Source organism: Hydrogenophaga intermedia, from assembly GCF_000723405.1.
GTDB lineage: Bacteria > Pseudomonadota > Gammaproteobacteria > Burkholderiales > Burkholderiaceae_C > Hydrogenophaga > Hydrogenophaga intermedia.
This window is the reverse complement of sequence record NZ_CCAE010000012.1, coordinates 1-57,671: the sequence shown is the minus strand read 5'-3', so window position 1 is coordinate 57,671 and position 57,671 is coordinate 1. Positions and strand designations below refer to the sequence as shown.

General features: G+C 69.8%; 48 protein-coding genes (1 of these 48 running past the window's edge). 25 read left to right on the top strand and 23 right to left on the bottom strand.

Translation table 11 applies throughout. The features are described 5' to 3' along the window. Positions 1-1,460: the 3' portion of an inorganic phosphate transporter gene (locus tag BN948_RS09875; RefSeq protein WP_009518054.1), read on the top strand. 121 nt of this gene lie to the left of the window's left edge; 1,460 of the gene's 1,581 nt are visible here — the last part of the coding sequence; the start codon falls outside the window, past its left edge; its stop codon occupies positions 1,458-1,460. A gap of 269 nt (positions 1,461-1,729) precedes the next feature. Next, the gene (locus BN948_RS09870; protein ID WP_009518055.1) at positions 1,730-3,550 is read left to right on the top strand and encodes a DEAD/DEAH box helicase; all 1,821 of its coding nucleotides are present in this window, start codon (positions 1,730-1,732) and stop codon (positions 3,548-3,550) included. 43 nt (positions 3,551-3,593) lie between these two features. Here the strand turns inward: BN948_RS09870 and BN948_RS09865 are convergent, their stop codons facing one another. Both BN948_RS09865 and BN948_RS09860 read right to left on the bottom strand, forming a co-directional pair. Next, positions 3,594-4,220, bottom strand: a complete 627-nt coding sequence (locus BN948_RS09865) for a hypothetical protein (protein WP_035621465.1) — start codon at positions 4,218-4,220, stop codon at positions 3,594-3,596. Between the two features lie 113 nt (positions 4,221-4,333). Continuing rightward, a complete protein-coding gene (locus BN948_RS09860) occupies positions 4,334-4,849 on the bottom strand; it encodes a MarR family winged helix-turn-helix transcriptional regulator (protein WP_009518057.1) in 516 nt (171 codons plus the stop codon). A gap of 89 nt (positions 4,850-4,938) precedes the next feature. On the opposite strand from BN948_RS09860, the gene BN948_RS09855 reads away from it, so the two are divergent. Next, positions 4,939-5,907: a tripartite tricarboxylate transporter substrate binding protein gene (locus tag BN948_RS09855; protein WP_009518058.1), complete on the top strand. Its 969-nt coding sequence runs from the start codon at positions 4,939-4,941 to the stop codon at positions 5,905-5,907. Between the two features lie 14 nt (positions 5,908-5,921). Further along, positions 5,922-7,130: a flavin-dependent oxidoreductase gene (locus tag BN948_RS09850; RefSeq protein ID WP_009518059.1), complete on the top strand. Its 1,209-nt coding sequence runs from the start codon at positions 5,922-5,924 to the stop codon at positions 7,128-7,130. A gap of 1 nt (position 7,131) precedes the next feature. Here BN948_RS09850 and BN948_RS09845 read toward each other — a convergent pair whose 3' ends face one another. Continuing rightward, positions 7,132-8,124: an AraC family transcriptional regulator gene (locus BN948_RS09845; RefSeq protein WP_009518060.1), complete on the bottom strand. Its 993-nt coding sequence runs from the start codon at positions 8,122-8,124 to the stop codon at positions 7,132-7,134. Between the two features lie 156 nt (positions 8,125-8,280). Between BN948_RS09845 and BN948_RS09840 the strand changes: the two genes are divergently transcribed. Further along, on the top strand, positions 8,281-9,636 hold the full coding sequence (locus tag BN948_RS09840) for a tetratricopeptide repeat protein (RefSeq protein WP_009518061.1): 1,356 nt from the start codon (positions 8,281-8,283) through the stop codon (positions 9,634-9,636). Positions 9,637-9,812: 176 nt separating this feature from the next. Here the strand turns inward: BN948_RS09840 and BN948_RS09835 are convergent, their stop codons facing one another. Continuing rightward, a complete protein-coding gene (locus BN948_RS09835; protein ID WP_009520404.1) occupies positions 9,813-10,526 on the bottom strand; it encodes a response regulator in 714 nt (237 codons plus the stop codon). A 118-nt stretch (positions 10,527-10,644) separates the two neighbouring features. On the opposite strand from BN948_RS09835, the gene BN948_RS26930 reads away from it, so the two are divergent. Further along, a complete protein-coding gene (locus BN948_RS26930; protein ID WP_009520403.1) occupies positions 10,645-11,049 on the top strand; it encodes a SirB2 family protein in 405 nt (134 codons plus the stop codon). A gap of 31 nt (positions 11,050-11,080) precedes the next feature. Here the strand turns inward: BN948_RS26930 and BN948_RS09825 are convergent, their stop codons facing one another. Continuing rightward, complete coding sequence (locus BN948_RS09825) at positions 11,081-12,376, bottom strand: NnrS family protein (protein WP_009520402.1); 1,296 nt, start codon at positions 12,374-12,376, stop codon at positions 11,081-11,083. Positions 12,377-12,583: 207 nt separating this feature from the next. Between BN948_RS09825 and BN948_RS09820 the strand changes: the two genes are divergently transcribed. Together BN948_RS09820 and BN948_RS09815 are read left to right on the top strand one after the other, a co-directional pair. Next, positions 12,584-14,497 carry a type IV pili methyl-accepting chemotaxis transducer N-terminal domain-containing protein gene (locus BN948_RS09820; protein ID WP_009520401.1) on the top strand — a complete coding sequence of 638 codons (1,914 nt, stop codon included), beginning with the start codon at positions 12,584-12,586 and terminating at the stop codon, positions 14,495-14,497. A 61-nt stretch (positions 14,498-14,558) separates the two neighbouring features. Continuing rightward, entirely contained in the window at positions 14,559-15,296 is a 738-nt protein-coding gene (locus BN948_RS09815) for a response regulator (RefSeq protein WP_009520400.1), read from the top strand. Positions 15,297-15,317: 21 nt separating this feature from the next. On the opposite strand, the gene BN948_RS09810 is transcribed toward BN948_RS09815, so the two are convergent. After that, complete coding sequence (locus BN948_RS09810) at positions 15,318-15,872, bottom strand: hemerythrin domain-containing protein (protein WP_009520399.1); 555 nt, start codon at positions 15,870-15,872, stop codon at positions 15,318-15,320. A 166-nt stretch (positions 15,873-16,038) separates the two neighbouring features. On the opposite strand from BN948_RS09810, the gene BN948_RS09805 reads away from it, so the two are divergent. The 14 genes from BN948_RS09805 to BN948_RS09740 all read left to right on the top strand — a co-directional run bounded on the left by BN948_RS09805 (position 16,039) and on the right by BN948_RS09740 (position 36,000). Next, positions 16,039-17,307 (top strand): MFS transporter, encoded by a 1,269-nt coding sequence (locus tag BN948_RS09805; RefSeq protein ID WP_009520398.1) that lies wholly within the window; start codon positions 16,039-16,041, stop codon positions 17,305-17,307. Between the two features lie 6 nt (positions 17,308-17,313). Continuing rightward, on the top strand, positions 17,314-18,981 hold the full coding sequence (locus tag BN948_RS09800; protein WP_009520397.1) for an MFS transporter: 1,668 nt from the start codon (positions 17,314-17,316) through the stop codon (positions 18,979-18,981). A gap of 32 nt (positions 18,982-19,013) precedes the next feature. Next, on the top strand, positions 19,014-22,829 hold the full coding sequence (locus BN948_RS09795; protein WP_009520396.1) for a nitrate reductase subunit alpha: 3,816 nt from the start codon (positions 19,014-19,016) through the stop codon (positions 22,827-22,829). 19 nt (positions 22,830-22,848) lie between these two features. Then, positions 22,849-23,211, top strand: coding sequence for a cupin domain-containing protein (locus BN948_RS09790; protein WP_009520395.1), 363 nt, complete (start codon positions 22,849-22,851; stop codon positions 23,209-23,211). Next, a complete protein-coding gene (narH, locus tag BN948_RS09785) occupies positions 23,208-24,740 on the top strand; it encodes a nitrate reductase subunit beta (RefSeq protein ID WP_009520394.1) in 1,533 nt (510 codons plus the stop codon). The genes BN948_RS09790 and narH overlap by 4 nt, the downstream gene beginning before the upstream one ends. A 1-nt stretch (position 24,741) precedes the next feature. Continuing rightward, the gene (gene narJ, locus BN948_RS09780; protein WP_009520393.1) at positions 24,742-25,434 is read left to right on the top strand and encodes a nitrate reductase molybdenum cofactor assembly chaperone; all 693 of its coding nucleotides are present in this window, start codon (positions 24,742-24,744) and stop codon (positions 25,432-25,434) included. Beyond that, complete coding sequence (narI, locus tag BN948_RS09775; RefSeq protein WP_009520392.1) at positions 25,431-26,138, top strand: respiratory nitrate reductase subunit gamma; 708 nt, start codon at positions 25,431-25,433, stop codon at positions 26,136-26,138. The genes narJ and narI overlap by 4 nt, the downstream gene beginning before the upstream one ends. Position 26,139: 1 nt before the next feature. Beyond that, a complete protein-coding gene (locus BN948_RS09770; RefSeq protein WP_009520391.1) occupies positions 26,140-27,012 on the top strand; it encodes a peptidylprolyl isomerase in 873 nt (290 codons plus the stop codon). Next, positions 27,009-27,704 carry a carbonic anhydrase gene (locus BN948_RS09765; RefSeq protein ID WP_009520390.1) on the top strand — a complete coding sequence of 232 codons (696 nt, stop codon included), beginning with the start codon at positions 27,009-27,011 and terminating at the stop codon, positions 27,702-27,704. Before BN948_RS09770 ends, BN948_RS09765 begins: the two co-directional genes overlap by 4 nt. Positions 27,705-27,742: 38 nt before the next feature. Further along, positions 27,743-30,184, top strand: a complete 2,442-nt coding sequence (locus tag BN948_RS09760) for an adenosylcobalamin-dependent ribonucleoside-diphosphate reductase (protein WP_009520389.1) — start codon at positions 27,743-27,745, stop codon at positions 30,182-30,184. After that, positions 30,177-31,472 (top strand): NAD(P)/FAD-dependent oxidoreductase, encoded by a 1,296-nt coding sequence (locus tag BN948_RS09755; protein ID WP_009520388.1) that lies wholly within the window; start codon positions 30,177-30,179, stop codon positions 31,470-31,472. Before BN948_RS09760 ends, BN948_RS09755 begins: the two co-directional genes overlap by 8 nt. A gap of 133 nt (positions 31,473-31,605) precedes the next feature. Then, a complete protein-coding gene (locus BN948_RS09750) occupies positions 31,606-32,580 on the top strand; it encodes a Bug family tripartite tricarboxylate transporter substrate binding protein (protein WP_009520387.1) in 975 nt (324 codons plus the stop codon). 10 nt (positions 32,581-32,590) lie between these two features. After that, on the top strand, positions 32,591-34,660 hold the full coding sequence (locus BN948_RS09745) for a metallophosphoesterase (RefSeq protein ID WP_009520386.1): 2,070 nt from the start codon (positions 32,591-32,593) through the stop codon (positions 34,658-34,660). A gap of 422 nt (positions 34,661-35,082) precedes the next feature. After that, the gene (locus tag BN948_RS09740; protein ID WP_009520463.1) at positions 35,083-36,000 is read left to right on the top strand and encodes a LysR family transcriptional regulator; all 918 of its coding nucleotides are present in this window, start codon (positions 35,083-35,085) and stop codon (positions 35,998-36,000) included. A gap of 14 nt (positions 36,001-36,014) precedes the next feature. On the opposite strand, the gene BN948_RS09735 is transcribed toward BN948_RS09740, so the two are convergent. From BN948_RS09735 to BN948_RS09680, 12 genes are all read right to left on the bottom strand, one after another. Then, complete coding sequence (locus tag BN948_RS09735) at positions 36,015-36,521, bottom strand: DUF2306 domain-containing protein (RefSeq protein WP_009520465.1); 507 nt, start codon at positions 36,519-36,521, stop codon at positions 36,015-36,017. Between the two features lie 93 nt (positions 36,522-36,614). Beyond that, entirely contained in the window at positions 36,615-37,430 is an 816-nt protein-coding gene (gene phnE / locus BN948_RS09730; protein WP_009520466.1) for a phosphonate ABC transporter, permease protein PhnE, read from the bottom strand. A 17-nt stretch (positions 37,431-37,447) separates the two neighbouring features. Continuing rightward, positions 37,448-38,404: a phosphonate ABC transporter substrate-binding protein gene (gene phnD, locus BN948_RS09725; RefSeq protein ID WP_009520467.1), complete on the bottom strand. Its 957-nt coding sequence runs from the start codon at positions 38,402-38,404 to the stop codon at positions 37,448-37,450. Positions 38,405-38,451: 47 nt separating this feature from the next. Then, a complete protein-coding gene (phnC, locus tag BN948_RS09720; protein WP_009520469.1) occupies positions 38,452-39,285 on the bottom strand; it encodes a phosphonate ABC transporter ATP-binding protein in 834 nt (277 codons plus the stop codon). Between the two features lie 204 nt (positions 39,286-39,489). Next, positions 39,490-40,605 carry a porin gene (locus BN948_RS09715; protein WP_050980740.1) on the bottom strand — a complete coding sequence of 372 codons (1,116 nt, stop codon included), beginning with the start codon at positions 40,603-40,605 and terminating at the stop codon, positions 39,490-39,492. Positions 40,606-40,651: 46 nt separating this feature from the next. After that, positions 40,652-41,698: a phosphotriesterase family protein gene (locus BN948_RS09710; RefSeq protein ID WP_009520471.1), complete on the bottom strand. Its 1,047-nt coding sequence runs from the start codon at positions 41,696-41,698 to the stop codon at positions 40,652-40,654. Beyond that, entirely contained in the window at positions 41,695-43,017 is a 1,323-nt protein-coding gene (locus BN948_RS09705; protein ID WP_009520472.1) for an aspartate aminotransferase family protein, read from the bottom strand. Before BN948_RS09705 ends, BN948_RS09710 begins: the two co-directional genes overlap by 4 nt. 30 nt (positions 43,018-43,047) lie before the next feature. Further along, a complete protein-coding gene (locus BN948_RS09700; RefSeq protein ID WP_009520474.1) occupies positions 43,048-44,550 on the bottom strand; it encodes a M81 family metallopeptidase in 1,503 nt (500 codons plus the stop codon). Continuing rightward, a complete protein-coding gene (locus BN948_RS09695) occupies positions 44,547-46,196 on the bottom strand; it encodes an ABC transporter ATP-binding protein (protein WP_009520475.1) in 1,650 nt (549 codons plus the stop codon). Before BN948_RS09695 ends, BN948_RS09700 begins: the two co-directional genes overlap by 4 nt. A 2-nt stretch (positions 46,197-46,198) precedes the next feature. Beyond that, positions 46,199-47,146: an ABC transporter permease gene (locus BN948_RS09690; protein ID WP_009520476.1), complete on the bottom strand. Its 948-nt coding sequence runs from the start codon at positions 47,144-47,146 to the stop codon at positions 46,199-46,201. A gap of 19 nt (positions 47,147-47,165) precedes the next feature. After that, positions 47,166-48,107: an ABC transporter permease gene (locus BN948_RS09685; protein WP_009520477.1), complete on the bottom strand. Its 942-nt coding sequence runs from the start codon at positions 48,105-48,107 to the stop codon at positions 47,166-47,168. Positions 48,108-48,112: 5 nt separating this feature from the next. Continuing rightward, positions 48,113-49,696 carry an ABC transporter substrate-binding protein gene (locus BN948_RS09680; protein ID WP_009520478.1) on the bottom strand — a complete coding sequence of 528 codons (1,584 nt, stop codon included), beginning with the start codon at positions 49,694-49,696 and terminating at the stop codon, positions 48,113-48,115. A 247-nt stretch (positions 49,697-49,943) separates the two neighbouring features. Between BN948_RS09680 and BN948_RS09675 the strand changes: the two genes are divergently transcribed. Beyond that, positions 49,944-50,687, top strand: coding sequence for a TetR/AcrR family transcriptional regulator (locus BN948_RS09675; protein WP_009520479.1), 744 nt, complete (start codon positions 49,944-49,946; stop codon positions 50,685-50,687). On the opposite strand, the gene BN948_RS09670 is transcribed toward BN948_RS09675, so the two are convergent. Beyond that, positions 50,676-52,685, bottom strand: a complete 2,010-nt coding sequence (locus BN948_RS09670) for an acetoacetate--CoA ligase (protein WP_035621461.1) — start codon at positions 52,683-52,685, stop codon at positions 50,676-50,678. The two genes, BN948_RS09675 and BN948_RS09670, sit on opposite strands and share 12 nt — an antisense overlap. Positions 52,686-52,759: 74 nt before the next feature. Between BN948_RS09670 and BN948_RS09665 the strand changes: the two genes are divergently transcribed. Both BN948_RS09665 and BN948_RS09660 read left to right on the top strand, forming a co-directional pair. Then, positions 52,760-53,452: a Crp/Fnr family transcriptional regulator gene (locus BN948_RS09665; RefSeq protein ID WP_009520481.1), complete on the top strand. Its 693-nt coding sequence runs from the start codon at positions 52,760-52,762 to the stop codon at positions 53,450-53,452. A 65-nt stretch (positions 53,453-53,517) separates the two neighbouring features. Next, positions 53,518-54,234, top strand: coding sequence for an enoyl-CoA hydratase/isomerase family protein (locus BN948_RS09660; protein ID WP_009520483.1), 717 nt, complete (start codon positions 53,518-53,520; stop codon positions 54,232-54,234). Here BN948_RS09660 and BN948_RS09655 read toward each other — a convergent pair. The 4 genes from BN948_RS09655 to BN948_RS09640 form a co-directional block, all read right to left on the bottom strand. After that, on the bottom strand, positions 54,203-54,616 hold the full coding sequence (locus BN948_RS09655; RefSeq protein WP_009520484.1) for a DUF2894 domain-containing protein: 414 nt from the start codon (positions 54,614-54,616) through the stop codon (positions 54,203-54,205). The two genes, BN948_RS09660 and BN948_RS09655, sit on opposite strands and share 32 nt — an antisense overlap. Next, on the bottom strand, positions 54,609-55,274 hold the full coding sequence (locus BN948_RS09650) for an OmpA family protein (protein WP_035621494.1): 666 nt from the start codon (positions 55,272-55,274) through the stop codon (positions 54,609-54,611). Before BN948_RS09650 ends, BN948_RS09655 begins: the two co-directional genes overlap by 8 nt. Then, complete coding sequence (locus BN948_RS09645) at positions 55,274-57,004, bottom strand: hypothetical protein (RefSeq protein ID WP_009520486.1); 1,731 nt, start codon at positions 57,002-57,004, stop codon at positions 55,274-55,276. Before BN948_RS09645 ends, BN948_RS09650 begins: the two co-directional genes overlap by 1 nt. Positions 57,005-57,014: 10 nt before the next feature. Continuing rightward, the coding region (locus tag BN948_RS09640) for a DUF3348 family protein (RefSeq protein WP_238327230.1) at positions 57,015-57,671 on the bottom strand (657 nt) is incomplete at its 5' end.

The window sequence follows — 57,671 nt, the reverse complement described above, 5'->3', positions numbered from 1 at the left end:
GGTTGAGCCGCACGGCGGTGTGGTTGCTGATCATCGCGGCCGCGGTCGGCGCCTACATGGCCATGAACATCGGCGCCAACGACGTGGCCAACAACATGGGCCCGGCCGTGGGTTCGGGCGCCATGACCATGGGGTGGGCGATCGTCGTCGCGGCGGTGTTCGAGGCCCTGGGCGCCATCGTCGCCGGCGGTGACGTGGTCAGCACGATCAAGGGCGGGATCATCGACCCGGCTGACATCGCCGACCCGACCTTGTTCGCCTGGGTGATGTTCTCGGCCCTGCTGGCCGGCGCGCTATGGCTCAACCTGGCCACGGCACTGGGTGCGCCGGTGTCCACCACGCACTCCATCATCGGTGCCGTCATGGGCGCGGGCATCGCCGCGGGCGGCTGGGGCCTGGTGCATTGGCCCACCATCGGCGCGATCGTCGCGAGCTGGGTCATCTCGCCGGTCGCCGGGGCGCTGATCGCCGCCGCCTTCCTGTACCTCATCAAGCGCAGCGTGACCTACCGCACCGAGAAGACCGAGGCCGCCGCGCGCGTCGTGCCGGTACTGATCGCGCTGATGGTGTGGTCCTATACCACCTACATGCTGCTCAAGGGCGTGAGTCAGATCGTCAAGGTGTCTTTTCCTGTTGCGCTGATCGCGGGTCTGGCCGTGGCAGCGCTGGTCTGGGCCCTCGTCCGCCAACCCATCGGCCGCATCGCGCTGCGCCAGGACAACTCCAAGGACGGGGTCAACCAGCTCTTCACGTGGCCGCTGGTCTGCTCCGCCGCGCTCCTGAGCTTCGCGCACGGTGCCAACGACGTGGCCAATGCCGTGGGCCCGCTGGCTGCCATCTACGAGGCCGTGAAGGAAGGCGCCATCGCCACCACGGCGGGTACGCCGATGTGGATCATGGTGCTGGGCGCGATCGGTCTGTCGGTGGGCCTGGGGTTGTACGGCGCCAAGCTCATCCGCACCGTGGGCAAGGAGATCACCGAACTCGACCAGATGCGGGCGTACTCCATCGCCATGGCCGCCACGCTCACCGTGATCGTGGCCTCGCAATTGGGCATGCCGGTGTCGACCACGCACATCTCCATCGGCGCCGTGTTCGGCGTGGGTTTCTTGCGCGAGTTGCTCAAGGTCAACTACGCCAAGATGGAGGCCGTGGTGCGCGCCGGCCACCAGGGCGCCGACCGCGAGGAGGTCGAGGCCTATATGCAGCGCTTCGAGGCCGCCGAGGTGCAGGAAAAGAAGCAGATGCTGGCCGACATGAAGCAGCGCGCCAAGGTACGCGGCCTGGACGGCGCGGTGTTCGACAAGGGCGAACGCAAGGCCTTCAAGAAGGCCTACAAAAAGGAAATCGTGAAGCGCTCGGTGGTCATGCGCATCGTGGCGGCCTGGATCGTCACCGTGCCGGCCACGGCGGTGCTGGCTGCGCTGCTGTTCCACCTGGTGGCTGCGGTCATGGCCTGACCAACACTTGGGGTTTTCCCCGATCTGTGCGAGAATTAGAGGCTTCGCTGGCAACGGCGAAGCCTTTTGTGCATTGGCCTCACACACCCGGCCCCTGAACACCGCCCGCCATTCAGCGCGAGCGAGCAGGGGCCACCGCTTCCGGGCGGACCGTTTGTGGTTGATGTTGTGTAACCACGAACGGATCCGACGCCCCGGGGCTTGAATCTCCCCTCCGCGCGGCATTCGGTCATTGGCGCCCCATTCATTTGCGGGGCGCAGGAACGAACATGAGCGACGCTTTCGAAGCGCGCGGCGAAACTTCGCCCGCGATCTCTCCCGAACAACAACAGCAAGCGCCGGTAGACGCCAGCGCCTTCGCCGCGCTGGGTCTGGCCCCCGAACTCGTGTCGGCCGTGGCCGACCTGGGCTACACCCAGCCCACGGCCGTGCAGGCCAAGGTGATGCCGCTGGCCATCAAAGCCGAAGGCGCGGAGCGCTACGCCGACCTGATGGTCTCCAGCCAGACCGGCAGCGGCAAGACGGCGGCCTTCCTGCTGCCCGTGCTGCACACCCTCATCGAGCAGCAGACCGCGCGCGAAGCGGCCGAGCGCGCCGAGCGCGAGCGGCTGGTGGCCGAAGCCACCGCGCGCGGCGAGGCAGCGCCCAAGGCGCCCAAGCGCAAGAACCCGCTGCTGCCGCGCCACTTCAAGGCCGCCACGCCTGGCGCCCTCGTGCTGTGCCCCACGCGCGAACTCGCCCAGCAGGTAGCGCACGACGCCATCGACCTGGTGCGCCATTGCCGTGGCCTGCGCATCGCCAGCGTGGTGGGCGGCATGCCTTACCAGTTGCAGATTGCCAAGTTGCAGAACGCCGACCTCGTGGTGGCCACGCCGGGCCGCCTGCTCGACCTGCAGCGCTCCATGCAGCTCAAGCTCGACCAGGTGCAATTCCTGGTGGTCGACGAAGCCGACCGCATGCTCGACCTGGGCTTCGCCGACGACCTTGCCGAGATCAACGCTCTGACCGCGCAGCGCCGCCAGACCATGATGTTCAGCGCCACCTTCGCCCCGCGCATCCAGCAACTCGCCATGCGCGTGATGCACGACAACGGCAAGCACGTGCAGAAGGTGCAGATCGACAGCCCGCAGGAACAGCATGCCAACATCAAGCAGGTGCTGTTCTGGGCCGACCACGCCGACCACAAGCGCAAGCTGCTCGACCACTGGCTGCGCGACGCCTCGATCAACCAGGCCATCGTGTTCGCCAGCACGCAGATCGAATGCGACGGCCTGGCCACCGAACTGCAGCAGGCCGGCTTCGCGGCCGTGGCGCTGCATGGCGCGCTGAGCCAGGGCCTGCGCAACCGCCGTCTCATGGCGCTGCGCAACGGCCAGGTGCAGATTCTCGTGGCCACCGACGTGGCCGCGCGCGGCATCGACGTGCCGACCATCACCCACGTCTTCAACTTCGGGCTGCCGATGAAGGCCGAGGATTACACGCACCGGATCGGCCGCACCGGCCGTGCCGGCCGCGATGGCCTGGCCGTCACCTTCGCCGAGTTCCGCGACCGCCGCCGCATCAGCGACATCGAGGCCTACACGCAGCAGCGCTTCAAGGCCGAGGTGGTGCCGGGCCTGGAGCCGCGCGAGCGCCCGCCGGCGCCGCGCCGCGAGGCATGGTCGCAGGACCGCCGCGGTGGCGGTGGCCGCCCGGGTGGCCGTCCGGCCGGCCGTGGCGAGGGCTGGGGCCCGTCGCGTGGTGAAGGCCGCGCGCCCTACGGCGAGGCGCGCCCTTTCCGTAGCGAGGGCCGTGCGCCCCATGGCGATGCACGCCCCACGCGTGGGGAAGCGCGTGCGCCGTACAACAACGAGCCGCGTGCGCCCTACAACGGCGAAGCCCGTGCCCCGCGTGGCGATGCCCCGCGCGGCGACGTGCGTTTCTCGCGCGGTGAAGACCGTCCGGCCCCGTCCCGCGGCTGGGGCCAGCGCCCCAACGGCGGCGCGCGTGAAGGTGGCTTCGGTTCGCGCGAAGGCGGCTTCGGCGGCCCGCGTGGCGGTGGCTTCGGTGACCGCACCGGTGGTCCACGCGGCGGTCGCCGCGACCGCTGAGCCCCAGCGCCCGGTCCATTCGATCAGCGCCGCGCGGCGGCGCTCACATCTCGAGCCACTCCAGCACTTCCCACGTGCCTGCGAGTGGCTCGTCGCCATTCACTGTGGCCAGATCCATGCCCAGGCGCTGAAGGCGCCACGCTCGCTCGCGCCCGTCCACTGGCGCCTGGTTCGTGCGTTCGACGTGCCAGTGCGTGCCCGTTTCATCCAGTCGGCCGAAGGCCAGGTCGGGCGCGCCGTGGGGAGTGGGCCTGAAGTGCAGCAGGTATTCCCCGCAGACCAGCAAGCGCTCCTGCGTGGGCAAGCCCTGCGTGTCGCGTCGCGCGAGCGCGATGCGACACCCCCGCGAGGCTGGCAGGCGTTCCCACACCGCCAACTGGCGTTCGCGCAAAGCGGTCTGCACGATGCGGTCGGGCGTCTGGAACACGCTGTGTTCAGCGCCGGGGCCGCTGCGCGGGCCCAGCGTGTCGTCCGGGTCGCTCAGGGCACCGTGCCAGTTGCCGGTCTGCACCCAGCGGACCCAACTCGTGGTGTCGCGGCCTGCCGGTGTTTCGAGCAGGGTGCGGGCCCACACGCCCTGGTACGCCGACGCCACCGCCAGCGGCGCGTGCGGGGCCACGCCGAGCGGGCCTGTGGTCGTCGCCAGTTCATGTGACTCGATCGTTTGCACGCTACTTTGCCCCCGTGTGCGGTGATCGTCCGCGCCGGTGCGGACGGCGGGATCGACAAATCCCTTTCCGCAGGCCATAGCAATCGTCGGGCCAGCCTTGCGCTGGCGCCCGCTCAGCTGGGGGAGTGGCGCGTGCGCGTGCGCGGCGCACAGGCCTCAGCGGCATTGGCTTCCAGCGGCACAAAGGGCGCGCGAGCCTCGTCGGCCAAGCCGTCGGTAAGTGTTTGCAACAGTTCGATCAACTGGCGCCGTTGGGCCGGCGTGAGGGGCGAGAGCAGGCGCTGGTAGGCGCGCTCGGCCGGTTCGCGCGCGGCGGCCAGCAAGGTCTCACCCTCGGGGGTGAGGCTCACCGTCATCTGGCGGCGGCTCACGCTGGAGCGCTCGCGCGATACCAGGCCCCGCTCCTCAAGGCCCTTGAGCACGCGCATCACCGTCACCTTGTCGAAGGCCAGCGCGCGCGACAGCCGCGTCTGGTCAAGCCCCGGCTCGGCCGCCAGCACGGTGAGCACCCCATACTGTGCTGGCGTGAGCCCAACGCTGGCGCAGGCGTTCTCGAACACCGCCGCCGAAATCTGGTGCGTGCGGCGGAGCAGGAAACCGGGACGCTGGTAAAGGTCGTTCAAGGTCATGGCGTTCGTCGGGCGATCGGGATTCTACGGATGTGCGACAGGCGAACTTTCTGGAACATGGATAGCATGCTAACGATCGGAGACATCGCATGAACCCAGGCATTCCGTTCACCCGCCGCGGCCTTGTCGCTCTGGCGCTGCTCGCTACGGCGGGCCAGGCCGCCGCGCAGGAAGGCCCGCTGCGCCTCATCGTGCCCTTCACGCCGGGCACCGGTATCGACCTCATCGCCCGCACCGTGGGGCCCAGGCTGTCCGAGCGCCTCAAGCGCCCGGTGGTGGTGGAGAACCGCGCGGGCGCCTCCGGCAACATCGGCACCGAGGCCGTGGTGCGCGCCGCGCCCGACGGCAGCACCTTGCTGGTGAGCGTGAACACGCTGGTGATGAACCGCAGCCTGTACCCGCAGATGCCCTTCGACCCGCTGCGCGACCTGCAGCCAGTGAGCCTGACGAGCTGGGGCCAACTCATCCTGGTGACGCACCCGCGTTCGGGCTTCAAGACGGCGGCCGATCTGATCGCCGCCGCGAAGAAGGCCCCCGGCAAGCTCAACTACGCCTCGCCCGGCGTGGGCACGCCGCACCACCTGTCGATGGAGCTCTTCAAGAACACCGCCAAGGTCTTCCTCACGCACATTCCCTACCGCGGCACCGGCCCGGCCGTCACCGACATGATCGGTGGCCAGGTCGACGCCATGTTCCTGCCCATCCACGTGGCGCTGCCGCAGGTGCGCAGTGGCCGGCTGGTGGCTTTGGGCATCGGCAGCGACAAGCGCCACCCGCTGCTGCCCGACCTGCCCACACTGAGCGAGGCCAAGGCGGGCGATGTGAACGTGGACATGTGGTACGGCGTCTTCGCGCCCAAGGGCATGCCCGCCGCGCAGGTGGCCACGCTCAACCGCGAGATCAACGACATCCTGCGCAGCGAGGAGGTGAAGAAGGCCTTCGAGGGCCAAGGCATGGACCCGGCGAGCGACACGCCCGAGGGCTTTGCGAAGCTCGTGAACAGGGACGCGGACCGCTGGGCCGCGCTGATCAAGGCGCAGGGCATCAAGGCCGAATGAAGCAGGACACGACCATGAAGATCGCGGTGGTGGGTGGCGGCATCGGAGGGCTGGCATTCGCTCTGGGCCTGAAGCAGCGCGGGCTGGATTGCGATGTGTATGAGGGCGCGCCCGAAGTGAAGGAACTGGGTGTGGGCATCACGCTGCTGCCGCACGCCATGCGCGAACTCGACACCCTGGGCCTGACGGCCGAGCTGGAAGCGATCGCCATCGAGAACCGCGAGAGCGTGTTCTTCAACCGCTGGGGCCAGTTCGTCTACAGCGAGCCGCGTGGGCGCCACGCTGGCTACCCCTTGCCCGAGCTGGGCATCCACCGCGGCAAGCTGCACGGCGTGCTCTGGCGCGCCGCGCAGCAGCGCCTGGGCGACGCGCGCCTTCACACCGGCCACCGCTGCGTGGCCATCGAACCCGGGGCTCAGGGCGCCACGCTGCGCTTTGACAACGGCGCGTCCGCGCGAGCCGACGTGGTGGTGGCTTGCGATGGCGTGAACTCGGTGATCCGCCGCCACTTCCACCCGCAGGACAACGTCTGCTACGCCGGCATCAACACCTGGCGCGGCGTCAGCGTGCACAAGCCCATCCTGGACGGCAAGAGCTACCTCCGCATCGGCAGCATCGACACCGGCAAGATGGTGATCTACCCCATCGTCGACAACGTGGACGGCCAGGGCAACCAACTCATCAACTGGGTGGCCGAGATCCGCGACCCGCGCGCGCCCATGAACGACTGGAACAAGCCCGGTCGCGTGGAGGACTTCCTGCCGATCTTCCAGGACTGGCGCTACGACTGGCTGGACGTGCCCGCGCTCATCGCTGGCGCGCAGCAGATCTTCGAGTACCCCATGGTCGACAAGAACGCCCTGCCGCACTGGGGCGAGGGCCGCGTCACCTTGCTGGGCGACGCCGCGCACCCCATGTACCCGCGCGGCTCCAACGGCTCGGCGCAAGCCCTGATCGACGCGCGCACGCTGGCCGATGAACTCGCCGCCACGCCGGGCGACCCCGAGGCCGCGCTGCGCCGCTACGAAGCCATGCGCCTGCCCGCGACCGCGAAGGTGGTGGAGACCAACCGCAGCCTGCCGCCGGACTTCATCATCATGAAGGCCGACGAACTCAGCGGCGGCCAGCCCTTCACGCGCATCGACGACCTGATCAGCCAGGACGCGCTGCGCGAGATCTCCGAGAACTACAAGCGCATCGCGGGCTTCTCGCTCAAGGCCTGACTCAGGGTGCCAGCGAAGGCGCAGCCGCCTGCCGGCGCCGCCAGGCCGCCGGCGATTCATTGAAGGCGCGCTTGAACGCCCGGTGAAAGGCGGGTTCGCTTTCGTAGCCCGCCACCTCGGCAATGCGCGCGATCGGCTCGTCGGTCTCGCGCAGGCGCTCGGCCGCCAGGCGCATGCGCTGTTGTGCGAGGTAGCGCATGGGTGGCTCGCCCACCAGCGCGGTGAAGCGCTCCGCAAACGCCGAGCGCGAAGCACCCACCAGGCGGGCCAGCTCCTCCGTCGTCCAGGCGCGCTGGCGTTCGCCGTGCAGCAGCGCCAGCGCACGGCCCACCTTGGCGTCGCGCAGGCCAGCCAGCCAGCCCTGGCCGCCCTCGGGCCGAGCCACCAGGTACTGGCGCACCGCGTCGGCGAACAGCAGTTCGGCCAGCCGGCTCAGCACGCTGGGCGTGAGCCCGTGCTGCGAGCCGCCGGGCTGCGCCGCAAAGCGCAGAGAACTCTCGACCCACTGCGCCGACGCCGGATCTCCCAGGTGCAGGTGCAGCACCTGGGGCAGCGCCGTCAGCAGCGGATCGTTCACGTTGTCGTGTCCCAGGTAGCCACAGAAGAAGCGGGCACCCACCCGTTGACCGGGGTGCACCAGCTGCAGCACGCCGTGTCCGCCAGCGCGGTGTTCCAACTCCTCCACCGGCAACGGCGGCGCGGCCAGGTCGCTGCCCAGGCGGTGGCGGTGGTTGCGCGGCAGGATCGCCAGGTCGCCCGCGCGCAGCTCGATCGCCGCGGATGCACCGTCCACCTGCAGCCGCATCGATCCCTCGCACACGAAGTGGTACGCGATCACCTCGCGCGGCAGAGGGGTGAACTCCGCGCAGTCCTCCGGCCCCACCTGCGACAGCACGCACCAGGGTTCGCCGAACTCGGCCTCCACGAACACGCCGCCGCGCAGGCGCAGCGCGCGCAGCACCTCGTCCAGGGCGTGATCGGGGGCGTCGTTCATACAGGTGTGGGAGGGGCGCGGCGGATCGGCAACAAAACGCAGCGGCGCGGAGATGGCCGCCTCGGCGCGCGCTCCCTAGATTAAGGGCACCGGCACCGCGCGGGCAATGACTGCCCGTCGCGTCCGCCGGATTCTTCAAACCACGGAGCAATCTTCATGATCACCGACGCACAAGGCCAGGCGCTGTCGGGCGCCACGCGCGAGGCAGCGCACCATTTCGACCAGGCCGTCACCGCCTTCAACCTGTACCGCGGCGACCCCATCGCCGCGCTGGACACCGCCCTGGCGCTGGCGCCGCGCTTCGCCATGGCCGCGCTGCTCAAGGCGCACCTGATGGCCGTGGCCACCGAGCCTGCCGCCACCCAGGCCGCGCGCGGTTTGCTGGCCACAGTGGCCTGCTGGCCGCTCAACGATCGCGAGCGCTCGCACCTGGCGGCGGCCACGCGCATCCTGGACGGCGAGTGGTCGTCGGCGGCCGTGCTGCTGGACCGCCACCACGTCGAGTACCCGTTCGACATCGTCGCGCTGCAGGTTGGGCACCTAGTGGACTTCTTCCGCGCCAACGCCCGCAGCCTGCGCGACCGCATTGCGCGCACGCTGCCGCAGTGGTCCGCCGACACGCCGGGCCATGGCGTGCTGCTGGGCATGCTGGCCTTCGGACTCGAGGAGTGTGGCCAGTACGCCCAGGCCGAGGACACCGGCCACGCCGCCCTGCAGGCCGAGCCACGCGACTGCTGGGCCCATCACGCGGTGGCGCACGTGATGGAGATGCAGGCGCGCCATGAGGACGGCATCGACTGGGCGCGGGTGCGCGAGCCGCACTGGTCGGGCGCCGACAACTTCTTCCAGGTGCACAACTGGTGGCACCGGGCGCTGTGCCACCTGGAGATCGGCGAGGCCGATGAGGCGCTGTCGCTGTACGACGGACCCATCCGCGCCAGCCGCAGCGCGGTCGCGGTGGACATGGTGGACGCCTCGGCCCTGCTGTGGCGCCTGCACCTGGGCGGGTACGCGCCGGGGGAGCGCTGGAACGAACTGGCCACCGCCTGGGACGCGCACGCCGATGGCGGCAGCTACGCCTTCAACGACTGGCACGCCGCCATGGCCTGGCTGGGTGCCGGGCGCGAGGCCGAGGTGCGCGCGCTGGAGGCGCGGCTGCGCCACGCGGGTGAGCGCGGCGAAGCGACGCGCTGGGCGGCAGAGACGGGGGCTGATCTGGTGGCCGGCTTCGCGGCCTTCTGGCAGGGTGATTTCGAGCGTGCCATCGAGTGCCTGTGGCGCGCGCGCCCCATCGTCAACCGTTTCGGTGGCAGCCACGCGCAGCGTGACGTCATCGACTGGACCCTGAGCGAGGCCGCCTTGCGCGGTGGCCAGCGCGGATGGGCCGAAGCCCTGGCGCACGAGCGCATGGCGCAGCGCCCCGACAGCGGCATGAACCGGGTCTTTCTGCGGCGCGCGCTGGCGCTGGCGCCAGTGGGGCAGACGGAGCAGCCCGCGCGTCAGGCGGCCTGATGGGCCAGGAGCGCGATCCGCCGCCGGGCCGCCCCAAGGCGGATCAGCCCCCTCGGGGGGCAGCGACCCGCGCAGCGGCGCAGCGTGGGGGCATGTTTCGCCGTCGGGCCGCCCCAAGGCGGATCAGCCCCCTCGGGGGGCAGCGACCCGCGCAGCGGCGCAGCGTGGGGGTCCGATCAGTCCTCGCCGCTCATGGTGACCAGCAACTGGATCACCTCGGCGCACTCTTCCTGGATGCGCTGGACAGGATAGAGCTCGGCCGAGCTGGCACCGGCAGGGACGCGCTCGCGCAGCGTCTCGGCCTGCAGCAGGATGGCCGAGATGCGCTCGAACAGCTCGGAGGTGATGGCGTGCACGTCCATCGTGGCCGGCGCGGCCGCAGGGGCTGCAACCGGCGCGGGAGGCGGCGCGGGGGCGGGCGCCGGCGGTGCCGGGCGCTCGGCTGCCTTGCGCACGGGCAGCGGGCGCTCGTCGAGCTCGATGTACTCCATCACCTCGCCGCTGAGGATCTGCTCCAGCCGCAGGCGGATCAGGTCGCGGTCGATCGGCTTGGTGAAGAAGTCCAACACGCCGGCGTCGAACGCGCGCTGGCGGTACGCGGAGGTGTTGTGCGAGGTGACCATCACCACCTTGGTGTTGGCCAGCGCGGGCTTCTCGCGCATGCGCGCGATCACCTCGTAGCCGTTGAGGTCGGGCAGCTCGGCGTCGATCACCAGCAGGTCGGGCTGGTGCTGGGCCAGCTTGATCAGGGCGTCGTCGCCGCGCACGGCGAAGTGCAGTTGCGCGATGTCGAGCAGGGTGCGGGCGAGCAAATGCACCATGCCCGGATCGTCGTCGACGATCAGGATCTTGTGGCGCCGGGGCGCCGGGGTCGGTTGGGATGGCGACATGGCGCTCTCCTGGAACTGTCGTGGGACGGGCGAGCCACGCGCGCTCGCCCTCGATGGAAACATCGGCGCCACGCCACGCATCTTGAGCCCACGCGGCCGCGCCGCCGACAATCCTGCCATGTCCTGGGACCTCGCCTCAAGCTATTCGGTCTTGCGCGCCGCGCACATCGCCCTGGTGATTGGCAGCGTTTCCGTGTTCGCCGCGCGCGGCATGGGGGCCTTGTTTGGCGGCCAATGGCCCCTGCGCGCCGTCTGGGGCCGCCTGAGCATGGGGATCGACGCCCTGTTGCTGCTGGCCGGCGCGGCACTTTGGGTGCTCATGCAGCACGATCCGCTGCGCGAGCCCTGGCTGCTGGTCAAACTGCTGTTGCTGCCGGTCTACGTGGTACTGGGTGCGCTGGCGCTGCGGCGCGCGCCCACGCGCGGCCTGCGGGCCGTGTGCCTGGTCGCCGCGCTGGGCGTGGTGGCGCTGATGGCGATCAGCGCGCGTACGCGCCTTCCGCTGGGACTCGCCATCGGCTGAGACGGTTCGCCCTGGCCAACCGCCGGCCGGTTTACCCGGGTTTGCCGTCGGGCCGGACTTGCCCATACCAGCGCAGCAGGCGCAGCCCCCACGGGCCCACCGCCAGCAGCCACAGCCCGGCGGTGGTGGCTGCCAGCCCACCCACCCACTGCGGCGGCGCCACTGCCGTGGCGATGCGCAGCAGCGTCGCCAACTGCAGCACCAGAAAAGCCCACCACGAGATCCGATCGGCGAGCAGCGCGCGCCCGCCGTGGCCGCAGGACACGCGGGTGACCATGGCCAGCATCAGCGAGCCCAGGAAACCCATGGTGGTGGCGTGCAACGCGGCCAGCGGGGCCAACGGCACGCCACTGATCCAGCCCCAGACCTGGCCGACACCATCGATCAACAGGCCCAGGCCAAGCCACACGAAACCCAGGTGCAGCATGGCCAGCAGCCGGATCGACAGGCTCTGGGCCAGGCCCCAGACGAAGGCCAGCCACAGCACCACGAAGCCGGCCACCAGCATCGCGAAGCCTTCGAAGGCGCGCCACATGCTGGCGTCCAGGCCGGCCAGCGTCAGCCAGGGCCCCAGCGCCTTGAGCGCCACCGTCGCCACCAGGGCGTGCAGCACCCACATCGGCCGCCACAGCCGCACCAGCGGCAGGGCGCTGGAGGTGAAGAAGGGGACCATGCGGTGCACCACCGTCACGTAAACCAGCGCGACGAAGCCCCACAGGGCGGTGTGCAGCCAGCGCCGCGCGGCCTCGGGTTCGTCCTGCACCAGGGCCGCCGCCAGACCCAACAGGCTGAGCACGCCGATCGTCCAGCCCAACGCGACCAGGCGGGCGTGCGCGGTGTCGTCGGCCTCGCTCGCGCGCAGCAGGCCCAGGAAGCGCGTGCCGGCCAGCGCCTGCCCGGCCGCCGCCAGGAGCAGGGCCAGCGCCGCGACCCAACCCGACAGGTGCACGCCCAACAGCCACAGAGGCCAGGCGATTGCCTGCAAGGCCACCGAGGGCAGCACCGCGCGCGCCTCGGGCCCGGCCACGCCCAGCCACTTCGGCCCCGCCGTGAACAGAAAGCCGATGAAGAACAGCGGCATGAAGCCGTGCACCATCAATACGCCGTGCCCCAGGCTGGGCGACACCGCCAGCGGCCCCGGAGGCAGCCAGCCCAGACGCGCCAGTTGCACCCAAAGCCACCACAACGAGCCCAGCACCAGCACCGCCGTGGCGCCCGCGAACGCCAGCCGGTGCGGCGCGCGCAGCAGGTGCGTCCAGCGCCAGCGGGCGTCGGCGGGTGGGGCGGGTCGGGCGCTGGCGGTGGCCAGGGGGATGTGTCGGTTCACGGTGCGTGGTGCGGATTCGGGGGCAGACCCGGGTCACTGTGCCGCCCAAGGCGCCCGCGCGCCATCCTTCGAAGGGCAGCCCCAGCCGGCCGCTGCGCACCAGGTCCATCCTCCGGAAGAACGATGCGCGCGCCACGTGCGGCCGCGGCGCGCGTGACAGGGGTGCACCCCTGGTCGACAATGCCTGCGCCCCCAGGCCCCACACCCATGTCCTTCCCCGCCCGCGCCTGGCCCCGCCAGCTCTCCACCAAGTTCGTGCTCATCGCCCTGACGATGCTGCTGTTGGCCTTGCTGTCCATCGGCCTGACCATGTGGGTGACGCGCCAGCTCGAAGGCGGAGCCGCGGCCGTGAACGAAGCGGGCCGCCTGCGCATGCAGGCCTGGCGCCTGGTGAGCGCCTGGCAGGGTGGACGTGACCCGGTTCAGGTGCAGGCCCTGGTGGCCGAGGTCGACGACACGCTCACGCTGCTGTCACGCGGCGACCCTGTGCGCCCGCTGGCCGTGCCCTGGAGCGACAACAGCCGGCAGGGCTTTGCCGCCATCGAGCGCCGCTGGAACGCCCTGCGTCCGATCTGGGCGGCAAGCGCGGCCCCGGGGGCGGACCTGGCCCGTCTGACGGCCGACATCGACACGCTGGTCGAGCGCATCGACGCGCTGGTGCGGGCCATGGAGTCCACCATGTCCCGCTACACGGCTGTACTCAACCTGTTCCAGTTCGTCATGATGGCCATGGCGGTGGCCGCGGCCGTGGTGTCGCTCTACGTGGGGCAGCTGTTTGTGATTCACCCGCTCAAGCGGCTGCGCGCCGCGCTGCGGCAGGTGGAAGCGGGCGACTTCTCCGCGCGCGTGGAGGTCGACTCGCACCGCGAATTCGCCGAGCTCGCGGCCGGCTTCAACCACATGGCCCAGCGGCTGCAGGGCCTGTACCACGGCCTGGAGCTTCAGGTGCAGGCCAAGACGCGCGACCTGGAGGCCAAGCGTGCGCGGCTGGCGGCGCTCTACGAGGTCAGCTCGCTGATCGTCGAGGCGCGCTCGCTCGACGAACTCGCGCGCGGCTTCGCGCGCAAGCTGCGCGCCGTCAGCGGTGCCGACGCGGTCGCCATCCGCTGGAGCGACGAAGGCACGCGACGCTACCTCATGCTCGCCAGCGACTGCCTGCCCGAGCAACTGGTGGAGGAAGAGCAGTGCCTGGAGGCAGGCCAGTGCGCCTGCGGCCAGCCTCCCGCCACCGCGCGCACGCGCGTGATCCCCATCGCCACCGCGGAGGACCGCTCCCTGGGCGGTTGTGCGCAGGCGGGATTTGTCTCACTGGTCGGCGTACCCATACGCCACCAGGAACGCCTGTTGGGCGAGCTCAACCTGTTCTATCGGCACGAGGTGTTGCTGGGTGAGGACGACCGCGGCTTGTACGACGCGCTGGCCGGCCACCTTGCCAACGCGGCCGAGAACCTGCGCGCCCAGGCCCTGCTGCGCGAGGCGGCCGTCAGCGACGAACGCGGCCTGCTCGCGCGCGAGCTGCACGACTCCATCGCGCAGTCGCTCTCGTTTCTCAAGATCCAGGTGTCCCTGCTCAAGTCGGCCATGGAACGCGGCGACCCGGCCGCGGTGCCGGCCATCATCCAGGAGATAGAGGCCGGTGTGATCGAGAGCACGCACGACGTGCGCGAGCTGCTGGTGCACTTTCGCACCCGCACCGACGGCGACAACATCGAAGACGCGCTGCGCACCACGCTGCGCAAGTTCGAGCGCCAGAGCGGCCTGAGCGCTCACCTGGACGTGCAAGGCCACGGCGTGCCGCTGCCCTCCGACGCGCAGTTGCAGGTGCTTCACGTTCTGCAGGAAGCGCTGTCCAACGTGCGCAAGCACGCCAGCGCGAGTGAGGTCTTCCTCGACGTGCGGCGCGGCCCGCGCTGGCAGTTCACCGTGCGCGACAACGGCCGTGGTTTTGCCACCGAAAGCCTGCGCGACGCCGACACGCATGTGGGCCTGCACATCATGCGCGAGCGCGCGCAGCGCATTGGCGCGAGCGTGCGGGTTCGTTCCAGCCCCGGTGGCGGTACCGAGGTTTCGCTGGACGTGCCCGCGCCCGCAGCCGCGGCCGAACCCCAGGGCATCGCATGAGCGACGCCCGGCCGTTTCCGAGGCGCTCGGCCTCGGAGGGTGCAACGCGGAGGTTTCTGCCGTGAGCGACGCGCCCATCCGCCTTCTCGTGGTCGACGACCACCACCTCTTCCGCCGCGGCCTGATTGCCTTGCTGGCCCAGGACACTGGCTTGGCGGTGGTCGGCGAGGCCGGCGACGCCACGGCCGCCATCGGCCTGGCCGAGCGGCTTCGGCCCGACCTGGTGCTGCTCGACAACCACATGCCTGGCGTCACCGGCATCGACGCGATCGCTGCCATCAAGGCCTCCGCGCCCGCCGCGCGGGTGCTCATGCTCACCGTGAGCGAGAACGAGGCGGACCTCGCCCGGGGCCTGCGGTCGGGCGCTGATGGCTACCTGCTCAAGACCATCGACACCGCCGACCTCGCGGCCTCGATCCGGCGGGTGGTCGAGGGCGACTCGGTGATCAGCCCGGAAATGATGGGCAAGCTGGTGGCCCTGCTGCGCCGCGACACCGTGAGCGAAGCCACGGGCGGCGTACCGGCCGCCAAGTCGCACGCGGCGTCTGCGGCACCGCAGCCGGCCGCGCGTGCCGTGCCCGAACCGCCCCCGTCCGACCCGATCCACTCGCTCTCGCCGCGAGAGCGCGAAATCCTGCGCCTCATCGCGCACGGTGACAGCAACAAGCACATCGCCCGCGCGCTCGACATCGCCGAGACCACGGTGAAGATCCACGTGCAGCACATCCTGCGCAAGCTCGACCTGAGCACCCGCGTGCACGCGGCGGTCTACGCGAGTGAGCGCGGATTGCTCGCCTGAGAAGGCGTGAACGGGCTCGCCTCAAGGCGCCTCGATGCCCCGCCGCTCGCGCATCGCGGCACCGATGCGCGCGAGCGTGGCGTCGCCGAGCAGGTGGGCAGCCATGGGCAGCAGCTCGCGTTCCTCGCGTTCGATATGCGTGACGTAGGCGGACACGAACGCCTCCACCGTGTCGCCCGACAGAGCCGGGCCATCGCCGCCGCGCACGCACTCCAGTTGCGCTTCCAGCCGCCGCCACAAGTCCTCCAGCGCCCGGTGGTCTTCGATCAGTGAACGCGTGAGCCGGCGCACGGCCGCGTGGTCCACCTCGCCGGCCGCATCCAGCAGGGCGGGAAACAGATCCACCTCCTCATCGGCATGGTGGTGCGGCGCGGCCTGGCGGAAATAGCGCAGCACGGCCTCGGCCGCTTCCACGGCCGCGTGGTCCGCGCCCTGGGCCGGCAGGTGAGCGCACAGGCGCCGCAGTGTCTCGCACTGCGTCTGCACGCGGCCGTGGCAGGCCGAGAGCATCTCCAGCGGCACTTCGGTGGTGGCGGTGTCCCGGGCCTGGCCGGGCAGGGCGATGCGCAGAACCATGGCCGCATGGTAGGTCCGGTGGCCTCGGCCCGGTTGTTGCCGGGGCATACGCCGTCCGGAGGATGCCGCGCGTACTCCCTTCGCCGCCAGGCGCTCGCCCGTGCGAAGGATGGTCGCGGGACCAACGAAAAAGCACAGTCGACGCCATGGTCAATGGAGCGCCTCCATGAGCGACGACACCAACAAAACCCGCCAAGCCTGGTCCGTGCTGATCGTGAGCACCTGGTCCTTCACCGTGTGCTTCATGGTCTGGATGATGTTCGGCGTGATCGGCATTCCGATCCGCCAGATGCTGGACCTCAACGCCACGCAGTTCGGCCTGCTCACCGCCACGCCCGTGCTCACCGGCTCCCTGGTGCGCGTGCCGCTGGGCATCTGGACGGACCGCTACGGCGGGCGCATCGTGATGGCGCTGCTGATGGCAGCCACCGTGCCGGCGATCTGGCTCATGGCCTACGCCACGCAGTTCTGGCACTTCCTGGCCATCGGCCTGTTCGTGGGCCTGGCCGGCGGTTCGTTCTCGGTCGGCACCCCTTACGTGGCGCGCTGGTTCCCCAAGCACCGGCAAGGCATGGCCATGGGCGTGTACGGCGCCGGCAACAGCGGCTCGGCGGTCAACAAGTTCGTGGCGCCGGTGATCCTGGTGGCCTTCGGCTGGCAGATGGTGCCGCAGGTGTACGCGGCCATCATGGCCGGCACCGTGCTGCTGTTCTGGCTGTTCAGCCACAGCGACCCGGCGCACCTCGTGCCCAGCCAGGTGAGCTTTGCGCAGCAGCTCAAGGCCTTGAAGGACCCGAAGGTTCTCAAGTACTGCCAGTACTACAGCATCGTCTTCGGCGGCTACGTGGCGCTGGCGCTGTGGATGGTGCAGTACTACATCGGCGAATACGGCCTGGACATCCGCGTGGCCGCCTTGCTGGCGGCCTGCTTTTCGCTGCCGGGTGGCGTGCTGCGCGCCGTGGGCGGCGTGCTCAGCGACAAGTACGGCGCGCACACGGTCACCTGGTGGGTGCTGTGGGTGAGCTGGATCTGCCTGTTCCTGCTGAGCTACCCGCAGACGCAGTTCACCGTCACCACGGTCAACGGCCCGCAGACCTTCCACATCGGGCTGAACGTCTATGCCTTCACCGCGCTGATGTTCGTGCTGGGCGTTGCCTGGGCATTCGGCAAGGCCAGCGTCTTCAAGTACATCGCCGACGACTACCCCGGCAACATCGGTGCCATCAGCGGCATCGTCGGCCTGGCCGGCGGCCTGGGTGGTTTTGTGCTGCCCGTTCTCTTCGGCGTGCTGCTCGACGTCACCGGCATCCGCTCCAGCGCCTTCATGCTGCTCTACGGCGTGGTCTGGGTCTCGCTCATCTGGATGTACTGGACCGAGGTGCGCCAGACCGAGGTGCTGGGCCGCCACGCCAAACCCTTCTCACTTCAAGGCTGAACCGCCATGAACACCCCGCACACACCGGGCACACGGGACACATCGTTCGAGCACCGCCTCGCCACGCGTCCCGACATCGACGACTGGCGCCCCGAAGACGAACAGTTCTGGGAGAGCACCGGCAAGCGCATCGCCTACCGCAACCTCTGGATCTCGATTCCCGCGCTGCTGTGCGGCTTCGCGGTCTGGGGCATGTGGGGAATCATCACGGTACAGATGCTCAACCTGGGCTTCCCGTTCACGCAGGCCGAGCTGTTCACGCTCACCGCCATCGCGGGCATCTCGGGCGCCACCATGCGCATCCCGGCCTCGTTCTTCGTGCGCCTGGCCGGTGGCCGCAACACCATCTTTCTCACCACCTCCATGCTGCTGGCGCCGGCCATCGGCACCGGCATCGCGCTGCAGCACCCCGAGTGGCCACTGTGGGTGTTCCAACTGATGGCCTTGTGGTCGGGCGTGGGCGGCGGCAACTTCGCCTCCAGCATGTCCAACATCAGCACCTTCTTCCCGAAGCGGTTGCAGGGCACGGCGCTGGGCCTCAACGCGGGCCTGGGCAACTTCGGCGTCACCACCATGCAGATCGTCATTCCGCTGGTGATGACGGTGGGCATTTTCGGCAGCTTCGGTGGCGAGCCCATGCTGCTGCAAAAGGACAGCGGCTGGATCTTCGGCAAGATCGCCGCGGGCACGCCCACCTGGATCCAGAACGCCGGCTTCGCCTGGCTGCTGTCGCTGGTGCCGCTGAGCGCCGTGTGCTGGTTCGGCATGAACAACCTGCGCACCGTCTCGCCCGACGCGGGCCACCCGCTGATGGCCTACGCCCGGATCACCTACCTCTACACGCTGGCCTTCGTTCCGGCCATCGCCATCCTCTACGTCTACCTGCCCGCGCCCACCGGGCTGGGGCTGCTCAACATCTGGGTGGCGGTGCTGCTGGACATCGTGATGGCCTTGCTGGTGATGCGACTGGCTGCCTTCGGTCCCATGAAGGAGGGCGTCGCCAAGCAGTTCGCGATCTTCCGCAACAAGCACACCTGGTCGCTCACCGCGCTCTACATCGTCACCTTCGGCTCCTTCATCGGCTTCTCCATGGTGCTTCCCCTGGCCATCACGGTGATCTTCGGCTTCCAGCACATCCCCGACGCCGCGGGCGTGATGCAGCACACCCTGAAGAACCCGAACGCGCCCTCCGCGCTCACCTACGCCTGGATCGGCCCCTTCGTGGGCGCGGCGGTGCGGCCCGTGGGCGGCTGGATCTCCGATAAGGTGGGCGGCTCCATCGTCACGCAGATCATCTCGGCCGTGATGGTGGCGGCCTCGGTGGCGGTGGGCTACGTGATGATGCAGGCCTACGCCTCACCCACGCCCGAACAGCACTTCGGCACCTTCCTCGGCCTGTTCGTGGTGATCTTCATCGCCAGCGGCATCGGCAACGGCTCCACCTTCCGCACCATCGGCGTCATCTTCGATCGCCAGCAGGCCGGCCCCGTGCTGGGCTGGACATCGGCCGTGGCCGCCTACGGCGCCTTTGTTGCACCGGTGGTCATCGGCGCGCAGATCAAGGCCGGCACACCGCAGCTTGCCATGTACGGCTTCGCGGCCTTCTACGCCGCCTGCCTGGTGCTGAACTGGTGGTTCTACCTGCGTCGCGGCGCAGAGATCCGCAACCCCTGATCGCCACGCCCCAACGACAAGAAGGAGTTCCGATGAGCCATTTCCTCGACCGCCTGATGCACTTCAAGCTGCCGCGCGAGTCCTTCGCCGACGGGCACGGCCAGGTCACCGCCGAAGACCGCACCTGGGAGGACGCCTACCGCAACCGCTGGGCGCACGACAAGATCGTGCGCAGCACGCACGGCGTGAACTGCACGGGCAGTTGCTCGTGGAAGATCTACGTCAAGGGCGGCATCGTCACCTGGGAAACCCAGCAGACCGACTACCCGCGCACGCGCTGGGACATGCCCAACCATGAGCCTCGCGGCTGTGCGCGCGGTGCCTCGTACTCCTGGTACCTCTACAGCGCCAATCGCGTGAAGTACCCCATGGTGCGCGGCCGCCTGCTGCAGCGCTGGCGCGCCGCGCTGGCCGTGGCCAGGGACCCGGTGGCCGCCTGGGCCAGCATCGTCGAGAACCCCGAGGCCCGGCGCGACTACCAGCAGGTTCGCGGCATGGGCGGCTTCGTGCGCAGCACCTGGGACGAGGTCAACCAGCTCATCGCCGCGTCCAACGTCTACACCATCAAACAGCACGGGCCCGACCGCATCATCGGCTTCTCGCCCATCCCGGCCATGAGCATGGTCAGCTACGCCGCGGGCTCGCGCTACCTCTCACTCATCGGCGGCGTATGCATGAGCTTCTACGACTGGTACTGCGACCTGCCACCAGCCAGCCCGCAGGTCTGGGGCGAGCAGACCGACGTGCCCGAATCGGCCGATTGGTACAACAGCTCGTACATCATCGCCTGGGGCTCCAACGTGCCGCAGACGCGCACGCCCGACGCGCACTTCTTCACCGAGGTCCGCTACAAGGGCACCAAGACCGTGGCGGTCACGCCCGACTACTCCGAGGTCGCCAAGCTGTCCGACCTTTGGCTGCACCCCAAGCAGGGCACCGACGCGGCGCTGGCCATGGCCATGGGCCACGTGGTGCTCAAGCGCTTCTACTTCCCCGACAGCGGCAAGCGGTCCGCCTATTTCGACGACTATGCGCGCCGCTACACCGATCTGCCGATGCTGGTGCTGCTGAAGGAGCACACCCTGCCCGACGGCCGCGTGGTGCAGGTGCCCGACCGTTACCTGCGCGCCAGCGATTTCAACGGCCGCCTGGGCCAGAAGAACAACCCCGAATGGAAGACCGTGGCCTTCGACGCCGACGGCCGCGCCGTGTTGCCGCAGGGCTCCATCGGCTTTCGCTGGGGCCCTGAAGGTCGCGAGGACGCGGGCCGCTGGAACCTGGAGAACAAGGAGGCGCGCCATGGTGCAGAGGTGCGCCTGAAGCTCTCGGTGCTGGAGGACGGCGAGCAGGCGCACGAGGTGGTGGACGTGGGCTTTCCCTACTTCGGTGGCCAGGCCTCGCCGCACTTCACCGCCAGCGCCGGCACCGGCGAGGTGAACCACGCGCGCGTGCCCGCCGTGCGCCTGCGCCTGGGCAAGGCGGGTGAAGAGCGCCACGCCCTCGTGGCCACCGTGTTCGACCTTCAGGTCGCGCAGTACGGCATCGACCGCGGCCTGGGCAGCGGCGCGAAGGGCTTCGACGACGATGCGCCCTACACACCGGCCTGGCAGGAGCGCATCACCGGCGTGCCGCGCGATCAGGTCATCACCGTGGCCACGCAGTTCGCCGACAACGCCGACAAGACGCGTGGCAAGTCGATGGTGATCATCGGTGCGGCCATGAACCACTGGTACCACGCCGACATGAACTACCGCGGCGTCATCAACCTGCTGATGATGTGCGGCTGCATCGGCCAGAGCGGGGGCGGCTGGGCGCACTACGTGGGCCAGGAAAAACTGCGCCCACAGACGGGCTGGACCCCGCTGGCCTTCGCGCTCGACTGGATCCGTCCGCCGCGCCAGCAGAACAGCACCAGCTTCTTCTACGCCCACACCGACCAGTGGCGCTACGAGAAGCTCGGCCTCGACGAGATCGTGAGCCCGCTGGCCGACAAGGCCGCCTGGGGCGGCAGCATGATCGACTACAACGTGCGCGCCGAGCGCATGGGCTGGCTGCCCAGCGCGCCGCAGTTGCGCACCAACCCCTTGCAGGTGGTGAAGGACGCCACCGCCGCCGGCATGGACCCGAAGGACTACGTGGTCAAGGCGCTCAAGGACGGCACGCTGGAAATGAGCTGCGAGGACCCGGACGCGCCGCAAAACTGGCCGCGCAACCTGTTCGTCTGGCGTTCCAACCTGCTGGGCTCCAGCGGCAAGGGCCACGAGTACTTCTGCCGCCACCTGCTCGGCACGCAGCACGGCGTTCAGGGCAGCGATCTCGGCCCGGACGACGCCAAGCCCACCGAGGTGCGCTGGCACGACAAGGCACCCGAAGGCAAGCTCGACCTGTTGGTCACGCTCGACTTCCGCATGAGCACGACCTGCCTGTACAGCGATGTGGTGCTGCCCACCGCGAGCTGGTACGAGAAGAACGACCTCAACACCAGCGACATGCACCCCTTCATCCACCCGCTGTCCGCCGCGGTGGACCCGGTGTGGCAAAGCCGCAGCGACTGGGAGATCTACAAGGGCTTCGCCAAGGCCTTCAGCGAGGTCTGCGTGGGCCACCTGGGCGTGGAGAAGGAGGTGGTGCTCACGCCGCTGATGCACGACAGCCCGGCCGAGCTGGCCCAGCCCTTCGAGGTGAAGGAATGGAAGAAGGGCCAGTGCGAACTGGTGCCGGGCAAGACCGCGCCGCAGATCGCGGTGGTCGAGCGCGACTACCCCAACGTCTTCAAGCGATTCACCGCGCTGGGCCCGCTCATGAACAAGCTGGGCAACGGCGGCAAGGGCATCGGCTGGAAGACCGAGCAGGAGGTCACGCAACTCGGCCAGCTCAACGGCAACACCGAGGAGGTTGGCGTGACGCAAGGCATGCCCCGCATCGTCAGCGACATCGACGCCTGCGAGGTGATCCTGCAACTGGCGCCCGAGACCAATGGCCACGTGGCCGTGAAGGCCTGGGAGGCGCTGGGCAAGGCCACCGGGCGCGACCACAAGCACCTGGCGCTTTACCGGGAGGACGAGAAGATTCGCTTTCGCGACATCCAGGCGCAGCCCAGAAAAATCATCAGCTCGCCCACCTGGAGCGGCATCGAGAGCGAGACCGTGTCCTACAACGCGGGCTACACCAACGTGCACGAGCTGATCCCCTGGCGCACGCTCACCGGGCGCCAGCAGTTCTACCAGGACCACCCCTGGATGATCGCCTTCGGTGAAGGCTTCAGCAGCTATCGCCCGCCAGTGGACCTGAAGACCACCGACGGGGTACAGGGGCGCAAGCCCAATGGCCACACCGAGATCGTGCTGAACTTCATCACGCCGCACCAGAAGTGGGGCATCCACAGCACCTACAGCGACAACCTGATCATGCTCACGCTTAACCGCGGTGGCACGGTGATCTGGCTCAGCGAGACGGATGCGAAACGCGCCGGTATCGAAGACAACGACTGGGTCGAGCTGTTCAACGTCAACGGCGCGGTGGCCGCGCGTGCGGTGGTGAGCCAGCGCGTCAACCCCGGCATGGTGATGATGTACCACTCGCAGGAGAAGATCATCAACACGCCCGGTTCCGAGATCACCGGCGTGCGCGGCGGCATCCACAACTCGGTCACGCGCATCGTGCTCAAGCCCACGCACATGATCGGCGGCTACGCGCAGCTCAGCTACGGCTTCAACTACTACGGAACCATCGGCACCAACCGGGACGAGTTCGTGGTGGTGCGAAAGATGCGCAAGGTCGACTGGCTCGACACACCGCGCGACGACCACCTGGCGCCGGTCTATCAGGACCGGGGCGAGAACCCCTGAGCCGGCCGGGAGCGCCCCCATGGCACTGCCTCATGCCGCCGCCGCCGAGGTGATCGCCGCCGGCCCGCTGGGCGCGGCGCTCGCCAGCGCCCGCTCTCAAACGCTGGTACGCGATCGCGGCCTGCAGATCTTTCGCCTCGTGCTCACGTCGGGCCAGGTGCTCGCGCCCCACAAGGTGCGCGACCGCATGGTCATCCAGTGCCTGGAAGGCAGCTTCGAGTTCGAGGCCATGGGCCGGCGGCTCACCCTGCGCGCCGGCGACCTGTGCCACATCCCCCCAGAAGAAGACCACGCCGTGCGCGCCATCGAGGCCTGTTCGGCCCTGGTCACGCTGTTCGGCCTCGACACCCACGAACCCCCCGCCACCGGAGAACAAGCATGAAAGTGCGCGCACAGATCGGCATGGTGCTCAACCTGGACAAGTGCATCGGCTGTCACACCTGCTCCGTCACCTGCAAGAACGTCTGGACCAGCCGGCCCGGCGTCGAATACGCCTGGTTCAACAACGTCGAGACCAAGCCCGGCATCGGCTACCCCAAGGAATGGGAGAACCAGGACCGCTGGAAGGGCGGCTGGGTGCGCAAGGCCAACGGCGCCATCGAGCCGCGCCAGGGCGGCAAGTGGTCGCTGCTGATGAAGATCTTCGCCAACCCCGCGCTGCCGCAGATCGACGACTACTACGAGCCCTTCACCTTCGACTACGACCACCTGCAGTCGGCCCCCGAGATGCAGCACGCGCCCACCGCGCGGCCGCGCTCGCTCATCACTGGCCAGCGCATGGAGAAGATCGAGTGGGGTCCGAACTGGGAAGAGATCCTCGGCGGTGAGTTCGCCAAGCGCAGCAAGGACGCCAACTTCGACGGCTTCCTCGAAGCGCAGAAGGCCATGGTGGGCGAGTTCGAGAACACTTTCATGATGTACCTGCCGCGCCTGTGCGAGCACTGCCTCAACCCGGCGTGCGTGGCCTCCTGCCCTTCGGGATCGATCTACAAGCGCGAGGAAGACGGCATCGTCCTCATCGACCAGGACAAGTGCCGCGGCTGGCGCATGTGCGTGAGCGGCTGCCCCTACAAGAAGATCTACTACAACTGGAAAAGCGGCAAGGCCGAGAAGTGCACCTTCTGCTACCCGCGCATTGAGGCCGGCCAGCCGACCGTGTGCAGCGAGACCTGCGTCGGCCGCATCCGCTACCTCGGTGTGCTGCTCTACGACGCCGACCGCATCGCCGAAGCGGCCAGCACCGAGCAGGAGATCGACCTCTACCGCTCGCAACTGGATATCTTTCTCGACCCGAACGACTCGGCCGTGATCGAACAGGCGCGCGCCGACGGCATTCCCGAGGCCTGGCTGGAGGCCGCCCGCCACAGCCCGGTCTACAAGATGGCCGTCGAGTGGCAGGTGGCCCTGCCGCTGCACCCCGAGTACCGCACCCTTCCCATGGTCTGGTACGTGCCCCCACTGTCGCCCATCACCGCCGCGGCCAACGCGGGCCAGGTCGGCATCAACGGCGACATCCCCGACATCTCGCAACTGCGCATTCCGCTCAAGTACCTGGCCAACCTGCTCACCGCGGGCGACACCCAACCCGTGGCGCGCGCGCTCGAACGCATGCTGGCCATGCGCGCCTACCAGCGCAGCAAGCACGTGGACGGCGCGCTCAACCAGAGCGTGCTCGACCAGGTCGGCCTCACGGCTGCGGAAGTCGAGGCCATGTACCGCGTGATGGCCATCGCCAACTACGAGGACCGCTTCGTCATCCCGAGCACGCACCGCGAGTACGCCGAGAACGCCTTCAACGTCAAGGGTGGCTGCGGCTTCAGCTTCGGCAACGGCTGCAGCGAGGGTGTGACCGAGACCAGCCTGTTCGGCAGCGAGAAGCGCCGCACGATCCCCATTCAAGCGGAGATCTGAAATGAAGAACCCTTTCGCGCCTGAGCGCCCCGCGCCGCACACCTTGCGCGTGCTGGCCCGCCTGCTGAGCTACCCCGATGCCGTGCTGCGCGAACACGCGGCCGACATGGCCCGCGTGCTGGCCGCGGAGGGCGCGCTCTCGCCCGCACGCGCCGGTGAACTCGGCCAGCTGCTGCTGCGTCTGGCGCGCCGCCCCGCGCTGGCGGTGGAGGCCGAATTCGTCGAGCTGTTCGATCGCGGGCGCAGCACCTCGCTGCACCTGTTCGAACACGTGCACGGCGACTCGCGCGACCGTGGCCCGGCCATGATCGACCTCGTCAAGACCTACGAGCAGGCTGGCCTGCTGCTGCGCGAGGACGAACTGCCCGACCACCTGAGCGTGCTGCTCGAGTACGCCTCCACCCAGCCGCCCGCCCAGGCGCGCGCGCTGCTCGCCGAAACGGCGCACATCCTGCGCGCCATCTTCAGTGCCCTGCTCGGCAAGGGCAGCTCCTACGCCAGCGTGCTGGCCGCCGTGCTCGAACTTGCCGGCGAGCGCGCCGAAGCGGTGGCCGTGGCCGATGACGAGCCGCTCGACGAGACCTGGGAAGAGCCCGCCGTCTTCGGCGGCTGCTCCACCGCGGGCCAGTCGCGTCCCGCGCAGCCGCAGCCCGTGCGCGTCGTCCGTTCCGCTTCTTCGGGAGCCCAGCCGTGAACACCCTGCACAACTTCCTGTTCAACGTCTATCCCTACGTTTGCCTCTCGGTGTTCCTGATGGGCAGCCTGGCGCGCTTCGACCGCGACCAGTACACGTGGAAGAGCGACTCGTCGCAGATGCTGCGCGCCGGCCAACTGCGCTGGGGCAGCAACCTGTTCCACGCCGGCATCCTGTTCCTGTTCTTCGGCCATGCCGTGGGGCTGCTCACGCCGCACTGGGTGTATGAGCCCTTCATCTCGCCGGCGAACAAGCAGATGCTCGCGGTGGTGGCCGGTGGCGTGGCCGGCCTGGTGTGCTTCGTGGGTCTCACCCTGCTGCTGCACCGACGCATCTTCGACCCGCGCATCCGCCTCACCAGCCACCGCACCGACCTGTTCATCCTGATCATCCTGTGGGTGCAACTGATGTTGGGCCTGGTCACACTGCCGTACTCCATCTCGCACAGCGACGGTGCCACCATGCTGGCGCTGTCGCACTGGGCGCAGAGCGTGGTCACCTTCCGCCCCGACGCCAGCGTGCTGGTGGACATGGACTGGCCCTTCAAGGTGCACCTGGTGCTGGGCATGACGATCTTCCTGCTGTTCCCCTTCTCGCGCCTGGTGCACGTGTGGAGCGGCTTCGCCACGCTGGCCTACGTGCTGCGCCCCTACCAGGTGGTGCGCAGCCGCCGCCTGGGCCTGCACACCCGAGAGGACCGCTGACATGACTGCACATGAACCCCAGGGCGGCGGCTGCGGCAGCGGCCATTGCGGCTGCGCCTCCAGCGCACAGGGCCAGGCCGAGCCCGTGGCCGTTGGCCCCCCCACCGAAGTGCCCAGCGTCAACGGCGTGCGGCTGCACGGGCCCGGCGAGCGCCTCACGCCCGACGAACTGCGCGAGCGCGCCCACACCGAACTGCTGCGCCAGGCGGCCGTGCGCCAGGGCCGCCTGCCCGCGCAGGATGTGGCGGTCGCACCGCCCTTGAATGCGGCCGAGCGCGCCGCCATCGAAGCCATGCTGGACGACGAGGTGCACGTGCCCACGGCCGACGCCGAGGCCTGCCGCCGCCACTACGAGGCCAACCGCCCGCGCTATGTGGTGGGCCAGGCCCGCCACGTGCGCCACATCCTGTTCGCCGTCACGCAGGGCGTGGACGTGCACCGCCTGGCACAGCGCGCCGAGGCCGCGCTGCTGGAACTCACGCGCCAGGACGCGGGGCCCGGTCGCTTCGAGGAACTGGCGCAGACCCTGTCCAACTGCCCGAGCGGCGCCCGTGGCGGCGATCTGGGCTGGATCTCGCCCGACGACTGCGCGCCCGAACTCGCCAACGAGCTCTTTCACCTGCGCGACAGCGCCTGGGGCATGGGCGTGCACCCGCGCCTGGTGCACTCGCGCCACGGCCTGCACATCGTTGAGGTGCTGGGCCGGCGCAATGGCACGTTGCCACTCTTCGAGGCGATTGCCGAGCGCATTGCGGACGAGCTGGCGCTGCAGGCGCGCGCCATCGCCTGGCGCCAGTACATGCAGATCCTGGTGGGTGAGGCCGAGCTGCGCGGCATCGAGCTCGACGGCGCGGGTTCGCCGCTGGTGCAATGAACCCGTCGCCGCCGGCTGGCGGCGACGAACTGCTCACACGCCTGCGCGATTTTCACGCCGACTACTTTCCACGGCACCAACAGCGCTTCCAGGATCTGGTGGCGAACGGGCAGCACCCCCGAACCCTGTTCATCGGCTGTTCGGATTCGCGCCTCGTGCCCTACCTGCTCACCGGCGCGGGTCCGGGCGAGCTGTTCATCGTGCGCAACGTGGGCGCGCTCATTCCGCCCTACGACGGTTCGCGCGGCTGGCACGGCACCATGGCCGCGATCGAGTTCGCCGTGCTGAGTCTCAAGGTCGAGCGCATCATCGTCTGCGGTCACAGCCACTGCGGCGCGGTGCGCGCCGCCTACGAGGGCGTGCCCGAAGAGGCGCGGGCGCTGCGGGTGTGGCTTGAGCTGGTGCAAGAGGCCCTGCTGCCGGTGCGGCCATCACCCGAAGCCCAGTGGCGCACCGAGCAGCGCAGCGTGGTGCTGCAACTGCAGCGGCTCATGGACTACCCGATGGTGCGCCGCGCGGTGGAAGCGGGTACCCTGTCGTTGCACGGCTGGCACTACGTGATCGAGGACGGTGAGGTGCACGTTTTCGACGCCGCCGCGGGCGGCTTCGTGGCCGCCTCCCAGGCCAGCAGCAGTGGCACCGGCCCTTACCCGCCGTACGTGGAGCACGACGGCCAGATCATTGCCGATTGACCCGGGCGTGGCGACGCGCCTCCAAGGACACCAAGACCATGAACCGAGAACCCACAGCGCGCGATCTGCTGCCCGAACTGGACCCCCAGCCCATCAGCGAAGAGGTGCTGCGCGAGAAGTACCTCAAGGACGGCGAGACCACGCGCGAGCAGCTCTTCGCCCGCGTGGCGCGCGCCCTGGCCAGCGTCGAGGCGCCGGAGCGCCGCGCCGAATTCGAACCGCGCTTCCTGGACCTGTTGTGCCAGGGCGGCATCGGCGCCGGGCGCATCATGAGCGCGGCCGGTACCGAGCTGCAGGCCACGCTCATCAATTGCTTCGTGCAACCGGTGGGCGACGCCATCCAGGGCCGTGACGAGGCCGGCTACCCCGGCATCTACGAAGCCCTTCGCGAAGCCGCCGAAACCATGCGACGCGGTGGCGGCGTGGGCTACGACTTCTCGCGCATCCGCCCGCGCGGCGCGCGCGTGAAGGTCACCGCCTCCATTGCCTCCGGGCCCTGCAGCTACATCAACGTGTTCGACCAGTCCTGCGCCACGGTGGAGAGCGCGGGCGCGCGGCGCGGCGCGCAGATGGGCGTGCTGCGCATCGACCACCCCGACGTGCGCGAGTTCATCACCGCCAAACGCACGCCCGGGCGCTGGAACAACTTCAACGTCTCGGTGGCCGTGCCCGATACATTCATGGACGCGGTGCTGGCCGACGGCCCCTGGGAACTGGTGCACACGGCGCAGCCGGGGCCGGAGCAGATGGCCCGCGGCGCGCACCAGCGCGACGACGGCCGCTGGGTGTACGAGACCGTTCGCGCGCGCGAGCTGTGGGACGTGATCATGCAATCCGCCTACGACTTCGCCGAGCCGGGGATCCTGTTCATCGACGCGATCGGGCGCGACAACAATCTGCGCGCCATTGAAAACATCGAGGCCACGAATCCTTGCGGCGAGCAACCCCTCCCTCCCTACGGCTGCTGCGACCTCGGCCCCGTCATCCTCACGCGCTTCGTGCGCCACCCCTTCGGCGTGGGCGGCGACGCCGCCTTCGACTTCGAGGCCTTCGAGCGCACCGTGGCCCTGCAAGTGCGCGCGCTCGACAACGTGCTCGACCTCACGTACTGGCCCTTGCCCGAGCAACGCGCCGAGGCGCAGGCGAAGCGGCGCATCGGCGTGGGCTTCACGGGCCTGGGCGACGCGCTCATCCTGCTCAAGCTGCGATACGACAGTGAGGCCGGCGTGGCCATGGCCGCGCGCATCGCCGAGCGCCTGCGCGACGCGGCCTACCGCGCCTCGGTGGAATTGGCGAAAGAGAAGGGCGTCTTCCCGAAGCTGGATGTCGAGAGCTACCTGGCCAGCGGCACCTTCGCCAGCCGCCTGCCGGACGACATCCAGCAGGCCATCCGCACACACGGCATCCGCAACAGCCACCTGCTGTCGATCGCGCCCACGGGCACCGTGAGCCTGGCCTTCGCCGACAACGCCTCCAACGGCATCGAGCCTGCCTTCTCCTGGACCTACACACGAAAGAAGCGCGAGGCCGACGGCAGCACGCGCGAGCACGAGGTGAGCGACCACGCCTGGCGCCTGTGGCGCGCGCTCGGCGGTGACGTGCAGCAGTTGCCGCCGTACTTCGTCTCCGCTCTGGAGATGGGCGTGGACGGCCACCTGGGCATGATGGCCGCGGTGCAGCCCTTCATCGACACCTCCATATCGAAGACGGTGAACGTGCCCGCCGACTACCCGTTCGAGGAATTCAAGGACCTGTACCTGAAGGCCTGGCGCGGTGGCCTGAAGGGCCTGGCCACTTACCGGCCCAATGACATCCTCGGCGCCGTGCTGTCGGTGCCAGGGGCCAGCAGCGCCGAGGAACCCACGGCGCCCGCGCCCGGCGACCCCATGCGCAGCGTGATCGAGCAGCGCCCGCTGGGTGCGCTGGACGCCGTGGCCGAGAAGATCGAGTACTGGACGCAGGAAGGCCACCACACCACCTACATCGTGGTGTCCTTCCTGCCTGTGCCGGCGGCCGACGGCCAGAGTGGCACGCAGTCGCGCGCCATCGAGTTCTTCATGCCCGTGGGCCAGCGCGCCGAGTCGCAGCAGTGGATCACCGCCAGCATGCGCCTGCTCTCGCTGGCCGCACGGGGTGGCTTCCTGGACCGCGCGCTGCGCGACATGCGCAAGGTGGCCTGGGACCGCGGCCCCGTGCGCCTGGGCACGCGCACCCGCGAGGACGGTGCTGTCATCCCCATGTGGCACGACTCCGAAGTCGCGGCCCTGGCCTTCGCGGTGCAGAACATCCTGGAGCGCCGCCGTGGCGTGGCGGGCGCGGTGTCCGTCGCCACGCCCGTCGCGCCACCGTCGACGGTGGCCTTGTCGGTGCCGGGCCAGATGGCCGGGCGCAAGTGCCCCGAGTGCGGCGCGCACGCCATGATCCGCAAGGACGGCTGCGACCACTGCACGGCCTGCGGCTACGTAGGCTCCTGTGGCTGAGCGCGACCCGCGCTCCCACGGCCTGTGGGCGGCCAGCGCGCCGCCCGCACCCGAGGCATCGCCACTGCAAGGGCACGCCACGGTGGACGTGGCCATCATCGGCGCCGGCTACACCGGCCTGTCCGCCGCGCTGCACCTGGCCGAAGGCGGTGCCTCGGCCCTGGTGCTGGAGGCCCACGACATCGGTTTCGGCGGCTCGGGCCGCAACGTGGGCCTGGTCAACGCGGGCATGTGGGTCATGCCCGCCGCGCTGCCCGAGCGGCTGGGCCCGGTGCACGGCCCGCGCCTGCTGGAGCGCCTGGGCGATGGCCCGTCGGTGGTGTTCGACCTCATCGAACGCCACGGCATTGCCTGCGAAGCGGTGCGCCAGGGCACGCTGCACTGCGCGGTGGGTGCGTCCGGGTTTCGTGGCCTTGGCGAACGCGCGCGTCAATGGCAGGCCCTTGGCGCGCCGGTGGACCTGCTGGACGCCGACGCCGCCGCGCGGCTGACCGGCACCACCGCCTACCGCGGCGCCTTGCTCGACCGCCGCGCCGGCACCCTGCAACCCCTGGCCTACGCGCGCGGCCTGGCGCGCGCCGCGCAAGCGGCCGGCGCGGCGCTGCACACGCAGTCCCCGGTGGCGGCCGTGGGCGACGAAGGCTCGCACTGGCGGCTCACCACCGCGCACGGCGCCACGGTGGACGCGCGCTGGGTGCTGGTGGCCACCAACGCCTACAGCGCATCCGGCGGCCCCTGGCCGGGGCTCGACGAAGAGCTGGTGCGCTTCCCCTACTTCAACCTCGCTACGCGGCCCTTGAGCGAGCACCAGCGCGCCACCATCCTGCCGCAGCGCCAGGGCGCCTGGGACACGGCGACGGTGCTGTCCTCGTTCCGGCTCGACGCGGCGGGCCGCCTGGTGTTCGGCAGCGTGGGCGCGCTGCGCGGCGCGGGCCGCGCCATCCACCGCGACTGGGGCAGGCGTGCGCTCGCGCGGCTGTTCCCGTCGTTGCGCGCAATCGACTTCGACCATGAGTGGTACGGCCACATCGGCATGACCCGCGACGCCCTGCCGCGCCTGCACCGCCTGGCGCGCAACACCTGGTCTTTCAGCGGCTACAACGGCCGCGGCATCGCGCCGGGCACGGTGTTCGGCCGCGAGTTCGCGCGCCTGGTGCTGGGGCAGTGCAGCGAGGCTGGCATGGCCCTGCCCGTGACGGCGCCGCGCGCCGCACCGCTGCGTGCGGCGCGCGAGGCGTTCTACGAGCTCGGCGCGCGCGCGGTGCATCTGGCGCAGGCGCGCGGGTGAATGTGCCCGCACCGGGTGCGTGATCGCCGTCATGGTGCGCGCAGAAACTGAGCTTATGCGTGCATAAGAAATTTGCGCTTCAGTCGATCGGCCTCGCCGCCCACAATGGGCCGCACTTCAACGAGGCCGCCCCATGCAAAGACGACAACTGATTCACGCCGCCGGCGCCGCCGCTCTGTTGAGCGCGCGCCCCTCTTTCGCCCAGGACGCCTACCCCGCGCGGCCCGTGCAGGTGCTGGTGGGCTTTCCCGGCGGCGGTGCCATGGACGTGGCGGCCCGCATCGTCACCAACGCCCTGGCTGACGAGGGCATCAAGCCCGTTGCCATCATCAACAAGCCCGGCGCGTCCACCACCATCGCCACCGGCCAGGTGGCGCGTTCGGCCAACGACGGCTACACCGCGCTGCTGTCCACCTCGGCCAACCTCGGCATCGCGCCCTACCTGTACGCCAGGCTGCCCTATGACGCGGACAAGGAGCTCGTGCCCGTGGCGCAGTTCGGCGTGGCGCAGAGCGTCATCTACTGCTCGGCCTCCTCGGGCCTGCGCGACCTGAACGCGCTGCTCAAGCGCATCTCGGCCACGCCGGGGCAGCTCAACTACGCCTCGCCCGGCAGCGGCACCACCGCGCACCTGGCCTTCGAAAGCCTCAAGGCGCAGCGCAAGCTGTTCATCGTGCACGTGCCTTTCCGGGGCAGCCCGGCGGCCATCACCTCGGTGCTCTCGGGTGAGCTCGACATCGGCATCGACGCCATCGGCCCGACGCTGGGCCACATCAGGTCCGGCAAGATCGTGCCGCTCGCCCAGACCGGGGCGAAGCGCTCCGCCTCGCTGCCCGACGTGCCCACACTCGACGAGCTGGGCGTGCGCGGCATTCCCAGCGGCACCAACCTCGGCTTCATGATGCCCGCCGGCACGCCCGCGCCGATCCTCGCGCAGTGGAGCGCCGCGATGAAGCGCGTGCTGGCCACGCCGGCCGTGGCCGAGCAACTGAGCGCGGTGGGCGTGGACGTGGCCTACCAGGACGCCCGCGCCTACGCCGCCACCATGGCCAGCGAGCAAAAGCTCTGGCAGGCTGCCGTCAAGTACTCCGGTGCCGCCGCGAGCTGAGAAGGCGCGCATGTCCCCCCGCCTGTTCCGATTCGCCGTCATCGCCGACAGCCACGTCAACCCGTCCGACGAAGACCAGATCTCGCCTTACGAGTCGCACCGGCTCACCAACACGCGCCTCGCGCACACGGTGGACGTGCTCAACGCCCTGGCACCAGACTTCACCGTGCACGTGGGCGACATGATCCACCCCGTGCCCGAGGCCGTGTCCTACCCCGACGCCGTGGCGCGCTTCAAGGCCGCGGTGGGCCGGCTCAACGCGCCCCTGCACCTGGTGCCCGGCAACCACGACGTGGGCGACAAGCACGCCGACTACGTGCCCGCTGGCGAGATCTGCGAGCCCTACGTGGAGCTGTACCAGCGCCACTTCGGCGAACACTTCTACGCCTTCGACCACGGCGATTGCCACTTCGTGGTGATCAACACCTCGCTCATCAACTCGGGCCTGGCCGCCGAGGCTCGGCAGGCGCGCTGGCTGGAAGACGACCTGCGGGCAAACGCGGGCCGGCGCACGCTGCTCTTCGTCCACTACCCACCCTTCATCGCCAGCGCCGACGAGCACGGCCACTACGACAACATCGACGAGCCCGGGCGCTCGTGGCTGCTGGGGCTGGTGGCGCAGCACCAGCTGGCGGCGGTGTTCACCGGCCACGTGCACAACTTCTTCTTCAACGCACACGCGGGCACGCCGATCTTCTCGCTGCCGTCCACCGCCTTCGTGCGCGGCGACTACTCGGAGCTGTTCGCGGTGGGCCAGCCGCCGGAACACGAGAACGGCCGCAACGACGTGTCCAAGCTCGGCGTGCTGGTGGTGGACGTGTACGAGGACCGCCTGGTGCCGCAGTTCATTCGCACGCACGACCGGCCCGAGGGCGCTGCGCCGAGCGTGCAGCGCGACTGGCCGCAACTGCCGCCGGCCGCCGACGCGCCGGGGCCCGGCCTCGGCCTGGACCTGCGCTACCACTGGGGCGAGCTGCACCAGATTCCCTACAGCAGCATGCTCGACGAGTTCCGCCGCAAGCAGGCGCGCAACGATTACCCCATTCTCGCGCTGTGGGAGATGGGCATCCGCCACTTGCGCGTGCCGCTGGACGACCTGATCGACCCGGCCTCGCGCGTGCGGATGGCGGCCCTGGCCGCGCTGGGCAGCCGCTTCACGGTGTTTCTGTTCGGCTGGCCCACGGATGAACAGATCACTCTGCTGCGCGAACACCGGCACCTGCTGCGCGCGCTGGAACTCATCGTGAAGTGGCCGCTGGCGCCGGACCTTGGCGATCGGCTCGACGCGCTGCGCACGCGCGTGGGCGTGCCGCTGCATGTCTCGCGGTTCTGGAGCGCGTCGGGTCAGTCGCGCGACGGCAAGCAGATCAAGCTGCTGGTGGACCATGGCTTTGCGGGCGCGGCCGATCCGGCGGCGCGCGAGTTGCTCGAGACCACGCGCGGGCGGGGTGTCGATGCCCTGGTGTTCCGCGTCGCCGCCGACACGCCGTTCGACGAGGGCATCGCCGACGCGGCCGAGTTCGCATCGCGCCACGGCGTGCGCGCGCAGGTGCACGTGCGCCTGGCGTCCGACAGCCCGGCCCAGGCGCGCCACGACGCGCAGGCCAATGGCGTGCGCGCGCTCGGCGCGGCCTTCGCCAGCCGCGGCTTCCCGCGGGTGGACGTGTTCCTGGACACGCTGAGCGACGTCGATCGGGGTTACTTCCCGCGCGCGGGCCTGGTGGACCGCCGCTTCAACCCCAAGCGCGAAGGCCAGGCCCTGCGCAACCTGCACGGCGCGCTGAGCGAGCTGCCGGCGCTCGACTCGCCCCGCTGGGTGCGCGACCCGCAGTTCCTGGTGGGCACGGCGCGCGTGGGCCAGTCGGTGCTGATGCTGGTGCTGCCGCTGGGTGGCGGTGCGCTGATGCAATTGCCCGACTGGCTGGACACGCAGGGCCTGCGCGTGAAGCGCTGGCTGGACCTGGCAAGCGGCGAGGAGCGGGCCTGGCCGGACGCGGACCCCGATTCCGCGAAGGTGCTGGAGGGGGCCTGCCTGATCGAGTTGATGACCAGCCGCGTGAAGGAACAGGTCGCCGTGTAAGCAGGACGTCGTTGTTTGATGTGGGCTTGTTGGCAGCGGGTGGGCGGGCCGAAGGCCCGGGGTACGGTGCGGCGGGCTTCACTGCGCTGCCCCTCGCTGCGCGAGGGGTTCGCTGCGGTGCTCGGGCGAGCGGCCCGGCGGCATAACTCGCTGCGCGCGCTTTGCGCGCTCCGCTCAAACAGATGCCGCCAATCAGTTCACGAGGCGCGCTGCGCGCGCGGGCCACTCACCCTGCGCTCCTCGCCAGCGCACAGGCGCCCGCCGCACCGTACCCCGGGCCCTCGGCCAGCGGAGCCGGCCTGCACGCGAGAAGGGAAGCCCGTTTTCTGAGCTGGCGCTCAGTGGTGTCACTGGTCCTGTGCCCGCCCCTGACACGCCAACCAAGCGGCGCGAAGAACAGGGCGCTCACACCATAATTCCCCATGCCCACCCTCCGCCAGCTCAAGGCCCTGGCCCTCATCGGCCAGACCGGCAGCTTCACGCGCGCCGCCGAGAAGCTCTTCATCACGCAATCGGCCGTCAGCTCGCTCATCCGCGAGCTGGAGGAAGAGGTCGGCATGCCGCTGGTGCAGCGCGGCCGGGTCATCAGCCTCACCGAGGCCGGCGAGCACCTGCAGCGCGCCGGCAACCGCGCCGACCTGGAGATCGAGCGCGCCGTGAAAGACCTGCGACACGGGAAAACCGCCGAGCGCATCGTGCTGCGTGTGGCGGCGGGTTCGCTCTCGTCGGCCGCGCTGCTGCCGCCAGCCATTGCCAGCCTGCAGGCCAGCGACCCGCAACTCAAGATCGCGCTCTTCGACCGCCCCGTCGGCATGCTGGGCGACATGCTGCTGCACGGCGAAGCCGACGTCGCGGTCGGCTCCATCGACTCACCGCTGCGCCTGTCGGGCGAGTTGCGCTCTACCCTGCTGTTCGAAGACCGCATCGCCGTGGTCTGCGCGCGCGGCAGCGCGCTGAGTGAACAGGCCGAGCAGGCGGGCGGCCTGGGCTGGGACGACCTGCACCACACCGAGCTGATCCTGGTGGGCCGCACCGGCGGCCAGTGGAACCTGCTGCTGCAGGACCAGCTCGCCGCGCACGAAGGCCTGGGCATCGGCCACGAGGTGCAACTGCTCTCCACCGCGCTGGCGCTGGTGCGCGCCAATCTGGGCGTGGCCGTGTTGCCGCTGTACGCCACGCGCCAACTGGAGGCTCAGAGCTTCTGCGTGGCGCCGCTGCTCAAGACCAGCGCCAGCTGGAGCACCTACTTCGTGACGCGCAACGGCCCCGTGGACGAGGCGAAGCTCGCACCCATCGAGCGCCTGCGCGAGGCGCTGGCGGCGCAGGCGCCGCCAGCCTGAAACGGGCAAGAGGCCTACGCGGCTTGCCCCGTCGGCACCGAGCGGCGCGCGCGCAGGCGCCACACCTGCACCGCCGCGCCGATCACGAACAGCAGGAACATCGCGCCCACGGTTTGCTGGAGCGCCGGGTCTTCCGGGCTGCTGAACAGCGGCGCGCCACGCGGAAAGCGCGTGAAGGTCTCGGTGGTGCCGGGGATCCAGTGGAAGAAGTAGGTGAGCGAGAAGCCCACCGTGGCCACGTAGGCTGAGAGGCGCCCCAGCAGCGCCGAGCGCTCGGCCCAGATGGCGACGCTCAGCACCACCAGCGTGAGGATGCCCAGCACGTGCGCGATGTTGAAGCCGCCGCGCTGGAAGATGCCGAAGCCGGTGAGGCAGGTGAGCGCCGTGGTCCAGATGAAGACGCGCCCCGCGCGGGAGCGCGAGGCGATGGCGCCGTCCGCGAAGAAGCAGAGGGCGCCCGCCACCAGGGCCACCAGGCCCAGCAGCGTGTGGATGAAACCCAGTGAGGTGAGTCCGAGCATGCTGATCTCCTTGTGGCCGATGACGGCGCCGCAGATCATGCGAGCGAACCCCGCTGCCCGCAACACCCGCGTGAGGCGGGTGTTGCGTTCGCCTCAAATGAAGCGGCTGCGCAGCCGCGCCGAGGCCAGGTCGATCAGCGACACCGTCACCACCAGAATCAGCAGCACCGCGCAGGTCTCGGCGTACTGGAAGCTGCGGATCACCTCGTACAGCACCACGCCGATGCCGCCCGCGCCGACCATGCCCACCACCGAGGCCGAGCGCACGTTCGATTCGAAGCGGTAGAGCGTGAAGCTCATCCACAGCGGCAGCACCTGGGGGATGACGCCATGCACCACCTCCACCAGCTTGTGCGCGCCGGTGGCGCGAATGCCCTCCACCGGGCGCGGGTCGATCGCCTCCACCGCTTCCGAGAACAGCTTGGCCAGCGTGCCCGTGGTGTGCACCGCCAGCGCCAGCACGCCGGCAAACGGCCCCAGCCCCACGGCCACGATGAACAGCATGGCGAACACCATCTCGTTGATGGCCCGGCAGGCGTCCATCAGGCGGCGCATGGGCTGGTGCACCCAGGGCGGCGCCACGTTGGACGCGCACAGCAGGCCGGCCGGCACCGCCGCCACCACGGCCAGCAGCGTGCCCCACACGGCGATGTGCAGCGTGACCAACATCTCGCGTGCGTAGATGCGCCAGTCGTGGAAGTTGGGCGGGAAAAAGTCGCGCGCGTAGGTGGCGATGTTGCCGGCGTTGTCCACCAGCGCCCAGGGCCGCATCTCCGCGCCCTGCCAAGACCAGCCGAGCAGCACCGCCACCGCGGCCCAGGCGGCCCAGGTGCCCCAGCCGGGGCGCTCGGTAGCGGCCCGCTGGCGCAACTGCGCGATCGAATCGGCGCTGGGGCCCAGGGACGCCATCGTGCTCACCGAGGCGCTCACGGTTGCAGTTGCGCCAGCTTGGCGTCGATCTCGGCCAGGGCCTTGGCCTTGGCGTTGGCGTCGAGCGCGGCGTCGTGCTCGACCTTGTTGCGGTCCTTGTACAGCTCCAGTTGGCGCGTGGGGATCAACTGGGCGTTGGTGGAGGCGCGGAAGCCGCCGTAGTTGTAGATGTTCTTCAGGATGGCCTTCTCCTGCTCATCCGTCTTCGCGTAGTTCACGACGAAGTTCGCGAGCTTGGTTTTCACCGCCGGGTCGAGGTCCTTGCGCCAGACGAAGGGGTCGCTGGCGATCAGCGGGCTTTCCCAGATCACGCGCAGTTGTGCGAGCAGCTCGGGCTTGTTGGCGCGCAGCTTCTCGATCTCTTCGGTGTTGTTGGTGGCCACGTCCACCTGTTTGGCCAGCACCGCCTGGATGTTGGCGCCGTGGCTGGCGTTGCGGATGGTCTTGAAGGCGGTGCGGTGGTCCACCTTGTTCTGTGCGAACACGTAGAAGCTGGGCACCAGGAAGCCGGAGGTGGAGTTCGGGTCGCCGATGCCGAAGTTGATGGACTTGGCGTTCTTGAAGACGTCGTTCAGGTTGTTGTACGGGCTGTCCTTGTGCGTGATCAGCAGCGCCTTGTAGCCGAAGCTGCCGTCCGCGAACATGACCTGCGCGAACACCTCGCCGTTGGCGCGGTCCACCGCCTCCATGGCCGACTTGTTGCCGAACCAGGCCACCTGGATCTTGTTGAAGCGCATGGCCTCGATCACGCCGGCGTAGTCGGGCGCGTAGAAGGACTTCACCGTCAGGCCGGTCTTCTTCTCCATGTCGCGGAAGAAGGGCTCCCAGCGCTCGCGCTGGGTCGAGGCCGTGTCGGTGGCGATGATGCCGAAGTTGATCTCCTGGGCCTGCAGCGTGGCGCTGGTGGCGATCAGGGTGGCGGCGACGGTGAAGAGGGCTTTTTGCTTGAACATGGTGTGTTGCAGGGCGAGGGGATCGGAGGGATTCGCGGCCGGCGCTCTCAAGCGACCAGTGCGAGCGGTGGCGCTTCGGCGGCCGGGGCCGCGAAGTCGTGGTCGTCGTGCAGCAGCTCTTCGGCGGCGGTGCCATAGAGCTGCTGCAGGAAGCTGGCGGTGAGCGCGGCGCTGGGGCCGTCGTAGACCAGTTCGCCGTCGCGCAGCGCCAGCACGCGGTGGCAGTAGCGGCGCGCCAGGCTCACCTGGTGCAGGCTGATCACGAGCGTGAGCCCGGCGTCGCGGTTGAGCGCGGCCAGCTGGTCCATCACGCGCAGGGTCGACTGCGGGTCCAGCGAGGCCACCGGCTCGTCCGCCAGCACCAACTCGGCGCCCTGCACCAGCACGCGGGCTATGGCCGCGCGCTGCTGTTGGCCGCCCGACAGCGTGGAGGCGCGCTGGAAGGCCTGAGGCGCCAGGCCGATGGTGTGCAGCGCGTCGAGCGCGCGGGCCCGCTGCTCCAGCGTGTAGCGGCCCAGCAGGCCACGCCACAGCGGCGCGTCGGCGGCCAGACCGGTGAGCACGTTGTTCATCACGCCCAGTCGGCCCACCAGGTTGAACTGCTGGAAGATGACGCCGATGCGCCGGCGCAGGGCGCGGATGTCGGCGCTGTTGCGGCCACCCACCTGCAGCGGCTGACCAAAGGCCTCGATGCGGCCGGTGCCGGCGTCGGTGGTCTCCAGCCCGCTCAGGCAGCGGATCAGCGTGGACTTGCCGGAGCCGGAGGCGCCGAGCAGGGCGACGCGCTCACCGGGGCGGATGTCGAAGGACACGTCGCGCAGGGCCGCGCGGGTGCCGTAGGTGCGGCGCAGGTTCTGCGCGCGGAGGACAGGGTGGTTCATCGGGCTCGATGGCGGGTACCGCGAGGTGCGCGGTGCCGGCCGTGACAAGGGAATGGCGCCAGTCTTTCGAGTCCGTGTGACGGATCCGTGACTGGCATGGCTTCACCGGGCCATCAAAGCCATTCAATTTTTTCGAGCGCAGTATTGAGAAAACCTATATTTCCTCCGGGATCGCCCCAGGCTCCGTCGCCTGGGGCCTACCGCTCAGAAGCGGTGGCGGATGCCCACGCGCAGCGCGGTCTGGTGGTCGTCGGAAGACACGCCGTTGGTGACCAGCACCGCGCGCGTGCCCGGGCCCGAGGCCTTGCGCAGGTTGGCGGTGGCGTACACGTCGGTGCGCTTGGAGAGGTAGTAGTCGGCCGTGAGCGTGGTGGTGGTCCAGTCCGAGTCCTGCAGCGAGGCGCGCTGCAGGCCCGCGCCCAGTACCAGGGCGCCGAGCTGGTGCGACACCGAGACGCCCAGGGTCTTCATCGCGTCCGAGTTGCCGTTGGCCGCCGTGAACTTGGCGTGCGTGGTGAGGGCGGCCAGCGTGGTGGGGCCGAAGGCGTAGGACGCGCCGAGGCCGGTGGTCTGGTACTCGGGCAGCACGAAGGCGGTGGCGGCCGTGGGCAGCGTGGTGCCCAGGAACTCAGAGACACCGAAACCGGTCCCCGGGCGCACCGTGTGGCCCTCGATGCTGGTGGTGGCGAAGCCCAGGTTGAGCGGGCCGCTGTTGTAGCTCGCACTCGCGCTCCAGGCGCCGCCCGGGCCGGTGGTGTTGGTGCCGCCTTCGGACAGCGCGCGCTGCAGCGCGAACTTGAAGCCCCCGAAGTCGGGGCTGGCGTAGGTGATCTGGTTGTTGAGCCAGGCGCCGGCCACGCGGTCGGCGTCGCCCGGCGTGAAGCCATAGATGCCGCTCAGGAAGCTGGGGTGGTAGCGCAGCAGCGTGCCCACCATCTGGTCGAACTGGCGGCCCATGGTGATCTGGCCCCAGCGCTGGCCGGCCAGGCCCACGTAGGCGGCACGGCCAAAGCCCAGGCCACCCTGGCGCAGCGTGCCGTCGTCGGTGGCCACGCCCATCTCCAGGTTGAAGAGGGCGGCGAGGCCGCCGCCAAGGTCCTCACGGCCGCGGAAGCCCAGGCGGCTGCCTTGCGAGATGCCGTCGTCCATGCGGGTGATGCCCTGGCCGCCGATGTCGCTCACGCGCGTAAGCCCGATGTCGAGCACGCCGTAAATGGACACGGAGGAGGTGGGGGCGGGCGCGGACTGCGCCTGTGCGGCGAGCGGGATCAATGAGCCCATGGCCAGACAGGCCAGGCCAACGACGTTCTTGGTGTTCACGTTGCTTCTCTCCATGGAGGTGTGGCGCGGGGGCGCCGGTTGGGGGTTACTGGAAGCTCAGCAGGCGGCGCGGCGTCTTCACCAGAAGGGTGTCCACGTCGTCCTGCGTGAAACCGCGCCGCAGCATGCGCGGCACGATGTTGGCGAAGATGTGCTGGTAGCCGTGGCCGCCGTAGCGGCCCAGGCGGGTGCGGGTGCAGATGTCGTGGCTGATCAGCACCTGGTCGCGGTGGCCGCGGTCCACCAGTTGCTTCACCATGCGCAGGCGCATGCCGTCGTTGGGCATGTCGATGTCGGCCGCGGGGTAGGCGGTCTGCTCCCAGCCGAACAGGTCGAACTCGATCAAGCAGCCGGTGTCGGCCAGGCGCAGCAGGCGCTCATCGTCGAAGATGGTGCGGTCGATGTGGCTGATGACCACGCGGTCCAGTGCCTGGCCGCGCGCGCGGATGAAGCCCACCACCTCCATCGGCTGGTCAGCGTCGCGGCCCGGGTGCACGTTGAGTGCCGCGCCGGTTTCCTGCATGGCGGTGATGGCGCCGTCCATGACGCGCTTCTCGGTGTCGGTCCAGGGTGCCTGGCAGCCGATCTCGCCGATGATGCCGGCGCGCACCTTCGTGCCCCAGGCGCCGACGGTGATCTGCTCGATCATCTCGCGTGCGAAGTCGTCGGCCGAGCGCGCGTGGTTGGCGGGGTGCTGATAGTCGTTGACGTAGTGGCCGCAGCCCATCACCAGGTGCACGCCCGTGGCCCTGGCCACCTCGACCAGGCGGTCGGGCTCGGGGTTGAGTCCGCCCACTGTCAGATCCACCAGCGCGCGGCCGCCCGCGGCCTTCATCTCCATGAGCTCGGCGATCGCGACCTCGGTTTCGTCGAGCCGGTAGTTGCGCATGAAGGGCTTCTGGCCGTAGGCGATGCCGAAGCAGTTGCAGAGATTGATTTCCTCTTCCTGCACCGGCGGCGGCGACAGGCGCAGTGGCGGTGGCGTGAGGTCGATGAACACGTGCTCGTGCATCAGCGTGGGGCCCAGCTCGGCCGGGTCCACCAGGCCCAGCACGGTCTGCACCTTGCCCTGGCGCTCGCTGCGCGCACTCATCGCGGCAGCCCCGGGCCGAAGCGGCGCAGGAAGGCCTCCACGGCCGCGTGAAAGCGCTCGATGTCGGCGTCGGTGATCGGCAGCGAGAGCACGATGAAGCCGCGTCGCGCGAGGTAGAAGCCCTGTTCGAGCATGTGGAAGAAGAACAGGTCTTTCACGATGCCCTCGGCGGTGGGGATGTCGTCCACGTTGCGGATCGCCACGCCCGTGCCATGCAGGTTCATGAGCGAGCCCAGGCCGGTGAACTGCAGCGCCAGGCCGTGCGCGCGACAGCTCGCGTTCAGGCGATCGCGCAGCGCGTCGCCGCGCGCGTTCAGCGCCTGAGCCACCTCGGGCGTGTAGATGCGGCTCAGGCCTGCGATGCCGGCCGACATGGTGAGCACGTTGTTGTTGAAGGTGCCCGCGTGTCCCAGGTGGCCCGGCGTGCGCGGATCGAACTGGGCCATCACGTCGGCGCGGCCACCGAAGGCGCCGAAGGACATGCCACCGCCGATGTACTTGCCCAGCGTGGTCAGGTCGGGCCGGATGCCCAGCACGGCCTGTCGGCCACCGGGCGCCAGGCGCGAGGTCATCACCTCGTCGAACACCAGCAGCGCGCCCGCCTCGCTGGCCAGGCGTCGCAGCGCGTGCAGGAAATCGGGCTGGCCGACGATGCAACCGCCCGCGCCCTGCATGGGCTCGACCACGATGGCGGCGAGATCGGCGGCGTGTTCCTTCACCAGCGCGGTGGTGCCCTCGATGTCGTTGTAGGTGCCGATCACGAAGGGAAATGGCACGTTGACGGGCGAGGGACCGCCCGCGAAAGTGAGCACGCCGCCGTGGTAGGCGCCCTTGAACACCAGCACCTTGCGCCGGCCGGTGAAGTGGCGCGCGGCGGTGATGGCGAGCAGGTTGGCCTCGGTGCCGGAGTTGGTGAAGCGCAGGCGCTCCAGTGAGGGGAAGCGTTGCGTCACCAGGCGCGCGAGTTCGGCCTCGAGCAGGTTATGGCCGGTGAGGTTGATGCCGCCGTCGAGCGCGGCGTCGATGGCGTCGCGGATCAGCGGGTGGCTGTGGCCGTACAGGCCGGCGGTGAACTCGCCGATGAAGTCGGTGTACCCGTGGCCGTCGGCGTCCCACAGGCGCGCGCCCTCGCCGCGCGCGATGGCGAGCGGAAAGGGCTCATAGAACAACACCGAGCGGGTGTTGCCGCCGGGCATGACCTCGGCGGCGGCCTGCAGGCGCGCACGGCTTTCGGGGTGGCGCGCTACGTAGGCCTCGCGCAGGCGGTCGAGTTCGGTGTCCAGGTTCATCGGGGAAACGGTCGCGGTGTCGGTGCTCATGTCGGAATACGTCGGGTGCGGGAATCGGGTTCAGGAAGGGAGTTCGTCGAGCGGCCACACGGGCCGCCGGAGGTTGCGGTAGGGCAGGCTGCGCAGGTCGCTGGCGTGGATGCCACCGGCCTCCACGAACACGATGCCGCGCGCGATGGGCTCGATGTCGGCGCGGAAGTGGTTGATGCCCTTGAGCGCGACCACCTGGAGGCGCTCGATGTCCACGCCGAGCACGCGGTACTGGCCGCGTTCCTCGGCCTGCACGCGGTGGCTGGCGACGACGATCTGAACCTCGCCGCACTGGAGCAGCGCGCTGGGGCCAATGGAGGCCTGGGTGCCGGTCTTGAACGGCCCGCTGCGCACGTAGCGGCCGTCGGAGACGGCCAGCACGCGCGCGCGCACGACCACGGGGCCGCCGCCGAAGCGCTCGTCGGTCTTGCCGCCGATGCGCAGGTCCGGTTCGGCGCCCACGCCGGCGTCGATGGCCTGGCGCGCGCTCTCGGGGTCGTGGATCAGACCCACCAGGGTGCCGGGCATCTGCGCGTCCAGCAGGGCTTGCAGCAGGCGCGTGGCGTCGCCGTATCCGCCGCCGCCGGGGCCGTCGGTGTAGTCGGCCAGGATCAATGGGCCAGGGCGATCGGCCGGTTCGCGGCAGCGCGCGATGGCCTCGTCGATGCTTTTCAGGTGCACCGTCTTCTGGTCGCGCCAGGAAAATGCGTCGTCGATGAGCTCGTCGGCGATGCGCTGGCACGGGCCTTCGTCGCCGTCGGCCACCACCAGCACCGAGGGCCCGGCCTCGTAGACGTCGCCCATGTAGTAGCCGGCGTTGAGGCTGATGTCGAGCGCCGCGGTCTCGCGGCGTTCCCAGTCGCGGGCGCGTGCCTGCAGCCGCGTCATGGGCGTGTCGCCCAGGGTGCGACCCAGGTCCATGCCGGCGATCATGGGCCGGCGCGCGACCAGCGTGCGCGGGCGGATCTCGCCGCGCAGCGCGCGCTGCACCAGGTCGCTGGCGCGTCGGCCGGTCTCGTGCTGGTCCACGTGCGGCGTGGTGCGGTAGCTCGTCAGGATATCGGCGTAGCGCACCATGGCGTCGGTGACGTTGGCGTGCAGGTCCAGCGTGGCGGCCACGGGCACGCCAGGTCCCACCCGCTGGCGGATGCGACACAGCAGATCGCCCTCGGGGTCGGGCAGGCCTTCGACAAACATGGCGCCGTGCAGCGAGAGCACCACGCCCGCGATGTCCGGCTGCTCGTCCAGGGTGCGCAGGATGGGCTCGGTCAACGCGTCGTATGCGGCGCGGCTCACCGGGCCCGCGGTGGACGCGCAGGCGCTCACCACGGGGACCAGCTCCCAGCCGTGCTCGCGCGCCGCTTCGATCACGCCGCCGATCTCGGTGCGCGTGCCCGCCAGTCGCGTGAGCATGTCCTCGCCGAAGAACAGCTCTTCGCGGCCGAACTCGGCCAGTGTGGTGATGAGCCGGCTGAAGGCGTGGCTCTCGTGGCTCAGACGCGCCAGCAGCACGCGCGGTTGGGTGGTCGTCATGCCGCGGCTCCGTGGAATTCGAAGCCGCGTCCCGGCACCGCGTCGAGCAGTGAGCGGGTGTAGGCGTGCAGCGGCTGCGTGAAGACCTCGTGCGCGGGCCCTTGCTCGACGATGCTGCCCTGGTGCATCACGATGATGCGGTCGCAGATCTGGTTGGCCACGCGCAGGTCGTGGGTGATGAACAGCAGACCGATGCGCAGGCGTTTCTGGATGTCGTCGAGCAGTTCCAGGATCTGGGCCTGCACCGACACGTCCAGCGCCGACACGGCTTCGTCGGCGATGAGCAGTTGCGGCTCGCAGGCCAGGGCGCGCGCGATGCAGATGCGCTGGCGCTGGCCACCCGAGAATTCGTGCGGGTAGCGGTTGAGCGCGTCGGGCCGCAGGCGCACCAGGCGCATCAGCTCCTCGGCGCGGGCCCAGGCCTGTGCGCGCGGCTGGCTGGCGTTCACCGCGCCTTCGATGATGGATTCGCCCACGGTCTGGCGCGGGTTGAGTGAGCGGTACGGGTCCTGGAACACCACCTGCACGCGCTGGCGGAACGCCTTGAGGCGCTGGCCACTGGCGTGTTCGATGGCCTCTCCCTGCGAGAGCACGCTGCCGCTGCTGGGGTCGATGAGGCGCGCGATGCAGCGCGCCACCGTGGACTTGCCGGAGCCCGATTCGCCCACGATGCCCACCGTCTCGCCGGGGCGCACGCGCAGCGAGACCTCGCGCGCGGCGTGCACGTCCTTGCGGGCGCCGAAGAAGCGGCGCGTGCTGTACGTCTTGCCCAGCGCGCGCACGTCGATCAGCGGCTCGGCCTCGGCCACGGGCGCGCGGTGCACCGGAGCCAGGCCTGGCACGGCCGACAGCAGGGTGCGCGTGTAGTCCTCGCGCGGCGACTGCAGCACCTGCAGCTTGTTCCCTTGCTCCACCATCTCGCCCAGACGCATCACCACCACGTGGTCGGCGATCTCGGCGACGACGCCGAAGTCGTGCGTGATGAACAGCACTGCGGTGCCGCTCTCGGTCTGCAACTCGCGAATGAGCTTGAGGATCTCGGCCTGCGTGGTGACGTCCAGCGCGGTGGTGGGTTCGTCGCAGATCAGCAGCGCCGGCTTGAGGATCAGCGCCATGGCGATCATCACGCGCTGGCGCTGGCCGCCCGAGAGTTGGTGCGGGTACGCATCGAAGATGCGGGTGGGGGAGGGCAGGCGCGTGCGTTCGAAGATGTCGAGGATGCGCTCGCGGCGCTCGGCGCGGCCGAGCGTGGTGTGCACCGCGAGCATCTCGTCGAGTTGCGCGCCGCAGCTCATCACCGGGTTGAGCGCGGTCATGGGCTCCTGGAAGACCATGGCCATGCGCTCGCCGCGCACGCGGCGCAGGCGATCGGCGGACATGGTGAGCACGTCCTCGCCGAGCAGGCGAACGTGGCCCTGCACGGGTTTCACCGAGGGCGGCAGCAGGCGCATCAGGGTCTGCGCGATGACCGACTTGCCCGAGCCGGACTCGCCAAGCAGGCAGGTGGTGCGACCGGCGAAGACCTCGAAGGAGATGCGTTCGACGGCGTGGGCGCGGTCGGCATTGGCGGGCAGGCGCACGGTGAGGTCCTGCACGCTGAGCACGGGCTGCACGCCCTGTACGTTGGGGGAGACGGGGTGGCTCATGCTCAGTCTCCCCGCCGGCGCAGCTTCGGATCGAGCGTGTCGCGCAGCCCGTCGCCCAGGATGTTCACGGCCAGCACCGTGAACGCGAGGAAGGCGCCCGGGAACAGCACGTGTTGCGGGTGCTCGTTGAAGTTGACCCGGCCCTCCGACATGATGTTGCCCCAGGTGGGGATCTCGGGCGACAGGCCGATGCCGAGGAAGGACAGGATGGCCTCGACCAGCATGGCCGAGCCGCAGACGTAGGTGGCGTGCACGATCAGCGGCGCCACTGCGTTGGGCAGCACGTGGCGCCACAGCACCTTCCAGGTGGGCGTGTTCAGCGCGATGGCGGCCTCGACATAAGGCTCCTCGCGCACCGAGAGCACGATGGATCGCAGCAGGCGCGCCACGCGCGGAATCTCCGGCAGTGTGATGGCCAGGACGATGGTCCACAGGCTGGCGCGGAACATCGACACCAGCGCGATGGCCAGCAGGATGTTGGGGATGGCCATGAAGCCGTCCATGAGGCGCATGAGCACGCCGTCGAGGCGGCGGAAGTAGCCCGCGAGCAGGCCGATGAGGCCACCGCCGAGCACGGCCAGCACCGCCACCGCGAAACCCACGAACAGCGAGATGCGCGCGCCGTAGGCCACGCGGCTCCAGGTGTCGCGGCCGAAGCCGTCGGCGCCCATCAGGAAGAAGTGGTCCACCGACGCGCCGGACAGGTCGGTGAAGGGCGCGTGCGTGCCGGGCGCGAGGTTGATGCTGGCGGGGTCGATGGCGGCGGGGTCCACCGTGCCCAGCCAGGGCGCGGCCACGGCCACGACGGCCAGCACGGTGAGCGCCGTGGCGCCCAGGCGCACGGCGCCGTTGGCGCGCACCAGGCGCCAGGTGGAGGGGCGCGCCGAAGGCGCGGGCGCGTCCGCCGCCGCGTCTGGCGGAAGTTGGCGGGAATCGAGGGTCATGGTCATGCGGGTCGCTCGCGGCGCCTCAGTAGCGGATGCGCGGATCGAGCAGCACGTAGCTCAGGTCGATCAGCAGGTTGATGAGGACGTAGACCACCGAGAACAGCAGGATCACGCCCTGGATGACGGGGAAGTCGCGCGAGAGCACGGCGTCGACCGTGAGTTGGCCCAGGCCGGGGATGGCGAACACGGTTTCGGTGACGACCACGCCGCCGATCAGCAGCGCGATGCCGATGCCGATGACGGTGACGATGGGCACGGCCGCATTGGCCAGCGCGTGGCGCATCAGCACCGCGCGCTCGGCCAGGCCCTTGGCGCGCGCGGTGCGCACGTGGTCTTCGGTCAGCGCCTCGGACACGGCCGCGCGCGTGACGCGCGCGATGAGCGCGGTGTAGACCAGCGAGAGCGTGAGCGCGGGCAGCACGAGTTGCGACAGCCAGGGCCCCACGCCGTTGGACAGGCGCGAGTAACCCTGCACCGGCAACCAGCCCAGGTGCAGCGAGAAGACCCAGATGAGTGCGTAGCCGATGACGAACACCGGCACCGAGAAGCCCAGCACCGAGAACCCCATGAGCGCGCGGTCGAGCCAGCCGCCATGGCGCGCGGCCGCGATCACGCCCAGCGGCACGGCGATCAGCACGGCCAGCACGATGGTGAAGGCCGCGAGCGAGAGCGTGGGCTCCAGGCGCTGCGCGATCAGTTCGGTCACGCCGGTCTTGAAGTAGTAGGACTCGCCCAGGTTGCCGCGCAGCAGCTCGCCGACCCAGTGCAGGAATTGCGCGGGCAGCGGGCCTTCGAGGCCCAGGCTCTGGCGCACGCGCGCGATGTCGGCCTCGGTGCCCATGTCGCCCACGATGAGCGCCGCGGGGTCGCCGGGCGCCAGGCGCAGGATGAGGAAGACGAAGACCGCGACGAAGAGGAGGACCGGCAGCGTGGACAGCAGCCGGCGCAGGATGAAGGCTGCCATGGCGTTCAGGGCTTGCTGATGTTCCAGTACACGTTGGTCGAGCCCACGAGCACGCCCTGCACCGCGCCTTGGCGGAAGGCCACGGGGCGCAGCAGCTCACCCATGGGCGCGAAGGCGCCGATCTCGTAGGCACGGACCTGGATGTCCTCGGCCAGTTGCTTGCGATGGGCCTCGTCGCCGGCGCGCGCGAAAGCGGCGCGCAGGTCTTCCAGGCGCTGGTCGCTGGCCCAGCCGAACCAGCCGGATTCGCCATTGGCCGACAGCGGCGCGTAGTTGATGGGGTTGAGCGCGTCCTCCGAGCCCCAGTAGGTGACGAACGCGTTCCAGCCGCCTTGATCGGCCGGCTCCTTCTTGGCGCGGCGCGCCACGACCGAGCCCCAGTCCATGGACTTCATGTCCACGGTGAAGCCGCCCTGGCGCAGCAGTTGCGCCACCACCGGCGGCAGCTTGGCCAGGGAGCTGTTGTCGGTGGCGTGCAGCAGTACCACGGGCTGGCCCTTGTAGCCGGCCTGCTTGAGCAGCTCGCGCGCCTTGGCGAAGTCCGGCTTGGCGGTCATGCCCAGGCTCTTGTTGGACGCCAGGGGCGAACCGCAGGGGTAGACCGACATGCAGGTCTTGTAGAGCTCGGGGATGCCGACCTGGGTGCGCAGCAGCGCGTCCTGGTTCATGGACAGCATCGCGGCCTGGCGCACGCGCGCGTCGTTGAAGGGTGGCACCAGGTGGTTGAAGCGCAGCAGGTACTGGCCGCCCGCGGCCGCGGTGACAGTGATCTTCGGGTTCGCCTTGAGCGCCTTGTAGTGCTCGAAGGGCACCGACTCGAGCATGTCCACCTCGCCGTTGACGAGGGCGTTGACCTGGGTCTGCGCGTCCTTGAGCACGACCCATTCCACGCGGTCCACCTTCACCAGCTTGGCGCCCGTGGTGCCGGACGGCGCCTCCTTGCGCGGGACGTACTTCTCGTTCTTCAGATAGACCGCGCGCTCGCCGGGGCGGAATTCGTCGGCCTTGAAGACGTAGGGGCCGGAGCCGATGTGCTCGGCAATCTGCTGGTCGGCCGGCGTCTCGGCCAAGCGCCTGGGCAGGATGAAGGGCACCAGCGACGAGGGCTTGCCCAGCGATTCGAGCACCGCGCCGTAGGGCTCATTGAAGTTCAGGCGGAAGCTGTTGGCCGACACGGCCTCGGCCTTCGCGAGGGCGCCATACATGCGCTGACCCATGGGGTCGCGCTTGGCCCAGCGCGCGAGCGAGGCCAGCACGTCCTCGGCCGTCACGGCCTGGCCGTCGTGGAAGGCCAGGCCAGGGCGCAGCTTGAACGTCCAGGTCTTGCCGTCGGCGCTGACGGTGTGCGACTCGACCATCTGCGGCTGGATGCGGCCCTGCGCGTCGGTGCCGAAGAGCGTGTCGTAAATCATGTAGCCGTGGTTGCGCGTGACCACGGCGGTGGTCCAGGTGGGGTCCAGCACCTTCAGGTCGGACGAGGGCACGAGCCGCAAGGTGCTGCTGGCGGACTGCGCCGCGGCGGGCGCGGTGGCCAGGACGAGGGCGGCGCCAAGGGCGCAGGCGAGCGTGAAACGACGCGTGGTGGGCATGGGAACTCCTGGGGTAGCGCCGTTCAACGGCGGCATCGACAACCATCTGGTGCACTGTCCGGGTGCGTGATCCGGAGCGCGGGCCAGGCCTGAACGGTGTCAAGCAATCAATATGCCACGTTGAACAATTATTTTATTGTTCACGCGACAATTGAATTATTGTCCTTGGAACTGGAGGTCGATGACAGGGGAAACCCTGGGTGTACGATCGCCCGGCCCATCAGCCATCGCCTTTCGCGCACGACACATGCCACCTGCCGCTCCCGCCAAGGCGCCCCGCAAGACCGCGGGGCGGCCAGTGAACAGCACCATCACGCACGAGCGCATCGTTTCCGTGGCCCTGGAGCAGATCGACCGCGTCGGCATTCACGCCTTCAGCCTGCGCGACGTCGCTCGCTCGCTGGACGTCTATCCCAGCACCATCTACTGGCACGCGGCGTCCAAGGACGCGCTGCTGGCCGACGTGTCGAGCCTGGTGATGGCGGGCGTGGTGCCGCCGCGAGGCGAGGGCGACTGGCGCGACTGGATGCGCAAGCTGTTCAACCGCTACCGCAAGTCGATTCGAAAGCACCCCAACGTGGCGCAGCTCATCGGCGCGCAGCTCGCCTCGAACGCGAGCCTGAGCATCGCGCTCATCGAAGGCGTGATCGACGCGTTGCTGGAGGCCGGCGCCACGGAGACGAACCTGCGCGAGGCCTACAACTGCGTCATCTCGGCCATGATGGGTTTCATGACCATGGAGCTGGCCCCCCTGCCCACCGACGACCCCGAAGGCTGGGCCGCCGCGCTGGAGGCGCGCGTGCGATCAGTGGACCCGCTGGCGCACCCCACGCTGGTGCGCCACCTGCCGCTGCTGGCCAACAAGGCCTTCATCCTGCGCTGGCAGAACGGCAGCGAGGTGCCGCTCAACAGCAGCTTCGACGCCCACGTGGAGATCTTCCTGGCCGGCCTGGAGGCCTTCCTCCAGCGGCCGGTGGGCTCAGGCGCCTGAGGGCAGGGCGCTGGCGAGCCGGGCCGCGTAGGCCACGAAGAAGCCGAGGCTGGCCGGGTTTTGCATCGCGTCGGGGCTGGCCACCTTCTCGGCGGCCGTGCCCAGCAGCAGCTTGCGCACCGGCACTTCCATTTTCTTGCCGCTCAGCGTGCGCGGGATGTCGTCGACCTGCACCACCTCGTTGGGCACGTGGCGCGACGAGGCCTTGCTGCGGATCTGTTCGGTGATGCGCTGGCGCAGCGCGTCGTCGAGCGTGAGGCCGGGCTGCAGCACCACGAACAGTGGCATGAAGGACGGGCGACCAAGGTACTCCAGGTCCACCACCAGGCTGTCGCGCACCTCGGGCAGCTCCTCCACCACGCGGTAGATCTCGGCCGTGCCCATGCGGATGCCGAAGCGGTTGATGGTGCTGTCCGAGCGGCCGTAGATGACCGAGGTGTGGCGCGGCGTGAAGCGGATCCAGTCGCCGTGCCGCCAGACGCCAGGGAAGGTCTCGAAGTAGCTCTCACGGTAGCGGCGCCCGCCCTCGTCGTTCCAGAAGCGCACGGGCATGGAGGGCATGGGCTGGGTGATCACCAGCTCGCCCACTTCGTCGACCACGGGCTGGCCGGCGTCGTTGAAGGCGAAGGCCGCCACGCCCAGCTCGGCGCACTGGATCTCGCCCGCGTGCACGGGCAGCGTGGGCGCGCAGGCCACGAAGCCCGAGGCGATGTCGGTGCCGCCGCTGATGGAGGCCAGCCACAGGTCCGGCTTGATCGCTTCGTAGGCCCAGTGGTAGGCGTCCACCGGCAGCGGCGAGCCGGTGACGTTGATGGCGCGCAACTGCGTGAGCGCGCCGATGTCGCGCGGGCGCAGGCCGTCCTTTTTGGCCGCGATGAGGTAGGCCGCGCCGCAGCCGAGGTGGCTCACGCGCTGCTCGTCGATGAAGCGCCACAGCGCGCCCGTGTCGGGCCAGTTGGGGTTGCCGTCGTAGAGCACGATGCTGGCGCCCGTGAACAGCGCGCCGAGCTGGAAATTCCAGACGATCCACCCGGTGCTGCCGAGGAAGAGCAGTCGGTCGCCGGGGCGCAGGTCGTGCTGCAGCGCGCAGGTCTTGAGGTGCGTGAGCACGACGCCGCCGTGGCTGTGCACCATGGCTTTGTGCAGGCCGGTGGTGCCGGAGGAATAGACGATCCACAGCGGGTGGTCGAACGGCACGCGCTCGTAACGCGGCGCGGCGGGCGTGGCGATGGCGTCGGCCCAGTCGAGGCGGTTGCGCCAGGCGGGCGTGCTGCGGCTCCCTTGCATCGGCCCGGGCACCTGCACCACGTGGCGCACGCTGGGCAGCGCGGCCAGCAGCTCGTCCACCTGCGGTGCACGGTCGTGCTGTTTGCCGTTGTAGCTGTAGCTGTCGGTGGCGAAGAGCAGTCGGGGTTCGATCTGGCGCAGGCGGTCGAGCACCACGGTGGGGCCCATGTCGGGCGCGCAGCTGGACCAGATGGCACCGATGCTCGCGCAGGCGAGGAAGGCGATTACCGTCTCGGGTCGGTTGGGCATGTAGCTGGCCACGCGGTCGCCGGGGCCGATGCCCCGTGCGCGCAGGAAGGCGGCCAGCGCCGCGGTGTCGCGCTCCAGTTCGGCCCAGGACAGCTCGCGCGGCGGCGCGTCCTCGCTGCGCGCGATCAGCGCGGGGCGCTCGGTGCTGGCCTGGCGGAAGATGTTCTCCGCGTAGTTCAGCCGGGTGTTCGGAAACCACTGCGCACCGGGCATCTCGCGCTGGCCCAGCACCGGCGTGAGCGGGCCCTCGCCCAGCACGTCGAAGTAGGTCCAGATCGATGACCAGAAGCGGTCGATGTCCTCGATCGACCAGCGCCACAGCTCGTGGTAGCTGGTGGTGTGGATGCCGTGCTCGCGGGCCAGCCAGGCCTGGTAGTCGGCCATGCGGCTGGCGGCGGCCTGCTCGGCCGAAGGCGTCCACAGGAGTTGGCCGTAGCCATCGGAAGAAGCGTCTGCTTGCATGGGCGTGAGGGAAAGTGGTGCGGAAGCGGTGCGCACGATTCTGGGCAGCCCTGGGTATGCTCACAGTTCGCACGATGACAATTGCACCAAAACCGCCCACGCTCGACGGGCTGCTCGCGCAGTCGCCTTGGTTCCACGCCTTGCCACCGGCCGTGCAGGCCGATGTGCGCGCGGGCCTGGTCGAGCAGGCGGTGCCCCTGGGCGAATCGCTCGGCCGCCGCGGCGAGTTGCCGGGCCACTGGTACGGCGTCATCGACGGACTCTTCAAGTGGTCGGTTTCGTCGGCGGACGGACGCACCGTGTCGCTCGGCGGGCAGCTCGGCGGCAGCTGGTTCGGCGAAGGCACGCTCATCCGCCAAAAGCCCCGCAACGCGGACGTGATCGCCCTGCGCGACAGCCGCGTGGCGCTGATGCCGCGGGACATGTTCCAGGTGCTGCGCGAGACGCAGCCCGCCTTCAATGAATTTCTGCTGCGCCAGATCAACGAGCGCCTGCACTGGTTCATGGACAAGCACGTGGACCACAGCCTGCTCGACACCGACGCCCAGGTGGCGCGCGCGCTGTGCGGCCTTCTGCATCCATTGCACAACCCCAGCGAATCGCCGCAGTTGCGCCTGTCGCAGGAAGAACTGGCCAGCATGGCCTCGCTGTCGCGCCCGCGCTGCAACCAGGCGCTGAGCCGGATGCGCGCGCGGGGCTGGATCCGCACCGGCTACGGTGGCATCACGCTGCTGGACGTGGACGCGCTGCTCGGCATGGGCAGTTGAGCGACACACGCCAGGCCAGTGCCGAACCCCCTGTCCATGCTTCACCCCTTTGGAGCCCCAGCCGCATGAACGAACCGACGCTTCTGGTGGATGTGCAGGACGGCGTCATGGCGCTCACGCTCAATCGCCCCGACAAGCTCAACGCCATCGACAACGGTCTCGCGCGCGCGCTGTTGGCGGCGATCGCGCGGGCCGAATCCGACGACGCGGTGCGCGTGCTGCTGCTGCGCGGCACGGGCCGGGCGTTCTGCGCCGGGCGCGACCTGGGCGCACCGCCGACGGAAGACGACCTCACACTGGTGCAGGCCGTGGCGCAGGCCTTGGTGTCCCTGCCCAAGCCCGTGGTGGCTGCCGTGCACGGTTGGGCGGTGGGTGCCGGCCTGGAGTGGATGCTCGATGCGGACGTGGTGATCGCCGCCGACAGTGCCCGGTTCAAGCTGCCCGAAGCGTCCCTGGGTGTGTTCGTCACCGGCGGCCTCACGGCCACGCTGCCCGCTGCCGTGGGGCTGGCGCGCGCCAAGGGCCTGATGCTGCTGGGCGAGCCGTTCCATGCCACGCAGGCCCAGGCCTGGGGGCTGGTGTGGCAGGTGGTGGCCGACGACGCGCTTGAGGCCTCGGCGAATCAGGTGTGCGCGCGCCTCGCGCAACTGGAACCCGCGGTGGCGGGGCGCTTCAAGAAGGTGCTCAACGACGTGGGCCTGGCCCACTTCCAACGGGCGATCGAAGCGGAGAACGCGGCGCAGCGCGGCCTCACGCCTTCGAGCGCGCCTTCCGTGCCTTGACGGTGGGTGAGGGTTTGAGCAGGGCGCTCGCCTCGTCCAGCCACAGCAACGCGTCGGCGTGCGCCATGAAGCGGCGCAGGTACTCGGGCGAGAGCTCGCTCAGCAGGCCCAGGGTGCGCAGCACCAGGCGGTGCGGGTTGAGCGGGCCAGGGTTCTCGGGGCCGCGTTGCAGGGCCTGATGCACTTCGTCCTCGGCGTGCAGGCGCTCCCAGGTGTCGCGGAAGGCCTGCGCGCTGCGCAGTTCGGTGCGCGCGGCCTGGGGTTGCCCGGTGACGTCGGCGATGTGCCGGTTGAGCTGCGCCAGGACGCTGGCCTGGGTGGTGGGGACCCCGCGCCGGGCTGCGCCGTGGTGGGGCCGAGGGGCATCGTCGGACTCAGTCACGCGTGGCCTTCCCGGCCTCGCGGCCGGCCTTGGGCACGGGAGCCATCTCCACGCGGCGGTTGAGGGCGCGCCCCTTCTCGTCGGCGTTGGAGGCCACGGGTTGTTCGGCGCCAAAGGCCGCGCTGAACACGCGTTGACGTGGCATGCCCTCTTCGATGAGGGCGCGCGTGACGGTGAGCGCGCGCTGGGCCGACAGCTCCAGGTTGTCGGCGAAGCGCTGGTTGCCGGCCTGCACCGGGCGGTCGTCGGTGAAGCCGCTCACCATGAGCATCTCGTCGCGTTCGCCCAGGTACACCTGCAGTGGCGGCACCAGGCTGCGCAGGATCAGCCGGCCCTCGGGCCGCAGTTCGTCGGAGTTGAGCGCGAATAGCACGCTGCCGCTGATGCCGATGCGGCCGTTGTCCAGCGTCACGCGGCCGTTCTGCAGGGGAATGGCCAAGGCCTTTTCCAGGGCCATGCGGCGCTGCTCCTCCTGCTCGCGCTTGCGCACCTCGGCCTGCAAGCTGTTCACCAGGTCCATCTGCACCACCAGCACGCCCACCAGGATGAGCACGAAAGCGCCCACCAGGCCGGACATCAGGTCGCCGAACACAGCCCACACCGGGGCGGCGTTCCCGTCGCCGCCGTCATCGCCGGGGCGTTCGTCCAGGCCGGCCATCATGCGGGTTGCCTCCCCTCGGGCAGGGCGCGCAGGCGGCGCAGGTCTTCCACGATGCCTTGCTGTGAGCTGATGCTGAGATCGATCACCTCGCGCGCCTGTGCCACGTAGTAGGCGAGCTGTTCGTCGCTGCGCGCGATGGACTGCGTGACGGCGTTCTCTACGGCGCGCAGGCTTTCGATGAGTTGCTGGTTCGTGCTGCTGACCAGTTGCACGCCATGGCCGAAGGCCTCGCCCAGGCTGGCCAGCTCGATCGCACTGGCATTGACCCGCGCGGCCACGCTTTCCACGCGCCCGGCGTGCGCGCCCACGGTGTCGGCGAATTGGCGGCCCACCTGGTCGAGCACCGCGCCGGCCGAGGCGACGAGCGATTCGATGGCCGCCGCCTGCTCGCCCGTGCCCTGCTGCACACGCTGCAGCAGCGAGTCGATGTGCTGTAGCAGCGCGCCGCGTTCCTGCAACGCCTGCTGGTCGCGCTCGGCCAGCTGGACCATCTCTTCGCGCCGTTGCGCGACCAGCTCGGCCGCAGCCCGGGGCGCTTCGCCGGCCGTGTGGATCAGTCGCGCCATCGGCGCTTCGAAGGCCGTGCCCAGCTCGGCGAGTTGGCGGGTGTGCTGCTCACTCAGCCTGCTCTGCTGCTCGCTCATCGCGCTTTGCAGCTCGGCCAGGTGTTCGCGGTGTTCAGCTTGCGATCGGGTCAGGGTCTCCTGCACGTTCTGCATGAGCGCGCCGCCGCGCTGCTCGAAGCCGCTGCCGACGGCCTGCATCAGCGACTGCAGCGAGGCGTCCACGCGTTCGTGGTGGCGCGTGGTCTGCTCGACGATGGCGTCCATGGCCTGCGCCACCGCGCTCTGCAGGTTCTGCGCGGCGCTGCGGGCGCTGGCGTCCAGGCTGTCCTTGAGGGATTGCTCGACCGAGCGGGCAAGCCCCTGGTAGGCCTCGCGCGAGCTGTCGAGAAAGCGCGTCTGGCGTTCGAGCAGTTGCTCGTCGAGCTGCTGGCCGCGGCGCTCGACCTGCTCCACCAGCGCCTGCAGTTGCGTGACCACGGCGGGCAGGGCATTGGCCTGTTGCTGCAGGGCCTCGACGGTGGCCTGGCGCTGGTGCGTGAGCGAGAAGGGCCGAAACGCGTCGGCCACGCGCGCGTCGAGCTGGCGCGACACCTCGGCGCGCTCGCGTCGGGCGATGGCCGACATCAGGCCCAGCATGGCCGAGGTGGCCACGCCCACCACCGAGGTGCCGAAGGCCAGGCCCAGGCCCTTGATGGGTGCGGCCAAGGCCGTGCGGATGGCCTGCAGGTCGGCCGAGCCTTCGAGCGTGAAGACCACGCCCTTGAAGGTGAGCACCATGCCGAGAAAGGTCCCGAGCATGCCCAGCATCACCAGCAAGCCGATGAGGTAGGGCGTGAGCGCCAGGCCGGGCAGGGCGCCGCGCTCGCTTTCGATGCGCTGGCGCACGCCGTGGCGCAAGCCGGCGGGCACGCGGGCCAGCCAGTCGGCGAGTGCGGCCTCGGGCGCGGGTGTTTGCTGCAGCGCCGTGGCGAGCCCGGCGGTGTCGTGGCGGTAGCGTTGGATCTCCAGCGCACCCAACAGGAACACGCCGCCGATGAGCGCGGTCATGGTGAGTGCCAGGGCGCTGGTGCCGATGAAGCCGGCACCGACCCAGACGACAGAGAGCAGGCCGAGGACGAAAGCGGCGGCGAAGAACGTTCGGTTCAGGAAGGGTCGGTTCATGGGTGTCTGTTCAGGGCGAGGCGTTGGCCTGGGCGAGGGCTTCGATGAGCCCCGTCACGGGCTGCAGGCGCAAGTCGAGCTCGGCCACCAGGGCCTGCTGCAGTTCCTGTTCGAAGGGCTCGGGCCAATCGTCGGGTCGGGTCTGGCGCAGTTGCTCGAAACGCGCCTTGAGGAAAGCCGGTACGCCGGACAGCAGCCGTTGTTCTCGCCCGCCGAGCAGGCGCTCCAGCGTGGCGTCCAGCGCGGCGAGCCGCGCCAGCCGCGGCGAGGCGGCGGCGAGCGTCTGGCGCACGTGGGCGCGAAGGGGCTCGATGGCAGTTTCCATGCGGCGCTGCTGATCGAGGCAGCGCTGATGGTGAGGGGCGAAGGCGCTGTCCTGCGGCTCGACCGGCAGCGCGGGCGGCGCCGCGATGCCTTGCCGCAGGGTGGCGCGCAGGCGGTGCAGCGCGGCCAGCAGATCGGCGGCGCGGGGCTGGGTGGCGGCGCGGCGCGGGGCCTGGGCAGGCAGGGCAGGAGGCAGGGGCTGGTGCGCCGCGTGCAAGGCGATGGCGTCGTGCACGTTCAACCACTGGCCCAGGCGCTCGGCGAGGTCCTGGCGCGGGGCGTCGGGCTGGCTCCTATACACCTCTGACGCTGCCGGCGATCCACCCTGTGGAGATCCCGGTGG

Coding starts and splice junctions, on each gene's coding strand:
- BN948_RS09700 (WP_009520474.1), bottom strand. CDS start 44,550: ATGACGACCACCCAACCGCGCGTGCTGCTGGCGCGTCTGAGCCACGAG.
- BN948_RS09660 (WP_009520483.1), top strand. CDS start 53,518: ATGAACGAACCGACGCTTCTGGTGGATGTGCAGGACGGCGTCATGGCG.
- BN948_RS09840 (WP_009518061.1), top strand. CDS start 8,281: ATGATCACCGACGCACAAGGCCAGGCGCTGTCGGGCGCCACGCGCGAG.
- BN948_RS09680 (WP_009520478.1), bottom strand. CDS start 49,696: ATGCCCACCACGCGTCGTTTCACGCTCGCCTGCGCCCTTGGCGCCGCC.
- narJ (WP_009520393.1), top strand. CDS start 24,742: ATGAAGAACCCTTTCGCGCCTGAGCGCCCCGCGCCGCACACCTTGCGC.
- BN948_RS09860 (WP_009518057.1), bottom strand. CDS start 4,849: ATGACCTTGAACGACCTTTACCAGCGTCCCGGTTTCCTGCTCCGCCGC.
- BN948_RS09695 (WP_009520475.1), bottom strand. CDS start 46,196: ATGAGCCACCCCGTCTCCCCCAACGTACAGGGCGTGCAGCCCGTGCTC.
- BN948_RS09705 (WP_009520472.1), bottom strand. CDS start 43,017: ATGAGCACCGACACCGCGACCGTTTCCCCGATGAACCTGGACACCGAA.
- phnD (WP_009520467.1), bottom strand. CDS start 38,404: ATGTTCAAGCAAAAAGCCCTCTTCACCGTCGCCGCCACCCTGATCGCC.
- BN948_RS09800 (WP_009520397.1), top strand. CDS start 17,314: ATGAACACCCCGCACACACCGGGCACACGGGACACATCGTTCGAGCAC.
- BN948_RS09670 (WP_035621461.1), bottom strand. CDS start 52,685: ATGCAAGCAGACGCTTCTTCCGATGGCTACGGCCAACTCCTGTGGACG.
- BN948_RS09795 (WP_009520396.1), top strand. CDS start 19,014: ATGAGCCATTTCCTCGACCGCCTGATGCACTTCAAGCTGCCGCGCGAG.
- narH (WP_009520394.1), top strand. CDS start 23,208: ATGAAAGTGCGCGCACAGATCGGCATGGTGCTCAACCTGGACAAGTGC.
- BN948_RS09645 (WP_009520486.1), bottom strand. CDS start 57,004: ATGAACCGACCCTTCCTGAACCGAACGTTCTTCGCCGCCGCTTTCGTC.
- BN948_RS09850 (WP_009518059.1), top strand. CDS start 5,922: ATGAAGATCGCGGTGGTGGGTGGCGGCATCGGAGGGCTGGCATTCGCT.
- BN948_RS09750 (WP_009520387.1), top strand. CDS start 31,606: ATGCAAAGACGACAACTGATTCACGCCGCCGGCGCCGCCGCTCTGTTG.
- BN948_RS09820 (WP_009520401.1), top strand. CDS start 12,584: ATGTCCTTCCCCGCCCGCGCCTGGCCCCGCCAGCTCTCCACCAAGTTC.
- BN948_RS09675 (WP_009520479.1), top strand. CDS start 49,944: ATGCCACCTGCCGCTCCCGCCAAGGCGCCCCGCAAGACCGCGGGGCGG.
- BN948_RS09835 (WP_009520404.1), bottom strand. CDS start 10,526: ATGTCGCCATCCCAACCGACCCCGGCGCCCCGGCGCCACAAGATCCTG.
- BN948_RS09810 (WP_009520399.1), bottom strand. CDS start 15,872: ATGGTTCTGCGCATCGCCCTGCCCGGCCAGGCCCGGGACACCGCCACC.
- phnC (WP_009520469.1), bottom strand. CDS start 39,285: ATGAACCACCCTGTCCTCCGCGCGCAGAACCTGCGCCGCACCTACGGC.
- BN948_RS09665 (WP_009520481.1), top strand. CDS start 52,760: ATGACAATTGCACCAAAACCGCCCACGCTCGACGGGCTGCTCGCGCAG.
- BN948_RS09855 (WP_009518058.1), top strand. CDS start 4,939: ATGAACCCAGGCATTCCGTTCACCCGCCGCGGCCTTGTCGCTCTGGCG.
- BN948_RS09790 (WP_009520395.1), top strand. CDS start 22,849: ATGGCACTGCCTCATGCCGCCGCCGCCGAGGTGATCGCCGCCGGCCCG.
- BN948_RS09845 (WP_009518060.1), bottom strand. CDS start 8,124: ATGAACGACGCCCCCGATCACGCCCTGGACGAGGTGCTGCGCGCGCTG.
- BN948_RS09710 (WP_009520471.1), bottom strand. CDS start 41,698: ATGAGTGCGCGCAGCGAGCGCCAGGGCAAGGTGCAGACCGTGCTGGGC.
- BN948_RS09805 (WP_009520398.1), top strand. CDS start 16,039: ATGAGCGACGACACCAACAAAACCCGCCAAGCCTGGTCCGTGCTGATC.
- BN948_RS09745 (WP_009520386.1), top strand. CDS start 32,591: ATGTCCCCCCGCCTGTTCCGATTCGCCGTCATCGCCGACAGCCACGTC.
- BN948_RS09870 (WP_009518055.1), top strand. CDS start 1,730: ATGAGCGACGCTTTCGAAGCGCGCGGCGAAACTTCGCCCGCGATCTCT.
- BN948_RS26930 (WP_009520403.1), top strand. CDS start 10,645: ATGTCCTGGGACCTCGCCTCAAGCTATTCGGTCTTGCGCGCCGCGCAC.
- BN948_RS09760 (WP_009520389.1), top strand. CDS start 27,743: ATGAACCGAGAACCCACAGCGCGCGATCTGCTGCCCGAACTGGACCCC.
- BN948_RS09770 (WP_009520391.1), top strand. CDS start 26,140: ATGACTGCACATGAACCCCAGGGCGGCGGCTGCGGCAGCGGCCATTGC.
- BN948_RS09765 (WP_009520390.1), top strand. CDS start 27,009: ATGAACCCGTCGCCGCCGGCTGGCGGCGACGAACTGCTCACACGCCTG.
- BN948_RS09650 (WP_035621494.1), bottom strand. CDS start 55,274: ATGGCCGGCCTGGACGAACGCCCCGGCGATGACGGCGGCGACGGGAAC.
- BN948_RS09690 (WP_009520476.1), bottom strand. CDS start 47,146: ATGACCATGACCCTCGATTCCCGCCAACTTCCGCCAGACGCGGCGGCG.
- BN948_RS09740 (WP_009520463.1), top strand. CDS start 35,083: ATGCCCACCCTCCGCCAGCTCAAGGCCCTGGCCCTCATCGGCCAGACC.
- BN948_RS09735 (WP_009520465.1), bottom strand. CDS start 36,521: ATGCTCGGACTCACCTCACTGGGTTTCATCCACACGCTGCTGGGCCTG.
- phnE (WP_009520466.1), bottom strand. CDS start 37,430: ATGGCGTCCCTGGGCCCCAGCGCCGATTCGATCGCGCAGTTGCGCCAG.
- BN948_RS09685 (WP_009520477.1), bottom strand. CDS start 48,107: ATGGCAGCCTTCATCCTGCGCCGGCTGCTGTCCACGCTGCCGGTCCTC.